At 62.4% G+C, this 57,671-nt stretch carries 45 protein-coding genes and 1 tRNA gene (2 of these 46 cut by a window edge); 5 read left to right on the forward strand and 41 right to left on the reverse strand.

All coding sequences use genetic code 11. From position 1 onward, the window contains the following. The 3 genes from CSQ92_RS19625 to CSQ92_RS19635 form a co-directional block, all read left to right on the forward strand. A protein-coding gene (locus tag CSQ92_RS19625) for an NF038120 family PEP-CTERM protein (protein ID WP_092611243.1) crosses the window boundary here: on the forward strand, positions 1–543 show its 3' portion. 216 nt of this gene lie to the left of the window's left edge; 543 of the gene's 759 nt are visible here — the last part of the coding sequence; its start codon lies off the left edge, out of view; it ends in the stop codon at positions 541–543. 43 nt (positions 544–586) lie between these two features. Further along, positions 587–3,739 carry a S8 family peptidase gene (locus CSQ92_RS19630; protein ID WP_099395143.1) on the forward strand — a complete coding sequence of 1,051 codons (3,153 nt, stop codon included), beginning with the start codon at positions 587–589 and terminating at the stop codon, positions 3,737–3,739. 112 nt (positions 3,740–3,851) lie between these two features. Beyond that, entirely contained in the window at positions 3,852–4,271 is a 420-nt protein-coding gene (locus CSQ92_RS19635; RefSeq protein ID WP_180277066.1) for a protease inhibitor I9 family protein, read from the forward strand. Here CSQ92_RS19635 and CSQ92_RS19640 read toward each other — a convergent pair. The 4 genes from CSQ92_RS19640 to CSQ92_RS19655 form a co-directional block, all read right to left on the reverse strand. Beyond that, a complete protein-coding gene (locus CSQ92_RS19640) occupies positions 4,268–4,939 on the reverse strand; it encodes a LuxR C-terminal-related transcriptional regulator (protein ID WP_099389354.1) in 672 nt (223 codons plus the stop codon). The two genes, CSQ92_RS19635 and CSQ92_RS19640, sit on opposite strands and share 4 nt — an antisense overlap. Further along, positions 4,936–5,634 carry a winged helix-turn-helix domain-containing protein gene (locus CSQ92_RS19645; protein ID WP_099389355.1) on the reverse strand — a complete coding sequence of 233 codons (699 nt, stop codon included), beginning with the start codon at positions 5,632–5,634 and terminating at the stop codon, positions 4,936–4,938. Before CSQ92_RS19645 ends, CSQ92_RS19640 begins: the two co-directional genes overlap by 4 nt. Positions 5,635–5,821: 187 nt before the next feature. Further along, a complete protein-coding gene (locus tag CSQ92_RS19650; RefSeq protein WP_099395144.1) occupies positions 5,822–6,460 on the reverse strand; it encodes an NF038129 family PEP-CTERM protein in 639 nt (212 codons plus the stop codon). Positions 6,461–6,470: 10 nt separating this feature from the next. Next, positions 6,471–9,464: an ExeM/NucH family extracellular endonuclease gene (locus tag CSQ92_RS19655; RefSeq protein WP_099395145.1), complete on the reverse strand. Its 2,994-nt coding sequence runs from the start codon at positions 9,462–9,464 to the stop codon at positions 6,471–6,473. A gap of 456 nt (positions 9,465–9,920) precedes the next feature. Between CSQ92_RS19655 and CSQ92_RS29230 the strand changes: the two genes are divergently transcribed. Then, positions 9,921–10,670 carry a PEP-CTERM sorting domain-containing protein gene (locus CSQ92_RS29230; protein ID WP_218964085.1) on the forward strand — a complete coding sequence of 250 codons (750 nt, stop codon included), beginning with the start codon at positions 9,921–9,923 and terminating at the stop codon, positions 10,668–10,670. A gap of 40 nt (positions 10,671–10,710) precedes the next feature. Here the strand turns inward: CSQ92_RS29230 and CSQ92_RS19665 are convergent, their stop codons facing one another. From CSQ92_RS19665 to CSQ92_RS19675, 3 genes are all read right to left on the reverse strand, one after another. Then, positions 10,711–11,922 carry a TIGR03790 family protein gene (locus CSQ92_RS19665; protein ID WP_306532432.1) on the reverse strand — a complete coding sequence of 404 codons (1,212 nt, stop codon included), beginning with the start codon at positions 11,920–11,922 and terminating at the stop codon, positions 10,711–10,713. Further along, a complete protein-coding gene (locus CSQ92_RS19670) occupies positions 11,891–12,469 on the reverse strand; it encodes an FxDxF family PEP-CTERM protein (RefSeq protein WP_081345400.1) in 579 nt (192 codons plus the stop codon). The genes CSQ92_RS19665 and CSQ92_RS19670 overlap by 32 nt, the downstream gene beginning before the upstream one ends. Before the next feature lie 78 nt (positions 12,470–12,547). After that, positions 12,548–13,102, reverse strand: coding sequence for an FxDxF family PEP-CTERM protein (locus CSQ92_RS19675; RefSeq protein WP_099395146.1), 555 nt, complete (start codon positions 13,100–13,102; stop codon positions 12,548–12,550). A 243-nt stretch (positions 13,103–13,345) separates the two neighbouring features. On the opposite strand from CSQ92_RS19675, the gene CSQ92_RS19680 reads away from it, so the two are divergent. Continuing rightward, complete coding sequence (locus CSQ92_RS19680; protein ID WP_099395147.1) at positions 13,346–13,951, forward strand: serine O-acetyltransferase; 606 nt, start codon at positions 13,346–13,348, stop codon at positions 13,949–13,951. Here the strand turns inward: CSQ92_RS19680 and CSQ92_RS19685 are convergent. From CSQ92_RS19685 to CSQ92_RS19850, 34 genes are all read right to left on the reverse strand, one after another. Continuing rightward, the gene (locus CSQ92_RS19685; RefSeq protein WP_099395148.1) at positions 13,939–15,369 is read right to left on the reverse strand and encodes a mannose-1-phosphate guanylyltransferase/mannose-6-phosphate isomerase; all 1,431 of its coding nucleotides are present in this window, start codon (positions 15,367–15,369) and stop codon (positions 13,939–13,941) included. The two genes, CSQ92_RS19680 and CSQ92_RS19685, sit on opposite strands and share 13 nt — an antisense overlap. Positions 15,370–15,601: 232 nt before the next feature. Then, entirely contained in the window at positions 15,602–16,882 is a 1,281-nt protein-coding gene (locus CSQ92_RS19690) for a nucleotide sugar dehydrogenase (protein WP_070253547.1), read from the reverse strand. Positions 16,883–16,931: 49 nt separating this feature from the next. Continuing rightward, complete coding sequence (locus CSQ92_RS19695; protein ID WP_046682608.1) at positions 16,932–17,669, reverse strand: WecB/TagA/CpsF family glycosyltransferase; 738 nt, start codon at positions 17,667–17,669, stop codon at positions 16,932–16,934. Then, positions 17,666–18,775 carry a non-hydrolyzing UDP-N-acetylglucosamine 2-epimerase gene (gene wecB, locus CSQ92_RS19700; RefSeq protein WP_070253595.1) on the reverse strand — a complete coding sequence of 370 codons (1,110 nt, stop codon included), beginning with the start codon at positions 18,773–18,775 and terminating at the stop codon, positions 17,666–17,668. Before wecB ends, CSQ92_RS19695 begins: the two co-directional genes overlap by 4 nt. A 27-nt stretch (positions 18,776–18,802) precedes the next feature. Further along, positions 18,803–20,785, reverse strand: coding sequence for a heparinase II/III family protein (locus tag CSQ92_RS19705; RefSeq protein WP_257219292.1), 1,983 nt, complete (start codon positions 20,783–20,785; stop codon positions 18,803–18,805). Further along, positions 20,782–21,861 carry a glycosyltransferase family 4 protein gene (locus CSQ92_RS19710; RefSeq protein ID WP_257219293.1) on the reverse strand — a complete coding sequence of 360 codons (1,080 nt, stop codon included), beginning with the start codon at positions 21,859–21,861 and terminating at the stop codon, positions 20,782–20,784. The genes CSQ92_RS19705 and CSQ92_RS19710 overlap by 4 nt, the downstream gene beginning before the upstream one ends. A 469-nt stretch (positions 21,862–22,330) precedes the next feature. Then, positions 22,331–24,577, reverse strand: coding sequence for a heparinase II/III domain-containing protein (locus CSQ92_RS19715; protein WP_081345399.1), 2,247 nt, complete (start codon positions 24,575–24,577; stop codon positions 22,331–22,333). Between the two features lie 177 nt (positions 24,578–24,754). After that, entirely contained in the window at positions 24,755–26,095 is a 1,341-nt protein-coding gene (locus tag CSQ92_RS19720) for a phenylacetate--CoA ligase family protein (RefSeq protein ID WP_099395149.1), read from the reverse strand. Between the two features lie 53 nt (positions 26,096–26,148). Next, on the reverse strand, positions 26,149–27,150 hold the full coding sequence (locus CSQ92_RS19725; RefSeq protein ID WP_180277067.1) for a glycosyltransferase: 1,002 nt from the start codon (positions 27,148–27,150) through the stop codon (positions 26,149–26,151). Further along, positions 27,128–27,613, reverse strand: coding sequence for a serine O-acetyltransferase (locus tag CSQ92_RS29580; protein ID WP_099395151.1), 486 nt, complete (start codon positions 27,611–27,613; stop codon positions 27,128–27,130). The genes CSQ92_RS19725 and CSQ92_RS29580 overlap by 23 nt, the downstream gene beginning before the upstream one ends. A gap of 58 nt (positions 27,614–27,671) precedes the next feature. Continuing rightward, positions 27,672–29,171 carry an O-antigen ligase family protein gene (locus CSQ92_RS19735; RefSeq protein WP_070253541.1) on the reverse strand — a complete coding sequence of 500 codons (1,500 nt, stop codon included), beginning with the start codon at positions 29,169–29,171 and terminating at the stop codon, positions 27,672–27,674. 46 nt (positions 29,172–29,217) lie between these two features. After that, complete coding sequence (locus CSQ92_RS19740; RefSeq protein WP_099395152.1) at positions 29,218–30,678, reverse strand: oligosaccharide flippase family protein; 1,461 nt, start codon at positions 30,676–30,678, stop codon at positions 29,218–29,220. Between the two features lie 49 nt (positions 30,679–30,727). Then, entirely contained in the window at positions 30,728–31,414 is a 687-nt protein-coding gene (gene epsI / locus CSQ92_RS19745) for an exosortase-associated protein EpsI, B-type (RefSeq protein WP_070253539.1), read from the reverse strand. After that, positions 31,411–32,310: an exosortase B gene (gene xrtB / locus CSQ92_RS19750; protein ID WP_070253538.1), complete on the reverse strand. Its 900-nt coding sequence runs from the start codon at positions 32,308–32,310 to the stop codon at positions 31,411–31,413. The genes epsI and xrtB overlap by 4 nt, the downstream gene beginning before the upstream one ends. A gap of 1 nt (position 32,311) precedes the next feature. Next, entirely contained in the window at positions 32,312–33,187 is an 876-nt protein-coding gene (gene epsG / locus CSQ92_RS19755; protein WP_099395383.1) for a chain length determinant protein tyrosine kinase EpsG, read from the reverse strand. Between the two features lie 15 nt (positions 33,188–33,202). Next, complete coding sequence (epsF, locus tag CSQ92_RS19760; protein WP_070253536.1) at positions 33,203–34,612, reverse strand: chain length determinant protein EpsF; 1,410 nt, start codon at positions 34,610–34,612, stop codon at positions 33,203–33,205. A gap of 53 nt (positions 34,613–34,665) precedes the next feature. Further along, a complete protein-coding gene (epsE, locus tag CSQ92_RS19765) occupies positions 34,666–35,454 on the reverse strand; it encodes a polysaccharide export protein EpsE (protein WP_070253535.1) in 789 nt (262 codons plus the stop codon). 46 nt (positions 35,455–35,500) lie between these two features. Further along, positions 35,501–36,511 (reverse strand): EpsD family peptidyl-prolyl cis-trans isomerase, encoded by a 1,011-nt coding sequence (locus CSQ92_RS19770; protein ID WP_070253534.1) that lies wholly within the window; start codon positions 36,509–36,511, stop codon positions 35,501–35,503. 662 nt (positions 36,512–37,173) lie between these two features. Further along, positions 37,174–38,556 (reverse strand): undecaprenyl-phosphate glucose phosphotransferase, encoded by a 1,383-nt coding sequence (locus CSQ92_RS19775; RefSeq protein WP_070253533.1) that lies wholly within the window; start codon positions 38,554–38,556, stop codon positions 37,174–37,176. A gap of 7 nt (positions 38,557–38,563) precedes the next feature. Continuing rightward, a complete protein-coding gene (gene epsL, locus CSQ92_RS19780) occupies positions 38,564–39,838 on the reverse strand; it encodes an XrtB/PEP-CTERM-associated polysaccharide biosynthesis outer membrane protein EpsL (protein WP_180277068.1) in 1,275 nt (424 codons plus the stop codon). A gap of 40 nt (positions 39,839–39,878) precedes the next feature. Beyond that, on the reverse strand, positions 39,879–40,541 hold the full coding sequence (locus CSQ92_RS19785) for a CAAX prenyl protease-related protein (RefSeq protein WP_180277069.1): 663 nt from the start codon (positions 40,539–40,541) through the stop codon (positions 39,879–39,881). A 176-nt stretch (positions 40,542–40,717) separates the two neighbouring features. After that, positions 40,718–42,610 (reverse strand): ATP-binding cassette domain-containing protein, encoded by a 1,893-nt coding sequence (locus tag CSQ92_RS19790; RefSeq protein ID WP_034782110.1) that lies wholly within the window; start codon positions 42,608–42,610, stop codon positions 40,718–40,720. A 160-nt stretch (positions 42,611–42,770) separates the two neighbouring features. Then, positions 42,771–42,845 (reverse strand) — tRNA-Arg (locus tag CSQ92_RS19795). 65 nt (positions 42,846–42,910) lie between these two features. Next, on the reverse strand, positions 42,911–43,645 hold the full coding sequence (locus tag CSQ92_RS19800; RefSeq protein WP_180277070.1) for a PEP_CTERM-anchored TLD domain-containing protein: 735 nt from the start codon (positions 43,643–43,645) through the stop codon (positions 42,911–42,913). Positions 43,646–43,767: 122 nt separating this feature from the next. Continuing rightward, positions 43,768–44,160, reverse strand: a complete 393-nt coding sequence (locus CSQ92_RS19805; protein WP_070253587.1) for a RidA family protein — start codon at positions 44,158–44,160, stop codon at positions 43,768–43,770. Positions 44,161–44,186: 26 nt separating this feature from the next. Further along, positions 44,187–45,347 (reverse strand): acyl-CoA dehydrogenase family protein, encoded by a 1,161-nt coding sequence (locus CSQ92_RS19810; protein WP_099395154.1) that lies wholly within the window; start codon positions 45,345–45,347, stop codon positions 44,187–44,189. A 1-nt stretch (position 45,348) separates the two neighbouring features. Beyond that, positions 45,349–46,203, reverse strand: coding sequence for an enoyl-CoA hydratase family protein (locus CSQ92_RS19815; protein ID WP_099395155.1), 855 nt, complete (start codon positions 46,201–46,203; stop codon positions 45,349–45,351). Positions 46,204–46,213: 10 nt separating this feature from the next. Further along, positions 46,214–46,717: a MarR family winged helix-turn-helix transcriptional regulator gene (locus tag CSQ92_RS19820; RefSeq protein WP_099395156.1), complete on the reverse strand. Its 504-nt coding sequence runs from the start codon at positions 46,715–46,717 to the stop codon at positions 46,214–46,216. Between the two features lie 13 nt (positions 46,718–46,730). After that, on the reverse strand, positions 46,731–47,519 hold the full coding sequence (locus CSQ92_RS19825) for an SDR family NAD(P)-dependent oxidoreductase (RefSeq protein WP_099395157.1): 789 nt from the start codon (positions 47,517–47,519) through the stop codon (positions 46,731–46,733). 1 nt (position 47,520) lies between these two features. Next, entirely contained in the window at positions 47,521–49,902 is a 2,382-nt protein-coding gene (locus tag CSQ92_RS19830; protein WP_099395158.1) for a bifunctional salicylyl-CoA 5-hydroxylase/oxidoreductase, read from the reverse strand. Next, positions 49,899–51,518, reverse strand: coding sequence for an AMP-binding protein (locus CSQ92_RS19835; RefSeq protein WP_099395159.1), 1,620 nt, complete (start codon positions 51,516–51,518; stop codon positions 49,899–49,901). Before CSQ92_RS19835 ends, CSQ92_RS19830 begins: the two co-directional genes overlap by 4 nt. A 93-nt stretch (positions 51,519–51,611) precedes the next feature. Then, entirely contained in the window at positions 51,612–52,322 is a 711-nt protein-coding gene (locus CSQ92_RS19840) for a response regulator (RefSeq protein ID WP_034782102.1), read from the reverse strand. Between the two features lie 86 nt (positions 52,323–52,408). After that, entirely contained in the window at positions 52,409–56,638 is a 4,230-nt protein-coding gene (locus CSQ92_RS19845) for a hybrid sensor histidine kinase/response regulator (RefSeq protein ID WP_225317213.1), read from the reverse strand. A 54-nt stretch (positions 56,639–56,692) separates the two neighbouring features. Then, a protein-coding gene (locus CSQ92_RS19850; RefSeq protein WP_034751717.1) for a patatin-like phospholipase family protein crosses the window boundary here: on the reverse strand, positions 56,693–57,671 show its 3' portion. Its footprint extends 191 nt past the window's final position; only the last 979 of its 1,170 coding nucleotides appear in the window; its start codon lies off the right edge, out of view — the gene reads right to left on this strand; its stop codon occupies positions 56,693–56,695.

Consider the following 57,671-nt stretch of genomic DNA (forward strand, 5'->3'; position numbering starts at 1 on the left):
GGCGCCAGTTATGGCGACCTGGTCGGCGCCGTGTTCGACGGCACGGATCCGGCCGCCTGCGGCATGGCGTGCCCGACCAACAATACGAGCAATTACTATGCCTCGCTCAACGACGGCATCATCTACCTGGACCCACTAAACCCGGGCGGCAGCGTCAGCCTGCAGGGTTTCGACGCCAGCTTCATCGGCTACGCGCAGGGCGTCACCTATCCGGCGGTAGCCGGCCTGCTGCGCGTGCAAGGTTTCTACGCGGACGGCTCTTCCATGTATGAAACATACCAGCTGGGCGGCCCCATCGGCGGCAACTTCCAGTTCCAACGCTACAACACCAGCGCCAGCTTCGGCAGCCAGCAATTCGCCTCGCTGGCCTTCTTCGGCTTCACTTGCAACACGGCCGGCAATTGCAACGCCTTCAGCACCAACAAGGGCCAGTTTGCGCTCGACAATATCGTCGCCTCGGTACCGGAGCCATCGACCTACGCGATGATGCTGCTGGGCCTGGCAGGCATCGGTTTCGCGGCGCGCCGCCGCCAGCAAGCCTGATTTATCCCTTTCGATTCCCGCTACCGTCACCAGGAAACCCTACATGACATTCCGTCCCGCCTTGCGTCCCATTTCGCTCGCCGTGCTGAGCCTGTTTGCCAGCCTCAGCTTCCAGGCCCACGCCGACGACCTGCGCCGCCCCTACATCGTGCAACTGAACGACAAACCGATCGCTTCCTACACCGGCTCGGTGGAAGGCCTGGGCGCCACCCAGCCTGCCGCCGGCGGCCGCCTCGACCTGGCCAGCACACAAGTGCAGCTGTACGGCGACTACCTTGAACAGAAACAGGCTCGGGTACAGGCCCTCGTCGCCGCCGCGCCCGTGCAATACCAGTACAAGATCGTCCTCAACGGCTTCTCCGCCCTGCTGACCGACGCCGAAGTGCGCCAGCTGCAGGCGAGCGGCGAAGTGGCCAGCATCGCCCCCGACGAACCGCGCGCCCTGCAGACGAACTACACGCCCACCTTCCTGGGCCTGGACCAGCCGGGCGGCCTGTGGAGCCAGCTGGGCGGCAAGCAGCATGCGGGCGAAGACATCATCATCGGCATCGTCGATGGCGGCGTGTGGCCGGAAAACCTGTCGTATGCGGACAAGGTCGACGCCAACGGCGCCCCGACCTTCGACCCGAACGCCACCCTGGCCTACGGCGCCGCGCCGGCCGCCTGGAAAGGCAGCTGCCAGACGGGCGAAGGCTTTACGCAAGACCACTGCAACAACAAGCTGCTCGGTGCGCAATACTTCAATGCCGTGCGCCTGACCGAGACGGACAAGATCCAGCACTGGAGCGAATTCACCTCGCCGCGCGATTCCATCGGCGACCCGAATGGCGAAGGCGGCCACGGCACGCACACCTCGTCCACCGCGGGCGGCAATGCGGGCGTGCCCGTCACGGCCAACGGCTCGCCGCTGGGCGCCATTTCCGGCGTGGCGCCGCGCGCCCGCCTGTCCGTCTACAAGGTGTGCTGGTCGTACAACCTGGCTACCCAGCCGACCGGCGCGAAGAACGGCTGCTACGGCGGCGACAGCGTGGCGGCGATTGAAAAAGCCGTGCAGGATGGCGTACACGTCATCAATTACTCGATCAGCGGCGGCGGCACCGTCAACGATCCCGTCGAGCAAGCCTTTTTGCACGCTTCGAATGCGGGCGTCTTCGTTGCCGCTTCGGCCGGCAATGCGGGACCGGCCAATACCGTGGCCCACGTCAGCCCATGGATCACCACGGTGGCCGCCTCGACGCACAACCGCGCCAACCAGGCCAAGGTGACCTTGAGCAACGGCGCCAGCTACACGGGCGCCTCGCTCAACTACAATCCGCTGCCGGCCACCACCCTGATCCGCGCGCAAGACGCGGGCCTGGCCGGCGCCGATGCGCAAAAACTGGCCCTGTGCTACCGCGCCGGCGACAACGGCGGCGTGGCCCTGCTGGATCCGGCCAAGGTCGCCGGCAAAGTCGTCAGCTGCCTGCGCGGCACCACGGCGCGCACCGACAAGGGCGTCGCCGTGCTCGAAGCGGGCGGCGCCGGCATGGTGCTGGTCGACACGGGCGTGGGCTTGGTGTCCGACCCGCACGTGCTGCCGGCCGTGCACGTGAGCGCCGCCGATGGCGCGCTGATCAATGCACAGGCGCAAACGGGCACGGCCACGGCCGCCATCTCGCGCTTCGTCACCAACGGCAACGGCCCTGCCGCGCCCGTGGTGGCCGACTTCTCGTCGCGCGGCCCGAACCTGTACGACGCCAACCTGCTCAAGCCGGACGTCACCGCGCCTGGCGTGGACATCCTGGCCGGCGGCACGCCTGCCCTGTCGCGCGCCCAGCGCGACGCCGTGCAGGATGGCAGCCTGGTTCCTGCGCAAGCCTACATCTTCCTGCAAGGCACCTCGATGGCCAGCCCGCACGTGGCAGGCCTGGCCGCCCTGCTGCGCCAGCAGCATCCGGACTGGAGCCCGGCCGCCATCAAGTCGGCCCTGATGACGACCGGCAGCACCACCTTGCCCGACATCCAGGCAGGCGACGCGCGCGGCATCCTGCCATGGGGCCAGGGCGCCGGCCACGTGACGCCGAACAAGGCGACCGATCCCGGCCTCGTGTATGACGCCAACCTGGCCGACTACAAGAAATACATGTGCGGCGTCGGCATGACGGCCGAGTGCGCGGGCGGCACCCTGGCCGGCTACAACCTGAACATGCCGTCCATCACCATCGGCAACGTGCTGGGCACGCAAACGGTAACGCGCCGCGTCACCAACGTGGGCAGCAGCAGCGCCACCTACACGGCCAGCGCCTCGCTCAGCGGCTACAGCGTTGCGGTGGCGCCTGCCACCCTGGCGCTGGCGCCCGGCGAAACCAAGTCCTTCACCGTCACCCTGACGCGCACCACGGCGCCGGACAACGTCTGGCAGTATGGCGCCCTCGTGTGGAGCGACGGCGTGCACACGGTACGCAGCCCCGTCACGGCCCGCTCGGGCCGCGCGGTGCAGTCGCCGGCATTGCTGCAGGCCGACAAGGTCAGCGGCCTGCGTTCGCTGACCCTGTCCACCGGCTTTGCCGGCAAGGTCGGCGCGGCGACGGGCGGCCTGAAGGAAGTGGCGCGCAGCGCGCAAACCATCAGCCAGGCCGCGCCGGGCAGCGTGGAAACGCTGGTGCAGATGGCCGACGCGTGCAAGGCGGGCGGCAGCGGCGTGCGGGTCGTCAATGTCAGCATTCCCGCCAGCACCGTCGTGGCGCGCTTCGAAATCTTCGACCGCGACACCAGCGAAGGCGCGGGCAATGACCTCGACCTGCTGCTGCTCAACAGCGCTGGCGCGACCGTTGCCACCTCGGCCACGGCCGGCTCGAACGAGGCGATCACCGTGACCACCCCGGCGGCAGGCAACTACAAGGTGTGCGTGGTCGGCTATGAACTGGCGAATGGCGCGTCGACCGGCTTCGGCCTGTCGTCGGCCGTCGTCACGACAGCCGACAAGGGCGGCAACCTGAAAGCCACCCTGCCTACCAAGGTGTATGTGGGCGGCAGCGCCACGGCTGGCGTCAGCTGGTCGGGGCTGGAAACGGGCAAGCGCTACCTGGGCGGCGTAGTCTTCCTTGATGGCAACAACGCGGCAGCGTCCACCACCGTGCTGTCGGTGGAGACCAACAGCCCGTTGCCTCTGGCCGTCCCCAGCCAGCGCAACGTGAAGGCGGACGCCAAGCTGTAACGGTATCGCTCCAGGCGGTAACACGACGCGCCCTGCGGGGCGCGTTTTTTATGCGTAACACGCGTACAATCGGCGCACGGGCAACTCGTCCGCCATGCGCAAAGGAGTTTGCATGTCCGCATTTCGCCTCAGCATTGCCATCCTGGCCGGCATGGCCAGCCTCCATGCACTGCCTGTCGCGGCGCAGGCCGCTGCGGCGCGACTGTCCTATCTGGTGCAATTACGCGCCCCGCCGCTGGCCTCGCAAGCGGACGGCGTGCATAGGCTCGATACGGACAGCGACACGGCGCGGCGCTACACGGCCCAGTTGGAAGCGCAGCAGCGCGCCGTGCTGGCGCTGGTGCCCGATGCCCCAGTGCAATACCGCTACACGGTGGCCTTCAATGGCTTTGCCGCCATGCTGACACGCGCCGAAGTGGCGCGCCTGCAAGCGAGCCCGGACGTGGCACGGGTCTCGCCCGGCAGCATCGAACACACGCAAGATGGCGGCGGCAGCGGCAAGCCGCAGGCCAGGCCGCAGGACCAGCGCTAATGGCTGAGCAAGCGCAGCGCGATGCCGCGCGACACGGCTTGCATGCGATTGCTCACGCCCAATAATTTGTAGATACGCTGCAAATGGCTTTTCACGGTAGTGCCGCTGATACCGAGAATTTCCCCCACCTCCTCATTGCTTTTCCCTTCGCGCACCCAATGCAGCACTTCCAGTTCGCGCGCACTGGCCGCGCGCGTGGCAGCCGGGCCCGTCATGCGCGCGCGCTGGCCGCCTGGCAGCGCCAGCCAGTGGACGTGCAGGTAGGGCAACAGAAGTTCCAGCACATACGCCTGGCGCGAAGCGTCCGCCGGCATCACGGCGAACAGGGCAAAAAAGCTGCCGCCGGCGTCGCCCACGCTGCCGTGCACCAGCACGCCGTCGATGACGGCAGCCCCCTGGCCGCCCGCGCGCCAGGCCAGCGCAAGGTGCGCCAGTTGGCCCTGGCGCTCGCGCAGCAGCGCGTGATCGGGCGCGGCGCTGTGCCAGGCTTCGCTGCGCAGCACGGCACCATCGGCATCCAGTTGCGCGCACATTAATATGTCGTGCGGTAACAGCGTTTGCAGCGGCCCCTGGCTCCACAGAAAGAAATCGCCGGGCGCGGCGATGCCATGCGCGCCGAGGATGGCGTGCAGCAGGTATTCCTGCTCCCGCCCCGTCAGCAGCATCATGCGCACACGGCGGCGTCAAACGCCAGATAGCGGTAGCCGCTGCCGCGCACGGTTTCGATGCGGTGGCCGCAGCCGCCCGGCTGCAGCGCCTGCCGCAAACGCCCCACGTGGGCGTCGACCGTGCGCTCATCGAGATACGCTGCATGGCCCCACACCTGGTCCAGCAACTGCGCGCGGCTATGCACCCTGCCCGGATGGTTCATCAGGAAATGCAGCAGCTTGAATTCCACACGGCCCAGGTTGACGGGCACGTTACCGGCCGTCACGCGCAGGGTGTGCGGGTCGAGCCGCAGCGCTGCCGTGCCTGCGCGCAAGGCCGATGGCGCGCGCCGGCGCAGCAGCGCGTGCACGCGGGCCAGCATTTCACGGGGACCGAAAGGCTTGCACAGATAGTCGTCGGCGCCGCTTTCCAGCGCCAGTACCTTGTCCTGTTCGCTGTTGCGCGCGCTGACCATGATGATGGGCAAGTCGCACAGCACGCCATCCTGGCGCACCTGGCGCAGCAGCGCGATGCCGGACGCATCCGGCAGCTCCCATTCCAGCAGCAGTACATCGGGCGGGCCGGCCGCCAGCAGCGCCAGCGCGCCGCGCGCATCCAGGGCGCAGCTGACCCGGTAGCCGGCGCCTGAGAAGTTATGCGCCAGCAGCGCTTGCATGGCAGGCGCAGGGTCCAGCACCAGGATATGGCCAGGCATCGATGCATCCTTCCAAAAAAGTGGCGGCCGCCCATGAAAATACTAGACTGCCCGACAAGTTTTTTACTATGCATCAAGCGTAAAACGGTGACCAATACAATTTAGTTTCCTGATTTATAGCTATTTCAAATAAATAAACAAAAAAAACACAGCGGCCCGCAGGCGCGCTGTGTCCAGGCTGGAAAGACTACGCCCGTGTGCCAGGCTGGCGGCGGCGCAGGGCAAAACCGATCAGCGCCAGGCCGCCCGTCAGCATCATCCATTCCGACGCCTCCGGCACGGCCGAGATCGTCGCGATGCTGGCGTAGCTACTGCCCGCAATGCTTGCGGGCAAGCCGCCGTTGAGCGGGGTCAGTTCGAATTGCACGAGGTTGCCGTTCGCATTGCCCAGATAAGCCATGCCGGTGTAGTCGAGCAAGCCCACGCCAAACGTCGTGCCCGCGTTGCCGGCCGTGTTCAGGAAGTCGCCGCCGAAGACGATATTGAAACCGAACTTGCCGCCCAGGGTCACGTTGTGAAACCAGTCGTTGTAGGCGCCGCTATTGCCGAAGGTCAAGGTGCCGGGCAAGCTGCCGCTGACATTGCCTTCCTGCGATGCCAGCCCGCCGAACGCTCCCGAAAAATTGCTGAGCACGGCGCTGGCGCCCGGCGCGGGGCTGTTGCCGGCGATAAAGGCGAAGTCGAGGAAACCGGCGCCCGAGAACTGGCTCGTGTCGATTTCCACGCGGTAGCCGAGCGGATCCGCCAGCGCCAGGCTGGAGCTGGCGGCCAGCACGGCGGCCAGGACGGCGCGGCGCAGGGCCGGATGAAGTGTCGTTGTCAACATGATGGTGTCCTTAGAAGTTGCCGGCGAAAATGCTGGCGGAATAATTGATCGTCACTTTCGACGGATTGGTGAAACTGACGGCAAACGAGGCTGTCGCGCCCGGCGCCAGGCTGGCCGCGTTGACCGTGACATACGCGGCGCCCGCATGGCTGCCCGTGGCATTGGCCAGGGCCACGCCGGCAGGCAAGCCGCCGAACACCACCTGGAACGGGCCGTTCAAGGCGCTCGTGCCCGTGTTGGTGAACGAGAAGGTGCCCGTGTATTTTTGCGTCACGCGGTTGTACGCGAGCCCCGAACTGGCTTGCGCCACGCCGGCCGTGATGTCGCGGTAAGCGGGCTGCAAGTCCAGGCTGATGACGACGGGATCGTGGTCCGAGGCGCGGTAAGGCAAGCCGTTGTACAAGTCTTGCGGCTTGGCCGAGTCGATGTTGTAGTCGATCACTTCCGGCTCGTCCGCATTCACATGCCATTCGGCCACGCCCGCCACTTGCGGGCTCAGCGACGCACTGGCCAGCGCATGGTCGAGGTAGCCGCTCTGGCCGCCGAATACATACGAGTACGGCATGCCGGACGGCCGCACGAAACGCTCGAGTTCATTGACGAAGCCAGCGCCCGTGATGACCTGGATCGGGTCTTCCGCGCCATACGAATTCAGGTCGCCGATGACCAGCACGTCCGCGTCGCCGGCAGCGGCCGCCACTTGCGGCACGAAACTGCCCACCAGACGCTGGGCTTGCTGCACGCGGGTGGCATTCCAGCAGCTCTGGCTATCGTTCTGGTCCGCGTCCAGCCCGCTCGATGGGCAGCTGCCCTTCGACTTCAGGTGGTTGACGACCAGCGAGAATTTCTCGCCATTGCCGGCGCGGAAGGTCTGTGCCATGGGTGGACGGTTGTTGATGGCGTTGGCATCCGACAAGGCGCCGCCTACCAGGCCCAGCTTGGCCGGCTTGTAGATCATGGCCACGCGGATGGCGTCCGTACCCGTGGCGGCCGGCTTCGGCACCACGGCATACGTGACGCCGCCGATGGCAGCGTTGAGCTGCTCGACCAGGTAACTGACGGCCGTTTCGCCATTGTTCTGGATTTCCATCAAGCCCACCACGTCCGCATCGATGGCTTTCAGTTCGGCGACGATCTTGTCGCGCTGGCGCACGAATTCGGCCAGGTTGTCGGCGCCGCGGCAATTGCTCTTGGTGGTAGACGAGCCCACGGTGCAGCCCTGCCCCGTCTGGCCAAACACGTTATTGCCATTGGTAAAGGTCGTAAAGAAGTTCAGCACGTTCGCGCTGGCCACCTTGACGTTGCCTGATGGCAGTTCCGGGCTGCCCGTGCGCGGGTTGTCGCGCGAAAATTGCGGCGCCTGCGTCGGCTGCAGTTTGTAGGCGGCACCGCCACCGCCGATGGCGCCAAAGTCCACCACGCCCGTCAGGTCGGCTACCGTGTCGCCGCTGCGCACGGTGCCATCCTGGCCGATGTACGGTATCGTCGGCGGTGCGACAAAGATGCCATCATCGAGCACGATCAGATTGTTCGCATTGGCGGCGATCAAGGCTTGCGCCTCGGCGGAACCGGCCGGATAACGGTTGGTCGGCACTTCGCGCCGTCCCGCCGACAGGGTCAGCTCGCCGCGCGCGCCCAGGTAGGCGTTTTGCGACACGGTCAAGGGCTGCGTGAAGCGCACCAGCATGCCTTCCACGGCGGCCAGGTTCTCGTTCGGCAAGGTCACATTCGTCGGCACGATGGCGTGGCCCGCGCTTTGCGTGAGGATGGCCGTCACGTCCTTGAATTCCGTATAGGAATTCTTCGCGCCCGACGGCGTGTATTCGACCACCGTGCCCGTCACGCGCACCAGCTCGCCCGGCTGCACGGTGGTGGCCGTCGCGCCCGTGTACACGAAGATGCCGTCCGAGGTCGACGGGTCGCCATCGCCGGCCGCGTCCTGGATGAAGAAGCCGGTGCCTACTTTCAGGGTGACCACGCCCTGCGTCGTCTGCACGGAATTGGCGTAGGGGCTGGCAGCGCCCGATCCCTGGATCTGTGGAATCGTGTGGCTGACGGCAGCCAGGCCTTGCACGGCGACATCGATCTTGCAACTGGCGCTTTGCTGCTGGTCGTTGCTGAAATTCACGATGACAGGGTAATTTCCCACCGGCACGCCGGCGGCTACCAGCAGGCTGACCACGGCGCTCTCGCCTGCCACGCCGGCCGCGCTGAAATTGGCCAGGCTGATGCCGGCCACGGCCGGCGAGCTCAAGGTGGCGGCATTCACGACGCCATCGACGTCGGATGCGCGCAGCACGGCGCTGCCGCCATTGCCCACGGCCAGGGCCAGGCTGGCTGGGCAGCTGGTGACGATCTGGTGCACGACAGGGCCGCCGCAGGCATTCAATGGCGAAGCCGTATTGCGCGGCGTCACGCTGCCGGTGGCGAAGTCGGCGCTGTTATCGTCCGTGTCGGCGCAGCCGCCATTCGCGCGCGCAATCGACAGCGTATTCGATGGCGCGGGCGCGACGGCGCCTTCGAAGCCGTTGGCCGTGCCGAAACCGACCAGGTCGATGATGGCGGCGCCCGTGGGGCTGGTGCCCGTTTGCGCCGTCTTGCTATTGCTCAGCAACACCTTGCCCGCCGTACCGGACATGGCCAGGCTGCCCGTGGCATCCGGCGCAGGCAAGTCCTGCGTACCGCCCGCGCCCTTGGCTTGCTGGACCAGCAAATACTGGCCAGGTTGCAATTCGATAGCCGGCAAGGCCGTCACCGACCAGCTGGAACCGGCGGCGGACGCGTATTGCACGCTCCAGTTGCTCACATTCACGGGGCTGGCACCGCGGTTGAACAGTTCGATGAAATCGTTGCGGTACAGCGCGCCCGTATTGCCGCCCCCGCCATACACCTGGCTGATGACGATATCGGAAGCAGCCAGGGCCGGCACGGACAGGCTGGCCAGCAGGGAGGCCATGACGGTCAGGCGCAACGGCGTGCGCAAGGGGGAAAACGAGGTGTGCATGAGGATCCCGGTCGGTAAATAAATGACGCCGGTCCCGCATGATCGGCCGGCGCGCCACAATTAACAAAAGTATTTCAGACTTGTTATTTGCATATTAAAGGCCCGGGATGACGACTTGATGACATTTAATTAAGCCGAATGGAGTAATTTTCTTTCCAGACGCATCAAAATAAGTATCTTTCAAACAACAAACAATGCTTTCCATTTACGCAAAGAAAGCGCCAATGTGAAAAATATGATATATTTCAGGCAAATAAGTTTTGTTCTTGATAAGCCATTGGCAACTTTAAGAACCTTGCAATACAAATGGATTGAGCGGGCCCCATACATGCCCGGCTCTTCATCTGCCATCCTGCCGTGCACAAACAATGTTGCACAGCTAGCGTAGGCACCAATTACATCCTCAGCGCCTGGCGATATGCGCCGCGCTCAGAATGCATTTCCAAGAGGTAAGTAATGTTAAAACCAGCCCCCCCATCCAAGTTCGCATCCTTGTTCGCCTGCAGCGTGTTATTGCTGGCGGCTAGCACGGCACAAGCGCAAAATGATGCGCAGCGTGCCAGCGGCGACGATAAACGCTGCCAGGCCACGGGAGCCGCCAGCAACGCAGGCGGCAAGGCGAAGGACGCCGACCTCGATAGCACGTACAGCGCTTGCAGCCTCGTCGATGGTTTCATCGGCTTCGGCGCACGCATCAACGACGGCACCAGCACGCCGCCGGAATTCGGCAGCGGCGCTTCGGATCAGGAATTGCGCAACCCGCAATTTGGCGGCGGCGGCCACCGTCTGGGCAATCAGTTTGCCGATGCGGGCGATACGGCGGGCGGCACGCGTGCGCGTCCGGCGCGCGACACGGGAAGCTATCAGTTTGGCACCCGCGATTTCGTTACCAGCCAGGAGTTCCCGCCGATCGATGGCGGCGCCGGCTACCGTGGACCGGGGCGCGCCTACCATGGCGCCACCGGCACCGATACCTATGCACCGCTGATCACGTCCGCCTCGCGCGGCACCGGCTCGCCGGCTGGCGGCTCCAGCGTGGGTGGCGGCGGGGCGACAGGCGGGATCGACAGCGGCAATAGCGGCATCGGCGTTCCCAGGCCGCCTATCGCCGTCGTGCCTGAGCCGGAAACCTACGCCATGCTAATCGCCGGCCTCGGCCTGGTGGCATTCGCGGCGCGCAGAAAGCGGAGCGCCAAAGCCGCTTAAGCTATCCTCCCCGGCGTCTGGCGCACCGCCAGGTCAGCGCTCAGCGCCGGTAAGCCATGTACGGCGCGGCCAGCGGGTCGCCGATAAACAGCCCCTGCGCCGGCCACAGCACACTCCCCCAGTACGCTTCCAGCGCCGTCATGCCGTTCAGGTAGCGGCGCAGGAGCACGGTAGGATTGGGGAATTTCTGCCAATAATTGCACGGCTCACTCACAGTACCGTAACTGGCCGTCGCGCCAGCTTCCAGCCAGCGCTGGCTGCTCATCTGCCCTGTGCCCTGCAAATCGCCACCGAATGACGTCAGGTGATCGGCCAGCGCCCCCGGCAAAAATCGCAGCGTGTCCAGCTTGGCCACATTGGCCACGCCGGTCTGGTACACCATGATGTTCTGGACACTTTCAATGCTGTTGGCATGCACATTCGTAATGGTCAGCTTGCGCTGACGCACCATGCCGGTCGGCGGAAAGAATGCCGCGCGGCTATTGCGCGCGGCGTCGCTGGTAGTCAAATAATAGGCGCCGGCGGCCGGCACGGCAAACCCGCTGGCCGTGCCGCGCTTGATGACGGCCTTGGCATCATCCACGGAATCGACAGGCAACAGCATGGACAGGCGCATGCCCATCTGGGTCATGGGCCGGTCCACGTTGCTGTTGAAATAGATGCTGGGCTTGCCCGGGTCGCACGTCTTGACGCACTGCGCCATGTCATATCCCAGGGTAAATGCGGAGGTGATCGAATTGCACTCGACCGCATAGGGGGCGCTCCAGACCATCAGCACGGCCTGGATCTCGGGCTTGAGCTGCGCCTCGATGCGCTCCTTAAGCTGGGAAAATTGTTCGGCGCTAAGCTTTCGTGGCCGGTTTGGAATATTCACATGCACGACGTTGGCAAGCGGAATGTCGTGCGACTGGCGGTAGTACTCGCCGACCTCCACGCTATTCGGTTCCGCATCATTGATGATGACCGCCAGGTGCGCGGGCTGCAATCCTGGCGCCGCGCCAGCTTGTGGCACTAAGGAGAAAGCCGCCAGCAACACGGGCAAAAAACGTAGTGGAGTATGCAATGGATGGCTGCCAGAAAGATGAATCGAAACGACCGCAGCATGGCAGTCGGAGCTTGACGGCCAATTATAGCGCTGGAAATAGTGCCGCAACGCGGCAAACAAAAAACGGAAGCCAAGGCTTCCGTTTCTTATTGCTGCTGATAATGCCAGCGCGCGCTCAGGCTTGCAGCTTGCGCCGGCGCGCCACAAAGCCCATCAATCCCAGGCCGGCAAGCAGCATGGCGTAGGTTTCAGCTTCCGGCACGGCACTGGCCGAGATATTGCCGCTGTAGCTACCACCCGTTGCGGAAGCGACATAGCCGTCAACTTGCAGGAAATAGGTTCCCTCAAGCAAAGGCGTCTTGCCGCTGTTCAGCACCCAGGCTTGGTCCTGCGCCGTGAAATTCAGCAGATCGAGCGCGCCCTGCAGCACTACGCCACTGGTATTGCTCAGGCTAAATCCCGTCAGGGTCAGGCCGGAATTGGCGCTTGGCTTGAGCGAAGTTGCCAGCCCGCTGAAATCATGGATGCCCGTCAGCGTGAAGAGGAATTTGTCGCTGAAAAAATTATTCCCGGCGCCAGCAAGCTGGCCGGCGCCCAGGCGGAAGGAACCAAACAGTTCACCGCTGGAATAGTCGATCAAGTCCTGCGTCAGGTCGACCGGCGCATGGCTCAGGTCGACGGGAGCGGCGTGGGCGCCCACGCTGGCAGCGGAGAGCACGAACGTCATGAACAGGGATTTCAATATTTTATGCATACTTTTCACCAAGATAACGGCGGTCAACGCAAGCGCGCCGCGGGAAAGGGACTATAGCGTCACGACAGCGAGTCGTGTTCAGGCGGATTTCTGACGGCGGCGGACGACAAACCCCAGCAAGCCCAGGCCGGCAAGCAGCATCGCATAGGTTCCAGGCTCGGGCACGGCCGATACCAGGTTGCCATTGCCGCTGAACGTGGCGCCGGTGCTGAAGACGATATCGCCGCTGACCTTCATATAGTACGCACCGGCGGCCAGGTTCGCGAACGACAGGCTCCATTTGTCGGTCGCGCCGCTCAGCTCCTGGGTACCGCCCTGCAGCAAGGTGTTGCCGACGCTGCTGTACAAGCCAAAGCCCGTCAAATTCAAGCCGGTCAGGGCGCTGGTGCTTTGCGAAGTCAGGACCACGTTGAGCGCGCTGGGCTGCGTCACGTTAAACGTAAACACATCATTGAAAAAGCTGCCCTGTTGATTGTTCTTGAACTTGTCGCCAAATGTCAGCGAACCGCCGCTCTCCAGCTTGACGGCTTTCGGCAGGGAACTGATGTCGACAGCCGCAGTGGCCGCCTGGGACAGCAGGGCCGAACCGGCAAAAGCCAGGACAGCCAGAATAGAGCGGGTATTGTTCTTCATGCGACTCCACCAAGCAAAATTGTGGCCGCAACGCGGCCACATGAATTTATATAATCAAACCAGCAAGGATAATAGCATAAAGTAACTTTTTAAGTTATTTATTTTTTAATGAAAAGTTTCTTTATAGCATCAAAATAAGAGATAGAAACTATCGCCCGTCAGCCACCAGGGCAGGCACATGCAGCAGTTATAATTAGCAAAGTTTTATCATATTGACGGATCATCTCAAGAAAAGGAAGTCATATGTCCACCTGGACGGCATTGCATGCGGACACATTCCGGTTATACGGGCGCAGTGGTTGGCGCCTGACGCTGAAAGGGGCTGTCGGCAGCCGTCCCTTCCGCGCGATCGTCACCATGCGCCTGTGCCAGGCCGCGCGCGACGCCTCCGCTCCCTGGAAATATCTGCTACCGTTTTGCAAGCTGCTGCATCGCAGCGCCACCCGCCGCGCGGGTATCGACTTTTCCTGGCAAACCCGGGTCGGTCCCGGTTTCGCCCTGACGCATGGCTGGGGCACCGTCATTTCGCCTGGCGCCGTCATCGGCAGCAATGTCACCCTGCTGCACGGCGCGACCCTGGGCCGGCGCGATAGCATCACCGCCCCGGACCAGCGCAGCAGCGCCTATCCGACATTGGAGGACGGCGTCTGGGTCGGCCCCCATGCCATCATTACCGGCGCGATCACCATCGGACAGGGCAGCCGCGTCGCAGGCGGCACCGTGGTCGTGGCCGACGTGCCGCCCGCCTCCATCGTCGCGGGCAATCCCGGCAAGATCATCGCCAGCGACTGCGTTCCCGACGTCATGAATGCGGCGCCGCTCGGTACGCCCGCATCTCAGGCGCGCTGATACGCATCCGCATGGCGCACGATATCGTCCTCTCCCAGGTAAGCGCCCGTCTGCACCTCGATCAGGTGCAGCGGCAGCTTGCCAGGATTTTCCAGCCGGTGGATCATGCCGAGCGGAATATATGTCGATTCATTCTCTGTCAGCAGGCGCACCGTCTCGCCGCATGTGACGCGCGCCGTGCCGCGCACGACCACCCAGTGTTCAGAACGGTGATGGTGCATCTGCAGCGATAGTTTCCCACCTGGATTGACGACGATGCGCTTGACCTGGAAACGCTCGCCCACGTCGATGCCTTCATAGCTGCCCCAGGGACGGTACACGAGCCGATGCTGCACGTGCTCGGTGCGCCCATGGCGCTCCAGGTGTTCAACCACTTGCCGCACGCGCTGCACCTGATCGCGCCGCGCCACCAGGACGGCATCGTCCGTCTCCACGATCACCAGGTCCTGTGCGCCCAACACGGCCACGATGCGGCTTTCCGCCCGTATCATGCAGTTGCGGGCGCCGTCCAGATAGACATCGCCACGCACGACATTGCCCTGCTCATCGCCTGGCAACACGTCCCACAAGCCGGACCAGGAACCGATATCGCTCCAGCCCATGGCGGCGGGAAGCACCACGGCGCGGCGCGTGTGCTCCATCACAGCATGGTCGATCGAGACGCTGCGGCAGGACGAAAAAACATCCGCTGCCAGGCGAAAAAAATCGAGGTCGCGGCAACCGTCGGCCACCGCAGCGGCGCATGCCACGTGCATGGCCGGTTCGAATTGCTGCAACTCGCGCAGGTAACTTGCGGCGCGGAACATGAACATGCCGCTATTCCACAGATAACGGCCGTCGGCGAGGAAGCCACGCGCCGTCGCCAAGTCCGGTTTTTCCACGAAACGCTCAACTTCGCGGCCCTGCGGCGAACCGGCCAGCAGTGCGCCGGAAAGGATATAGCCGTAAGCCGTTTCCGCAGTGGTAGGAACGATGCCAAAGGTGGCAAGCTCGCCGGCCCCGGCCAGCGCAGCCGCTTGCCCGACCACCCGGTGAAACGCCGGTACGTCGGCGATGCAGTGGTCGGCAGGCAGGACGAGCATGACCGCCTCGGCATCGAGCGTCAGCAGATATTGCGCGGCCACCGCCACTGCCGGCGCCGTATTGCGTCCCAGCGGCTCCAGGACGATGGCCAGCGGCGCCACGCCGATCTGGCGCAACTGCTCCGCCACCATGAAGCGGTGCTCATTGCCGCACACCAGCAGCGGCGGCATGGCCTCGAGCGCGGCATGACCCAGCCCGCGCACGCGCAGCACGGCTTCCTGCAGCAGGGTCTGCTGCGAAAGCAGCGGCAACAATTGCTTGGGCAACGCCTGGCGCGACAAGGGCCACAGGCGGCTGCCGGCACCTCCCGACAGGATCACTGGGTAGATTTTCATGTCGGGCTCCTGTCGACTCAATGGCGCACGCTTCCATCGGCGGTCCGGCACTCCGGTCGCGGCGCCGCTGCCTGTCTGAAGGATAGTTCGATAAGGCGCCGTCGGCGCCCCAGGAAGATGGCCAGGCCCAGTGTAGGGGACTATGCCAGAGAGGAAATTGATACAGTGCAAAAGAGGAGCACATTAACGGGACAAGCGTGGCCGCCTGTCCCGCCGTGCCGCCCAGCGGCTGTTACAAGCGCCAGACCTTGATCCCCACGGCGCGCAATGCCGCCTCGTCAAAACACGCCTTCACATCGATGAAACAGCCGCCCTTGATCAGTTTTTGCTGGAAGTCTTCCACGGGCAGCGACGTCAGCGCGCGGTGCGACACGGCAGCGACGATGGCATCGGCGCGCGGCAACTCATCCCACGCAAACAGGCGCACGCCATACTCGTGCATGGCCTCCTCCGCATCGGCATACGGATCGTGCACGAACACTTCCACGCCATAGGTCTTGAGTTCGTTAATGACGTCGCCCACCTTGGAATTGCGCAGGTCGGCGCAATCTTCCTTGAACGTCAAGCCCAGCACATTCACGCGCGCGCCCTTGATATAGCTGCCGGCGGCAATCATGTTCTTGATGGTCTGCTCGGCGATGTACTTGCCCATGCCGTCATTGATGCGACGGCCGGCCAGGATGACCTGAGGATGGTAGCCCAGCGTCTCGGCCTTGTGCGTGAGGTAATACGGATCGACGCCGATGCAATGCCCGCCCACCAGACCTGGGCTGAACTTCAGGAAGTTCCACTTCGTGCCGGCCGCCGTCAAGACTTCGGAAGTATCGATGCCGATCTTGTCGAAGATGATCGCCAGTTCGTTCATCAGCGCAATGTTCAGGTCGCGCTGGGTATTTTCAATCACCTTGCACGCTTCCGCCGCCTTGATGCTGGAGCAACGGTGCACGCCCGGCTCGACGATGGATTCGTACATGGCGGCCACCGTTTCCAGCGTTTGCGGCGTGTCGCCCGAGACCACTTTCACCACGTTCGTCAGCATATGTTTGCGGTCGCCCGGGTTGATGCGCTCCGGAGAATAGCCGACGAAGAAATCGCGCTTCCACTGCTTGCCCGACGCCTGTTCCAGCACGGGAATACAGATTTCCTCCGTCGCGCCCGGGTATACGGTCGACTCGTAGACGACGATGGCGCCCTTCTTCATGTGCTGGCCGACGCTCTTGCTGGCGCCGATCAGGGGGCCGAAGTCGGGGCTGTGGGCCACGTCGACCGGCGTCGGCACGGCGACGATGATGATGTCGGCCTGCGCCAGAATGGCGGGGTCGGACGAGTATTCGGCATGCACGGCGGCGGCCATCTGCTCGTCGCTCAGCTCGCGCGATGGATCGACGCCCCGCAGGCAGCTGTCAACCTTGCTTTGCACAATATCAAAGCCGATGGTGCGCGCCTGCTTGCCGAATTCGGCAACGAGGGGCAAACCGACATAACCGAGGCCAATCACGGCAATAGTAGTCATAACAATACTTTCAATCTAAAAGGTGGAAACCGTAATTCGGCGATGGCGCCTAGCGGCGCAGCGCTTCCTTGAAGAACAGGCGGATAAAGCCCATGTCCTCGATAAAGTAGCGCCGGAACATGCGGCGCGGTTCCTGTAAAAAACGATAAAACCATTCCAGACCCGATTTCTGCATCCACACGGGCGCACGCTTGACGCGGCCGACGGCAACGTCGAAGGTGCCGCCCACGCCCATGGCGAACGGGATTTTCATCTGCCCCTGGTACTGTCCCAGGAAGTGTTCCTTCTTGGGTGAACTGATGGCGACAAACAGCAGGTCGGCGCGCGCCTCCGTGATCTGCGCGACGACGCCAGGCTCCTCCTCCGCACTCCAGTAGCCATTACGGTAGCCGGCCACGGTCAATCCCGGATACTTCAGCTCGTACAGACGCTTGACCTCGCTGACGACCTCCTCGCGCGCGCCCAGCAGATACACGCGCCACTGCTTGTCGGCGCTGCGGCGCATCAGCGCCTCGAACAAATCGACGCCCGCGACGCGCTCCTTGAGCGGCTTGCCCAGCAGGCGCGACGCCCACACGACCGGCATGCCATCGGCATTGATCAGCGCGCAGTCATTGATGATGCGCCGCAATTCGGCATCGCGTTCCGCCTTGACCAGCTTGTCCACATTGACCACCACATGCTGATGGGGATGGCCGGACTGGATGAATCCCTCGACTTTTTGCAGGGTTTCTTCCATCGTCAGATTATCAATCTGACAGCCCATCATCGTGATACGGGCGCTCATGACAGCTGCGCGGCCAGCACGGCCACGATACGTTCGGCAGCCTTGCCGTCCCACAGGTGCGGACGCTGCCCGCGCTTGCCTTCGCCGCGCAGTATTTTGCCGGCCTCGGCCACGATGCGCTGCGGATCCGTTCCTACCAGTACATTGCTACCTTCATCGACAGTGACGGGACGCTCCGTGTTTTCGCGGATCGTCAGGCACGGCACGCCCAGCGCCGTGGTTTCCTCCTGCAAGCCGCCGCTGTCGGTCAGCACTACGCAAGCATCCTTCCACAGATTCAGGAAGGCCATGTATCCCTGCGGTCCCACCAGGGTCACGTTCGGCCCGAGGTCGATGCCGAACTTGTCCAGGTTGGCGCGCGTGCGCGGATGCACAGGGAAAATCAGCGGCAAGTCCTGCGCGATCGTGCGCAGCGCGCCGCCGATCGATTGCATCATGTCCGCGTTGTCCACGTTACTGGGCCGGTGCAGGGTGACCACGCCGTAGCGCTGTCCCGCGCCCGTATGGGCCGCCTTGAAAAGCGCCCCCTCGCCTTCGGTGACGACGCCGGCACCGAGCTTGTCGGCCTGATACAGCACGTTGTCCACCATCACGTGGCCCACGTAGTGCACGGCCGCTTCCGGCTTGCCTTCGCGCCGCAGGTGTTCCAGCGCGCTGGGTTCCGTGACGAAAAACCAGTCGCTGATACTGTCGGTGACAAGGCGGTTGATCTCCTCCGGCATGGTCATGTCGCCGCTGCGCAAACCGGCTTCGACATGGGCAACGGGAATATTGAGTTTCTTGGCAACGATGGAACAGGCCAGCGTGGAATTCACATCGCCCACCACCAGCACGGCGTCGGGACGCTCGGCCAGGCACAGCTCTTCGAAGGCCAGCATGATCTTGGCAGTCTGCTGCGCATGGCTGCCGCCGCCGGCGCCCATGAAGACGTCGGGCTGGGGGATACCCAGCTCTTCGAAGAAGACGTCGTTCATTTCGCGATCATAGTGCTGGCCGGTATGAATGATCTTGAATCCAAGCCCGCCGTGGGCTTGCAAGGCGCGCACGATCGGTGCGATTTTCATGAAGTTGGGACGCGCTCCGGCAACCAGATAGAGGGTAGGCATCGAATGTTCTTTCAACGTTAATAAGGTCTAAAATAATGCCATCGTAAATTCTGCCGCGATATCGCTGCCCTCGGCAGTGACGCACAAGGTCGTACAGGCAACTTTGACTTCGTAGTGGAGCGAATACCAGCCCAGCGGCGGCTGCTCTCTGGCGCTGGACAACTGCAAACGCAGCTGGCTGCCGGTAAAACGGCCTTCCAGGCGGAAACGCGCGCCGCTCACCACCAGCACCTCGCCGTCCAGCGCCACCGACAGGTCGGGCGCAAAATGCCAGAACTGTTCCAGGCGGTGCGCCTGGCGTGCCTCGGCGCAATCCTGCACGCTCAAGCGCCGTGTTGCCGCATCGAATTGCACGCTGCGCACATGGCGCACGGGGTCGGTCAGGCGCAAATAGCCATCATGCGCACCGCGAAAGACAAACTGCGCGGGATCCTGCGGCATCTGCAGCACGCTGCTCGCCGCCTTGCGCAACCACATGAAGCGGCCGCCGCTGACGGACTGGTCCAGACCATCGACCCGCAAGGTGTTGTGCGCGGAAGTGCCGCGGAAATAATCGCGCCACTTCATATCCTGCCAATACGAGTAGGTACCGGGATCGACCAGGCACTCTTCGCCGCCAATCGACAGGGTCAGCGCCAGCGCGTCGGCATGCCCATGCGCCGCGATGCCCAGGTAGCCGAGCGGACCGCAATCGAGCATGCCCTTGATTTCTGTGGGTAGACCGAAATCGTTACCGAACAGCAGGTAACCGCCATCGGCAAAATTCCAGTCGCTGGCCCGTCCATCCACGGCAGGCACGGCTGGCAACTCCGTGCCGCCAAGCAACCATTGCGCCGTCGCGCCACACTGCGATGGCGCCTGCCCTCCCCACAGTACATCGGCCAGCGCCAGCAGCATTGCCGGCCGGTCGCCCATCGTACCGGGCTCCAGGCGAAAGACGATGCCGTCATCGGCGTCGCCCACCATTGGCACATGGCCGCCGACATCACGCACGGCACGCAGGAAATGTGTGGCCCGCTGCAGTACCTGCCAGTAAGCGTCGCTGAACGGCGTTTTGGCGCGCGCACCGCTCAAGCCCGCCAGCAGCAGGAATTCGGCGGCGAATACCTGATAGGCAAATGCCTGCTCGCGGTTGACGCCATCGGCTGAATGCTGCAACTGCGCTTGCTGCTCCAATTCGCGCGCCGCCTGATCGCGCCAGGCCACACTGTGCTGCCAGCACGGCCAGGTCTGCGCCGCAACATACAGGCCGGCCAATTCACCGATCAGATGATTGTTTGCCGACGAGTGGCGCGACAGATGACGCTGGATAAACTGGCAGTGGGAAAAAATGCTGTCCAGCCAGCGCGATCGCCGCCGCGCCCCGGCTTCTCCCGTGAACAGGGCACCGTTGCCGCCCCCCATGATGTGCCAGATCAGGCTCCAGTTAATCAGGCGGATGCCCAGTTCCAGTGAGCTGGTCCAGTTCGGCCCTGTCAACGGCGGGCATTGCTCCAGCCAGGAGTCCAGCTGCCCCGCCAGCGCATCGCGGTAGCGCGCGTCGCCGCTCAGCGCCCAGGCCTGTGCCAGCCGCACCAGATGCAGATGACGGTTCAGCTCCCACACGTGCTTGATATCGCCCACGCTGCTACGGTCGGTAATGTCGAGCGCAAGGCTGAAACTGGCAGGTCCGGCCACCCCCGTCAGGGGATCGGTATTCCAGCGCGGCGATGCGCCCACCTGGAAATGCGCCGTGGCAAAGAGTACCACGTCACCCGCCATGATCGCGTCGGCTTCGCGCAGATACAGTGCCGCGTCCGCCAGCCGTGGTGCAGCATACGGCGAGGCGGTGCCGGTTTGCACCAGCGGCGCCGGGACGGCCGTGCTCAGCAAGCCATGGCGCAACAGCCGCGACTGCCACACCTGGCGCAGGCGATACAAAGGCTCGCCTGGCGGCATGCAGCGCAGCCGGTTCCATAGCCAGCCCAGGCGACTGGTCCGCGCGCGCACCACGCTCGTCGCCACACTCATCGTCCCGCTCCCTCGAGGCGCGCGTAAAGCGTCGCCAGCTTGTCGAGCATCAGTTCAGTATCGAAACGCTGCTCGATCGTGGCCCGCCCCGCCGCCGCCAGGCGCTCGCGCAATGGCTTGTCGGCAAGCAAACGCTGCAATGCACCAGCCAGGCTCGCGACACTCTCCGGCTCGATCAGCAAGCCATTGATGCCGTCCTGCACCGCTTCGGGGATGCCGCCGACGGTCGTCACCACCACCGCCTTTTGGGCCGCCATGGCCTCGAGCATGGCCATGGGCAAACCTTCATGATAAGAAGGCAGCACGAAGATGCTCGCACGTTCCATTTCCGCGGCTTTCTGATCTGGATCTATCCATCCGAGCAATTCAAGCCGGTCGGCAATACCCAGTTCAGCAGCACGCGCACGGACCTCGGCCAGTGCGCCCTCGCCGCCCATGACCAGGCGCAGGTGGGGAAATTGTGCGCTCAGGCTGGCCACGGCTTCGATCAGTTCAAACACCCCTTTTTTCTTTTCGACGCGGCCGAGGAACAACAGGCGCCCCTCCTCTTCCGGCAGCACGGGGGGCAAGGTGGCCAACTTGACCGAATTGGCCACGACCAGCACGGCCGCGCGCGGCGCGAAAGTCTGCAGAAACTCGGCCCAGGATGGCGACAGGCCGATCACGGCCGAACTTTTTTCCAGGGTGTGGCGGATCCACCAACGGCCCACGGGACCCACCTCATCCATGGTGAACTGGCGGAACTCGCCACCGTGCAAGTGAAAGATGGTTTTGCATCCCATGCCGCGGGCCAGCGCCAGCAGGACGGATTTGCGGTAGAAACTGGCGCGCGACGAACAATGCGCATGCACGAGCGGCTTCACCCCGGTCAGGCGCACCGCGAGCAACTGGCGCAATGCGTTGAAGGCAAGGGCAAGCTTGTCCATCGCCGGCACTTCGGCATGCGTCACGACATAGCGTACCGCATGCTCATCCAGGAAACCCTCCCGCAGCAGGACGCAAACGACGGCCGCCACGCCACCCTTGCCTTCCGGCGCGGTGCCCAGCATCAATGCCTGCGGCCTTTCGTCACTCACGCCGCCATCCCATGCCAGCCCACCGTGACCAGTAACTCACCCATCGATCATCTCCCAGATCAGATTCATTGAAGACATTGCAGAAAACACTTTGTGCACGTGCAATACGACTAACAAAAAAATAATGTTAAAACAACACAATCATTGCATTCATTACCACAATTGTCAACCGCAGCACGGCACTTTTCTTGTCTGTGCGCATCTGGAAAACCATGCACCAAGCATAAATCATGACGCATGGAAATTTGTCTCTTTCTCTCAACATCGGTTTGCCAACAGGTATCGACCGCCTCCGGCAAAAAAAAACCTCTCCGCCAGCGCTGCGCGGAGAGGTCATTTCATATCAGGAGAGCGTCAGGGGGTCGGCAAAAAAACGCGTCCACAACTTGCTCAACCATTGCCTGCAGCGTCTAAACCAATCCCACATCGAGCTTTCCGATGCGAACTGATCCGGCTGCCGGGCAGGCAGTCATTTCGGTATCGTGACCGTCTGTGCCCCAACCTTCAGGGTGCGCGCGACAGGATCGAACACGGGTGCCGGATTGCTGCAGCCGACATCGAGCACGACCACAAACTCGGCCTTGGGTTGCAGCACGGTATTCACAAACGCGCCGTGGTCTTCCACCGTGCCTACTTTTGGCGGAGGGCCGGTGCGCTTCTCGAAAGCAATCGGCATACCCGTCGACACGGGAATCAGGCACACCATTTGTCCATCTTTGGCGACAACCACCTTGCCATTCTCGCCCGTCTGCATCGGTGCATAGGAATGGAAATTCCATTCAAACTTGCGCGGCGTGGCCGACGCCAGGACGTCGACGACCACCGCCGCATTGGCACCGCGCAAATACCAGACCTTGCGCACGGCCTGCGTCAGGGCGCCGCTGTACGCCGGCGTAGCATCGCCTTCCACATAATCGAGCTGAGGTGTGGTCGAGAAGGCCGTGATCTTGCCGCCATAGGCTTTGGTCCTCGTGTAGCCCTGCGGTGTATAGCCATCGATGGCTTGACCCAGGCCGCCATCGAAGGTGACGGCATTGTGCGCCCGCGTCTGGCGATACCATGTGCTGGCCAGCGGTGAACCATAATAGTCGGAGTAACCAGACTGCCCCAGCAGCGCGACGCCGTTGCGTACCAGGACAATGCTGTTCTGCTCGCCATGGCTGTGGTTATACGAGCCGTACGGACTCGATTTGAAATACAGCGAGGTCCGTCCGTTGTCGGCCATGCTGCTGTGCATGGCAGCCCAGCCTATGCTGGGGTACAAACGGGCATTCTCCGGAGGCAGCGGCGTGCTGACCGACGAGACGGGCAGCGGATACGGCGCCTGCAGCAGGGTCAGCGCGTCCATCTCCACAGGCAGCGCGCGGAAATACCACGCCGCCTCGGGACTCGCATAATGCGACACGAAGGCCTTCAGTACCGCGAAGGTGGGTACGACTTCCGCCTCATCGCCAAACAAGTGGCGCGGCGTACCAGGCGGCACGAAGTGCATGAAGTAGCGCACGAAACCCTTCGACCATGGCTTGCCGAACATATCGATGCCGGAAGCGCTGGCCAGCGGCTGCCATACCTGCAAGGCGAGGTCCGCCGTGTACTGCGCATACGCCGTGCCATTCGCAAAGCCGCCTTCCGGACCGCTCCAGGCGCTGAATGCCGCCGCGTAGGCGCGGAAGGAAAAGTCAAACCAGGTATCGGCTTCCTTGATTTCACCGAGCGACAAGGTGGCGATGAGGGCAAGGAAACCCAGGTTCGTGCCACCATGGGAGTCGAACGGATATTGATCCATGCGGCCATTGCTACCGGCCAGATCGGCGTAGATATCGTTGGTGCGCAAACGCACGACATTGAGCCACGCAGCGCGGCGGGTACCGTCGATGGCACTGCCCAGCGTATCGATGGCCTTGATCAGCGTCAGCGCGATGACGCGCGTGCCCTGGTCCTGGTTGACATAGCTGGTCGGACCATATGGATTGAGCGCGGCCAGCATATCGCCGCGGTAGATCGCCTCGGTCAGGTACTTCTGCTCGCCGGTCAGGCGGTACAGCAGCGAAGCGCCCTCCAGTTGGCGTCCATTCGCCGATACCAGAGCACGGATATTAGCCGTCTGCGCAACGTTGGCAGCCGTCAACACGGAACCCGTCTGCAGTGTCCAGTTCGAATCCAGAACTCCAGCGCCAGGCTTGACTGTCACCCAGTCGACCTCGGAACGCATCTTGAGCATGGCGGCATTGCGCTCGGCCTTCAGCGGCGCGCTCCAGGCACTATATAAAGGCAGGCCCTGCAAACTGCGCGGCCTCGGCATTTTAGCGATGCGCGCGCGCAAGTCCGCATTCTCCGGCACAACGAACGGCGCCGAAGCCGTCGTGATCGTGAAGTTGCGGTAATCGGACCATTCCACGGTCGGCGTGGGGCGCACGCGCCAGGAATAACTACCGACTGGCAATAGCTGGCTGGGCAACAACCAGTTACGGGTCGTCGTATAGGTACTCACCGCGCCGGTGGCCGATTTGACTTCCACCGTATAAGATGCCGGCGCCGACACATGGCGCGACCAGGTAAAGGTGGGGGGATTTTGCGCTTGAATCTGCAGGTTTGTTGGTGCTGGCGCCACCACGACTGGGTCGACGGACTGCACCCAGTCGGCATGCGCCGGCCCTGCGACCGACAACACACCAGCTGCCAGCAATATTGGCAGCTTCACGGGAAAGAATTTCATAATTTAGCCTCCGAGGCAACGGCAATAAGATCGGAACCGATCTTGAAAAATAGGTGTGACAAGGCTGGCAAGATAAACCATTTTGCAGCGCAAAAATATTTGTGATTCAACGCGAGATTTAGAGACCTGGACAGGCCTCAATTGGAGTTGACGCCTAGCATTTTATTATACGCATTTTCATTTATTTTTTTTATGCTCATTCACGACCCAGCGGAACTTAACAGAAGATGTGTTGGGGATATCCGACGTTAATACAATTTCGACCATGATATCCTTATCTACCAATTGTCGAATATTCTCGATGAGCGCAAGTTCCTGCACTTTGGAGAACGCGGGGGCGGGTACGATGCGGATTTGCCAGCGGTCCTGCGCCACCTGCGCCACCTGCGACTTGAGGATATGTTCGACGCCCTTGAAGGCGAAGGTCAGCACGGATGGGCTGACGGGTTGACCATCGCCGCCAAAAATCGCATCCTCGTACTTGCCGCTGATTTCTTCCAGCACTGGGAATGGCCGGCCGCAGGCGCAAGCACCCGTCTTCCAGCGCGCACGGTCCGACAAACGGTAGCGCACCAATGGCATGACGTGGTTATGCAGCGTCGTACCGACGACAAAACCGAAATCCGTCGTCGACTGGCCATCGTCATCAACAATTTCCACATATGCATAATCGGCATTTACATGCATGGCGCCAAATTCACAGGCGCTGGCAAACGCCACTCGTTCGGCCATGCCATACATATCGCTGACCCGCGCACGGAAACGCTCCTCGATCAGCGCGCGCTGATGCGGATATAAAGGCTCGGAACTGGTAAAGACCAGCGGAATGGACAGGAAGCGCTGCTGGCGCTGCAGGTAGCTGGCCAGGGTGAAGGCCGTGGATGGATAGGCTTGCAGCATGGCCGGCGCGTAAGCGTCGAGCTGATCGCAAATCGCTGCCATATAGCCTTCCTTCAGGTGACGCGAGGAGATCATCAACTGTTTGTCATGGCGGTTATAAAACCAGAATGGCGGCGCCTCGCGCGACTGCGGCACGACAACGTCGCCGCGCAGCACGGCGCTGCGCGCACCGCGGCGAAAACCGCTACATTCCCAGTGCCTCCACACAAAAGCCATTTCGTACAGCACGGAAAGCGGGCTGCGGAAGATCGTCAGTGGCGTGCCCGTGGTGCCGCTGGTTTTGCCGACACTGTACCAGGGCTTGGTCTTGCCACCGTTCGGATACAAACGCTGGCGGTTGGCGAGCAAGGTACTCTTGTCGATGATGGGAAAGTCCCGGCGCAACACTTGCAGCGTGTCGCCTACGGGAAAATGCTTGTCAATGTGCGCGTAATACGGCAGCTTGTCGATCGCGCATTGCAAGGTTGCGTGCAGCAAGTTCAACTGCAAACGGTCCATGCCCGCCTGGTCGAGCTGCGCATTGCGGCGCAGGCGTGCCAGCAGATGCCGGCTCAGAAAATTATCGCGCAGCAGCGAACGAAGGCCATAAAACAGCTCTTTTTTTACATTTTTCTTCATTCGGTGTCTTTAATACGTGTACCACATTTACCATGGTGCCAAACTGCACCGGCCTATACCGCCGTATTCTCGGACAGGATCTGACTGGGAATCGCCTCGCACGGCGAGCGCAACCTGGCCGTAACGAAACCCCTTACCAGGCCTGCGGCAGAAAGATGCCACAGCAAAATAGAAAAACCGGCATCATTGACACTGCGCTTCTTGACGCACAGGGCCAATGCCGCCAGCCCCCCCAGCCCCAGGCATGCCGCAGGCAGACGCCAGTCGGGGGCCAGCAGCGCGGCACCGAGCACCAGCGTCCAGAAACACAGCACCGCCAGCGGATGCAAGCACATGCGCATCACACGCCAGCACCAAGGCCGTCCCAAGGCTGACTTGAGCAGCACGCCGCCAGCATCCATGCGTCTGCTACGCCATTGGCGCCAGATCAGCGCGCCAGTCGATTCGGCATGTCCCGTATGATACACCGCCACCGTGTCGAGCCGCAGCATGCGCCAGCCGTGACTGCCCAGGCGCAAGCCTAGTTCCGCCTCCTCATATGCCTTCAGGTTGCGGTTTCCCGCATATCCTCCGGCCTCGTCCAGCGCCGCACGGCGATACAGTCCGCCACCCGCCAGCCACTCGACGTCGCCGGCGCGCGCGGCGGGCTTGTTTTTCAGCCGGTGCCGGTCAAACCGATTATTGATGTGCCGGTCGCGTAATACGCCGGAAATGCCACCCAGCGTCGCGTCGTTTTCGATGAGCGCCAGCGCCTGCTTCAAAAAGTCGCCCTGCAGTTCCATGTCGCCGTCAAGCAGATACACGAACTGGGCGCGCGTATGCTGATAACCAAGCTGCACCCCGGCGCCGCAGCCGCGATCGGCGGGCAGCGTCAACTGGACGATCTTCACAGGATAAGCCCGTGCAAGGGCGACGGTGGCATCGGTCGACAACGAATCGGCGACCAGCACCTCCACGCCCCCGGCAATCCCGGCAATGGCATCAAACACGGCGTTGAGGCAGCGTTCGATATTATGCGCTTCGTTGTATGTCTTAATTAAGATCGCTAACTTCATTATCCACCTGTGTAGAGCTGTCCAGTCCATCTGTCGATAGCGGCCCGCCGGCCTGGCCACCGCGTATACGTGCAGGAATGCCAACGGCCGTGGCGCCTGCAGGCACGTCGTGCAGCACGACGGCGTTGGCGCCTATGCGCGCGCCATTGCCGATATGCACGGGGCCAAGAATCTTGGCACCGCTACCGATGAGCACATCGTCGCCGATTTCCGGCACCCCGTTCAATCCGGCCCGTCCACCGAGCGTCACATGCGGGCCGATATTGACGCGGTCGCCAATCTTGCAGCGGGCATGCACCACGATGCCCAGTCCGCTATAACCGAACAGCACATCGCGGCCGACGATACTGGTCGGCGGCAGCACGATCGAAAACACGATACGGTTGAACATATAGAGAAGGCGCGGCAACAGGGGAATGCGGGCCCACGCGAGCAAGTGCGCAATCCGGTAAATGGTCAGCATGGCGCCTCCCCGGTCCGTTCACGCGCCGTCCGTTGGCAAGAAGAAACAACAAGGCAACTCATGCCGGCCCCCTGAAACGCCCGTTGGCAAAGTATGCCGGCTGTTTTTTCTCAATGACATTACGCTTGCTCAGCGGCCGCGCCCCGCGGTCAATGATGTAAAAAATATACGCCATGGTGCCGAAAAACTCGGCGCCCAGTATCCCGTTCGGCGCGATCGGCACTTCCGTCATCGAACGCACCAGCAGCACGGCAAGCATCACCAGGCTGGCGCCATTGGTGGCCTTCGAGGCGCGCATCGCATAGCGGACCAGGAAAAACAGAAAGGCCAGCAGGGATGCCAGTCCGATCAGCCCCGAACGGCTGAACACCTGCAAGTACAAGTTATGCGCGGAAACCGCGCCGCTCAGCCCCAGGCGCAGGCGGTTTTCCAGGTTCCAGAACGATGCTCCCTGGCCAAACAAGGGATTTTCCATCCCGCCCTTGATGGCTGCGGACCAGATCCACAGCCGGCCCGTGCCCGTACTGAGATCACCCACCGCGCGCGAGTCGAGCTTGCTCTCGATCATCGTTAATAAATTCACGTCAGAAAACATGATCCAGATACCCACCATGACGATCACGAAGCAAAAGCCCATCAGCAGCACGGCCAGAAAGGCCGAACTGTTGCGGTTGTAGCCGCGGGTTTGCGTCCTCAGGTAGTTCCATATCTGCATGCAGGTGATCATCATGCCACCCATGAAAGCCGTCAGGATCGACGTCTTGGACTGCGACATGATCATCGTCAGCCCTGCCGCAAAAAGAATACCGAAATGTAGCCAGCGTTTCTTTTCTGGCTCGGCCATCTCCATCAGGAAAAACGCGCAGGCGACCGCGCCCAGCGCATTGGCGTGCGCCGTCACGCCCCATAAACGCAGGTTGAAGCCTGGAATCAAGCCATTGTAGCCAGGCTGGAAAGCGGCGCTGGGCGTGACGATGGCCGCGACCAGGCTACCGAACACCAGGGCTCCCAGGCAATACTTTGAAACCCGCACAGGATCGATGTCCGATACCTGCAGATACAGGAACATGGCAAGGTAGACAAAAAAGGGATAGATCAGCGACACGTGGAAGTAATAACGCTGGCCCATAAAGATGGGCACGATGCTGAACGCCACATAAAACACCATGAAGGCGATCACGATATCGTTGGGCGCGCACATGTCACGGCGCGTAAAGCGCGAGTGCTGGCGCAGCTTCTTGTTGAAATCGAACAACCATGCCAGGCACAGGGCGAAGGAGCTGCCGATCACGGCCATCAGGATCAGCTTGGACAACAGGCCCGAGGCGCCATCGCCGTCGCTCATGTTCATCAGTCCCTGCTCGCTCAGGGTCAGCTTGCGGAACGACAGGACGATGCTGCTGATGCTGGCGGCCACCGTCAGCAACAAGACCGTCGCAAATGCCCAACCGCGCCAGCGTGCGGCAATGCCGGCCACGAAAACGGCGCCGCCAATCGCCAGCAAAGCAAAGAGCAAGGCGCCCAGAGGCAACAGAAAATAGATGATTAACTCTTCCATGGATAGCCCTTAGCTCGCTTTCATACTATTTTTTTTCATCAATTTCTCACAGGCCCAAGGCACTCGCCAGACGGCGTCCGGGGCCAAAACGTTGCAAAACATACATCAGCGCAGGGCAGAAGAAGAAGCTCGGGAACAGCTTGCACACGCACAGGCTCAAGATCAGCTTGCCCCCCAGTTCCAGCAGCTCGGCAAGCAGGCCCGGATGCCCCGGCGCCAGCCATGACACCAGGGGCAAGGACCAGAGCATGCCCAGCACGAGCGGGCCGCGCAGCACATTGCCGAAGTCGGCCCCGGCAAGCCGGGCACTGACGGCGATGGTTCGCATCTGCAGCAGCAGGCGCACCGTATAAGCGATGCTGATCACGATGCCCACATAAACCAGCTCCACATGCACGGCGAAGTACAGTCCGGCCAACATCAAGGCCAGGCAATAAGCCTGCGAGCGCAGCACCGTGCCTTGCCCGCCCGTCGCCGTCAATACCGCGCCAGACAGGGTGCTCATGGCCAGCGCCACCATGCCGACCGTCATGGCGGCAAACAAGGACGCGGCCTGCAGCCATTTCTCGCCAAACACCAGATGCACGAGGAAATCGGCATGCGTCAGCGCATACGCATACGATGGCACTACCAGGATGGCAATCGATGCCAGCGCGCTCAGGTAAAGCTGGCGTATGCGTGCCAGGTCTCCCGCCAGCGCGGACGCAGTGGAAAACAACACGGTTTGCATGGTCTGCGCCAACTGCATGGCCGGCGTACGCGAGAGCATCGACGCGGCATTGAAATTACCCAGTGCCTGCGGTCCCAGCGCACCGGTGAAGACGCCGCTGGCATTGTCCACGGCCCAATTCAACACATTGATGCCAGCCACCTGGCGGCCCAGTGCTGCGGCCTTGCAGGAGTGAAACGGATTGCCGAATACCAAAGGATGCGGACTAAAGTAATAGCTGAGGGCAAACTGCAATATCGCCTGCGCATACCAGGCCGCCAGCAGCGCCCATACACCGGCTCCGGCCATGGCCATGCCGACGCCAACGACGGGATAGGCGATCAGGTAAGCGCCGGTGGTGGCATACTGGATTTCACGAAAACGCAACTCGGCGCGTAGCCGGGCCTGAGAAATGCCATACACGGCAATAACCAGATACGAGGGCGCCGAATAGCGGAACAAGGTGCCAGCCAGCGGATTGTCCAGCCAGATGGCAAGCGGATAGGACATGCCGAAAACGAACAGCATGCCGAATACCGAACCCAGCATTAACCGGGACAATACCACGCGCAGTTCCTCTTCCGAAAAATCACCCTGCATCAATGCCCAGCCAAAACCCTGGTCGATCACCAGCGCCAGCACGCCGAACACCAGCAGTGCATAGCCGAACGTTCCCACCAGTTCCGGTCCCAGTTCGCGCATGATGACGACTTGTGCACCGAATTGCGCCAGCACGCGGATCAGAGTGCCTGCGTAGTTACTTTTCACCGCGCCGAGTGTCTTTGCTGCAAGAGTCATGTTTTTCTAGGTAAGTGAAACAGCACATGGTGCGGCGCGCACCGTGTGTCTAGCCGTGTATGCCCATCAGGCGAAGCTTGCTGGCGGGGTCGAGCGCCACCTGCATAGCTTTGACGAAGTCGTCCTGCAGGCGGAAAGCGGCAGCCGTGTCGCGGTCGATCGACGACACGCGGAACAGCAGGCCATCGGGAATCTGTCCCTTGAAACCGTAGCGCATTTCCACCAGTTTCTTGTCCGTGCGGTTCGTCACCACCACATCGCCCACCGTCGTCCAGTACGTCACAGGCTCGTAGCGCTGGTTTTCCATGCTCGTCTCCAGTCGCTTCAAGGGGATATCGCCCTGGCGCGTCGACAGAATCTCCTCCCGCGTGGCACCGATCTGGAAGCCCTGTGCCGGATAGCAGATTTCCGGATAGTGCACTTGCGTGGTGTCGCTCTGGTCCTTGCCGTAGGCAATCGACAGCATGATGCGTTCGCCCCGGTCATTGACATAGGTGCGCGACAGGATCTGCGTGTAGATGCGCTTGAGTTCTGCCTGAATTTGCGGGTCGATCACGGCGCCGATAGACGTCTTTTCCTCATGCCATACGCCAAACTGGCTGGGGACGATTTTCTCGAGCGCCGGCATCGGCATGGTTTCGGCCAGGCGGATGGTCGGCTTGGCATACGCCGCAGCCAGGGAGGCGAGCACCATCATGCAGCTCAGCACAAACATGGAAAGTCGCGATGGTTTCATACTGCCCCCTTGTGACGGCGCTGGCGCATATTCACGAACCATTGCAACAGCGAATCAATGGAAATGATCAGGATCAGGGCGCTGATGAACAACACCATGCCGGCAAAACCGTGCAGGAAGCCCTGGCCGGCGGCATCGCCAAAGTAATAGGTAATCAATGTCAGCACGATGACGCGCACCACGTTGGCGGTAAACGAAATCGGCACGATCAGGATGGCCAGCATGACATTGCGAAATGCCGACGTATGGCGCACCACATTCATGTAGAACAGGCCCAGCGATTCCAGGGTCAGCAGCGTCTGCAAGCCAGCGCAGGCATCGGCCACGAGCAGCTGGTACTGGCCGATCTGCAAGATGACGCCGCTGCGCGCGATCGGATAGCCAGCCCAGAAAAGCAGGTGCTCGGTGACATACGATACGGCCATTTTCATCGGCATCGTCAGCGCGCTGACAATAGCGCCTGGCAAGGGAATCATGAACAGCATGAAAAAGAAGGGGAACCACTGCGTTTTCAAGGCGCGCGCGCCAAAGAACAGCAGCAGCAGGGCCGCCAGCATCATGATGAAGGAAGCCAGTTCCATGCTCTGGATACTCTGCGAACGCCCCATTACATAGAACAGCAATGCCAGTATGGCCAGCGGCCAACCGGCAGCCGAGCCGCCCGTGCCACCCGCAGCGGCAAGCATGGCCGGCCATTGCCGCCCTAGCAGCCACAAGGCGAGCAGCAGAATGATCGGACCGTGCGCGTAACTCTCCGTGGACCACAGGCCAAAGGCCAGGTCGTGGAAGGTGGGCACGTACATGGCCAGCAAGCCCAGCAGCATAGGCCACCAGTGCAGCAGCAACTGTTTCCAGTCCAGCGAGGCGGCTGGTCGCGACTGTGCGAGCGTGGCCATGTCAGTAATCGACCAGTACGGAACCAACCACTTCCGAACCGCTGCGCTGCAGCTGCTCGCGCATGGCGTCGATATCGGCCAGGCGCGTCTTGTTCTTGCGCACGACCAGCAACACGCCACCGACGCGGGCACCCATCACGAACGCATCGGATCCCGACGACACGGACGCCACGTCATACAGCACGACATCGTAGCGCTCTTCCAGCTGCGTATTGAGCACGCCAAAGGCAGGACGACTCAGCAGCTCCTGTGGATTCGGCGGCAAGGTACCCGCACCCAGCACGGACAGATCGACGAAGGAATCGATGACGGAAATGGCGTCCTGCTGGGCGCGCCCGGCCAGGACATCGGAGAGACCCTGGCGCTCTTCCAGCGCGAAAATCTCATGCTGGCGCGGCTTGCGCAGATTGGCATCGACCAGCAAGGTGCTTTCACCGAGCTGCGAAAACACCACGGCCAGGTTGGCGGCGAACAGGCTGGCGCCATCGCCGCTATCGACGCTGGCCACGACGAGCGCCTTGCGCCCCAGCGAAAACCAGCGCAGCATCAACTGGCTGCGCACGGCGCGCAAGGTTTCCATTTGCGGGCTGAAAGGCTGATACGCCGCCACCAGCTCGCTGGCAAACTTGCCCTCGCCTTCCTGCAGATACGGATAGTCGAATTGTCGCGCCAGCACGTGCTGGATGTCAGCTTCGCTGATCAAGCCGAGACGCAAGGCCGCTTCGCCAAAACGGATGCCGAGCTCCTTCTGCATGCGCAGCACGCGTTCGGCATTTTCCGGGGTGATTTTGCCCGAGGCCAGCAACAGGGCGCCGATGCTGGAGTCGCCGCCCCGCAGGGGTGACGGTTTCGAAACAGGATGCGCGGGAAAGTTCATATTCAATTCCATCAATTAATTGGCACTCAGGCGGCGGGCCGGCAGAAGACGATGCAAGCCCTTGCGACGGCGCGGTGCGGCTTTCCAGTCGACCATGCCCAGTACTGGCACTTGCAGCAAGTCAGCCAGATCATGGTCGGAACGCACGCGGCGGTCCAGCATTTCAATCAACAGGCCCAGGCCGATACCCAGGAACGTTCCCAGGACGATGGACAACAAGGTATTCATCAGCACGCGCGGGCTGGACGGTTCGATCGGTGGCACCGCAGGGTTCAGCACGGCAATGTCGGACTGGTCGGACTGGCCTTCGATCTTGGTTTGCGAGAAGCGTTGCGATGTCACGTCGAAGGCGCGCTGGGCGCTTTCCACATCCTTTTGCAGCACGCCCATCTCATCGCGGGTACGGTTCAGTTCCAGCACCTTCGACTTTTGCGCCGCCAGCGCCGCGCGTACCGAAGCTTCGCGCTGCTGCTGGATCTGCGCCGCATTGCCTACGCTATTCGAGGCGACGCGCAGCTGTTCGCGCAGATCGGCACGCAGCTTGTCCGCTTCGGCCTTCGCGCTCTGGTACTGTGGATGATTCTTGTCAAGACGCTGTCCCAGTTCGGCCAGCTTGGCTTCGGCATTGCCAAGCCCCATTTTCAAGCTTTGAATCAGGGGATTCGACGCCACGTCCGGCGATTCGCCGCCATTGCCGCCAGTAGCCATGCGCTGGCGCGAATTTGCCTCCATCAACTGGCCCTGTGCCATCACCAGCTGTGCGGACAGATCATTCAAGCGATTCGATTCCACGTCGAGACGGTTGTCGACGCTGACGATACCGTTTTCCTGCTGATACTTGGAGAGGCGGTTTTGCGCCTTTTCCACGTTATCGCGCAGCATCTTGGTTTGCTCATCGAAATAACTGGCCGCCTTTTTCATCGGCTCCACTTTCAGCTGGATGCTGACTTTCTGATATTCGTCGGAAAAGGCATTGGCCACGGCTGCCACGAATTGCGGATCGGACCCCTTGAAGCTGATGTCGACCACGCTGCTTTCGCGCGATGGCACGATTTCCAGTTTTTTCAGCAAGAGATTGGCCAGCCAGTCACGGACCGTTCCCTTGCCTTCTGTCGCCGCATTGAATTGCTCGATGACGGCCGGACTATTGGCCAGGCCCAGGTGATCGACCACGCGCAAAGCCACATTCTTGCTGCTGATGATATCGATCTGCGTGGCCATGTATCCAGGCAACAATTGTCCAGGCATGGCCAGGCCCGTGACAGGATCGACTCCCTTGTAGTTCATGACCAGGGAACTGGTGGCTTTATAGCTCTTCGGCAATAACAGGCTGACAGACAGCGTGGCGAGCACGGTGATGATCAAGGTCAAGAAAATAATCTTCTTGCGCGCTTGCAAAATCAGCAAAAATTGAGAGAAATTCATGTTGGAACCTTCAATACTGAATGATAAGAACGAGGCGCCGGCCCCGTTCAAGACTAGAACAAGCTCTCTTTGACATACACGACATCATCGACCTGCAGCATATCGTCATGCTTGGCTTCAAGAATCTGCAGTTTGCCTTCCGCATCGCGGCGCTTGATGCGGATGCCGCGTTCCGTGCCCCGCTGCGTCAAGCCACCCCCTGCGGACAAACCCTGCAACACGGTCATCGAACGCTCCAGGCGGAATGGGCCAGGACGCTGGACTTCGCCATAAATATAAAAGCGTGGCGCACGCTCGACAAAAATCACGTCGTTGCCAGCCACATCAAGGTCTCGGTTCAAATCGGCGCTGCGCACCATTTCCACGATATCGATCACTTCCCGGCTGGTCTTGCCATCGCGTTTGCGGATCAGGTTGATCGAATCACCGCCATCGGCGCTGACGCCGCCAGCCATGGCCAGCATATCCATCACGCTGCGGCGCCCTTCGATCGGATAGCGTCCCGGACGGTTCACCTGGCCCAGCACCGACACCTGCTGGCTTTGCAGCGAAGTCACGATAATGTTGACCTGTGCCTTGCGCAGGAAACCGCCGCTTTCAAGCAAGCCGCCCAGTTTCTTTTCTGCCGCGGAAACCGACAAGCCGCCGAGCGCCACGTTGCCAACCAACGGGAAGGTGATCTGACCAGCTTCGCTGATGCGCGTCTCCAGCGCCAGGTCAGGACTGCCATACACGGAAATTTTCAATACATCGCCCGCACCCAGCTGTACATCGGCGGCACTGGCAACCCCCGTACCAATGGCCAGCAACAGGGTCAGGCACCACATGACAAGTCGTTTCATGATTCGTTCAATCCATAATGAGTTGCTTAACTTAAAATGCTGCGGCTTATTTCAAGCCAGCAACGCCACGATCATTCGATTCCGAAGAACTCGGTGCCGGTGCCGCCGGCGCCACCGGTACGCTTGGTGCTGGCGCGACAGGCGTCGCAACGGCCGGTGCCGCAGCCGGCGCACTGGCCACTGCCGATGCCGAGGCGCCATTCTTGTTCAGGTACTCGATCTTGGCGGCGGCACGCAAACGTTTCAGTTCAGCATCGGCTGCATCCTTGTTTTTCTTGTTGAACAAAAATTGTTCAATTTGCGGTGCGGCTTGTGCCAGGGTCACAGGATTGTCGCGGATATCGGCCAGGGAAATGAGCAAGGTACGGTCGCCCTCGCGGATGATGAACAACTGGCCCTTCGGCATCGACAGCAATTTCGCGCTCAGCTCCGGCGCCAGGTCGGCGCTGGTGCGCGAGAGCTGGGTACGGGCAAACTTGACCTTGTTTGTCTCAAGCCAGGCCGCTACGTCGTCGAGTGTCTTGGCGCTGTCCATGGCCGCCTTCAACTGGTCGTTCATGTCGGCACTGGCAATGATCAGTTCGCGCATGTCGAACTGCTTGCGTTCGGTGAAAAATTGCGGGTTCTTCTGGAAATACTCTTCCACTTCCTGCTTGGTGGGGCGGGCGATCGTACCGATGCGTTTTTGCATGTAGGCTTGCGCGACGATCAGTGCCTTGGCGCGTTCGATCGCCTGCACCACCTTGGGATCGCGGTCCGTCTTGTCCTTGGCCGCCTCATTCTGCAGCAGTTGGCGGTCGATCAGCGATTCCAGCAACTGCTTGCTGGCCGCTTCCTGTTGCGCAGCCTGCACATTGGCGCGCTGCATTTCTTCATTGAGCTGAAGGACGGTGATTTCTTCCCCATTCACACTCGCCAGCGCCTGGCCGGCCTTTTTTTCTTTATCGCCACAAGCAGACAATCCTGCGACGGCCAGTACTACCAGGCCTGCGCACAGCAGGCGGGAATGCGTGGCGGATTTGCTCGAGGGCACACGGGCGATTTGCGCTTGGTTCAAAATGACTCCTTCAGTTCAGGTAAGGAAATCCGCTGACAGCTTTGTGAGCGTGATGATAACTCACTTAACAACAAAACATTGTCAAAAAAACAGATTTCGATTGAAATTATGGGCTTGCGACCACATGATTGTCAATATTATAAATATGATACACAGTGTACTAGCTTGCTAGGAAACTATTTGCTTAAAAAACTATTAAAAGGTCTTAAAAACAACTGTTTCATCAGAAACACAATCCTTGCAATCGCCAAGCCTCAATAAATAGTTTTCACAAGGCAATATTTCTCGCACAGCGACGGGCACTTGCATGACGCCGCACAATAATGGAAGGCTGGCCAGCATGGGAAAGCGGCAGGGATGGGGCCGGTGCTTTGGGAACAGTATCAATTGAACAGCCGCCGTGCGCCATGCGGGCCGGGCGAGGCGACAGCGGGCATGCCACGGGGCACAAGCTGGCCCGCCGCCAGGCAGGCGGAGCATGTCACCGTGCACATCATGTCGCCGTGCTTGCCTCATAGGATCGTCTGGCTCGTCGAATCACTGTTCGGCCGGCTCCAGGAACCGGCTATTGGACATCTTGCATGATTGCGCCATTTTAACGCGTATTAATTCTCCGCAAAAAATATTCAAGCCTGGTGTGGCGGCCCGCCATCGGTCCACGTTCAATGCGCGTTGTCGCGCTTCAGCACCACCTTGACGGTACGCAAAATGATCCACAAGTCCAGCCACAGCGACCAGTTGCGCAGATAGTCGAGGTCGAAATGAATGCGCGCCTCCATCTTGTCGAGCGTCTCCGTCTCGCCGCGCAAGCCATTCACCTGCGCCCAGCCGGTAATGCCCGGCTTGACCTTGTGGCGCAGCATGTAGCCCTTGATCAGCTTGCGGTACTGCTCGTTGTGCGCCACCGCGTGCGGACGGGGCCCGACAATGCTCATCCGTCCCTGCAGCACGTTAATGAACTGCGGCAGCTCATCGAGCGAACTGCGGCGCAGGAAGCCGCCCACGCGCGTCACGCGCTGGTCGTTCTTGGTTGCCTGCACCACCTTGTCGCCATCCTCGCTCACCGTCATCGAGCGGAATTTATACACAATAATTTCCTCCCCATACAGGCCGTAGCGGCGCTGGCGGAAGATCACCGGCCCCTTCGACGTCGACTTGACGGCGATGGCGATGACCAGCATAACGGGCAGCAGCATGATCTGGATCAGCAGGCCCAGCACGATGTCGCTGCCGCGCTTGACCATGCTGTTAAAGCCCGTGAACGGCGATTCGCGGATGGCGATCACCGGCATGCCGCCCACATTATCGAAGCGCGCCTGCATCAGGTCGAAGATATAGATATCGGGCAAGAAGTACACGGAAGCCGTCGTATCCTGCAACTCATCGAGCATCTTGCGGATGCGCGGCTGGGCCGAAATGGGCTGGCTGATGAATATCATCTTGATATTGTGTTCGCGCACATAGGCGGCAATATCGGCCATCTTGCCCAGCATCGGTTCGCGCATCGTCTCCGGCCAGCGGTCATCCGTACGGTCGTCAAAAAAGCCCCGCACGCTCATGAACAGATTCGGGTTGCGCTCCACGGTCGCGGCAAACTTCAGGCTGGCGTCATTGGCGCCGATGATGACGACCGAACGCACTTCGCTGTCGCGCCCGGGGTCGGCCACCATGCGCCGTGCGGCAAGATGACTGAGCAGCAATATGAATGGCGTCAGCATGAACCAGGCCAACACCAGCTCGCGGTCATAGTGAAACGCCAGTCCCGTCGCCGAACCCAGGAATACCAGGATCAGGGCCGTGATGCCCCAGCTGACGAAGATATCACGGGCATAGGCCAGCATGCGACCGCTGCGCCAGGTACGATAGGGATCGACATACTGGAATACTGATGATGAAATAAAGAACGCCAGGATCATCAGTACCAGCGAGTAACCGGTAAATGGCGAACCTGACAAGGCGGACAGCAGATACAGCGTGCCCATGATGATCAATGGGTCGAGTATGCGCTGGAAAAACGAGATCAGGGGTATATCATTAACCGTCATATTACACTCAGAACTGAACACTGGCGCTGAAGGAAACGCCTTTGGCGCGGTAGCTGCCTGTATTAATAATAGGGGCGCCCTTGCGGGTATCGCGGAAGGCATTCAAGCCCAGCTGGATATTCGGCCGCGGCGCATAGGTCAGCCCCAGCGACTCCGTATGTGTGGAGTCCGTGACATCGGCAGGAAAGACCAGCCCGCTGGCAGCGGAAAAATCGCGTTTCTGGCGCCGCACTTCGGCATCCATGCGCACCTTCGACGAAATATCCCATGCAGCGGCCACGCTGGCGCCGTTATTCAGGCTGCTCGATACCAGCGCGCTTTCCACCGCGCCAAATTCGTGCCATAAGTTGCCCGTAAAGCGCACTTTCCCCAGCGGTGCCCAATTGACGATCAGGCGTCCGTTCGCGCCTTTCGAATCACGTCCCGAAAAGGAGGCATAGCCGCGCCGGACCCAGCCGGCGAGCAACTGCACCTGCGTCACCTGGCTGTAGCGCCAGTAGATATTCGCCTTCACCTCGTCCTGGGTATAACCATCCACCAGGCTAAATTGCGAACCGGCCAGACGATTCGGATAATTGCCCTTCAAGTGCCGCAGCTGCACCCCGATCTTGCTGCCGCTCGAAGCCAGGTAATCGAGCCCCAGTTCGCTCGCATCCTCGACGCGATTCGCATAACTGAGGCGTGAAAGGTCATAGTAATAGCGCTCGCGGCTGACGCCACCGCGCAGGCGCCAGCTCGGATGAAACAGCCAGCCGCCGTCGAGGTAGGTCCTGTGCCGCGTACGCATATTGCGATCCGTACCTGTGGTTTGAAAGTCGCTGAATGGCGTCAGGGTCTCCGAATAGGTCGCTCCCGCATGGCCATCCAGGTGATTGCCAATATGCCACTCCAGGTCGGCCTGCAAATCCTTGCCGTTATAGTTCAAATCATCGAAATGCTGGAACGATACCCGCGACCACTTGGCTTGTCCGCTCAGCACCTGGCGTCCGATCGGCCGGTTGAACAGAAAGCCGGCCTGGATCTGGCGCGAAGTATCGGAACGGGGCCCAGTGTAGCCAGGCGTGTTGTCGTCAAGACGCAAAAGGTTGTCATCATACGAATATGACGTGGCCAGGAATGGGAAAATCGTGTCGCTCCATGAGGCAAGAGCAGCCGGGCTGGCCATGCTTCCCAGCAACAATAAACAACCGGCACGCAATGCTGATGCAGCCGGAAAACGGCGTGATGCAGCAGCAAGACGGTAACTGTCATCGACATCTTTTTTTTGCGGGGAATTCAACATAGGTATTCTCTTTGATAGAGCAAACAGTTGATTGGCAATATTACCAGTAAGTCCAGTATCCACCGGAAACAATCCAGAGACCCAGTACGCCATTCGTGACGCCGTGCGCCAGGATGGGCGACCACAATGACTGACTGCGCATATAAAGCAGTGTATAGGCGGCACCGGCAACAATGCCCGCCAGCCACAAATTATGTTCAAAGCCAAACAACACGACGCTGATGACAAACGCCTTGGCACTGGCCAGGCGTGGCTGGAATTTCAGGAAATCAGGGGCATCGATCCAGCGCAGCAGGAAGGAACGCCAGAACAGCTCCTCCATCACGGGCACCACCAGGGCGGCGCCGGCGATGCGCACGGCCACCAGGCTCCACTCGATCCGGCCGTCATTGCGCGGATCGAAGCCGTCGGCACTGCCGATCGTCATCCAGCCCGCATCGAGGTTGATCCACAGCAGGAAAACAACAATGCCGGTCACCAGCGCCACGGCCAGCGCGCGCGCGCCCAATGGCACCCTGGCCAATTCCGTATAGCTGCGGCGCCAGTACAGCAGCATGCCCAGTACGACGCCGATCTTGACGGCATACAGCCAGCGCAGGTCCTGCGCGGCAAAGCCGAGCCGGCCCAGCATGTCGGCGATGAAGATGAAGGAAAGGTAGGCGAGGAATGGCGCTACCCGGGGCAAGGCGGCGCGGTCAAACATACTGATGCGCACCGGAGGCGGAACCACGCGCCGGACGCCGTGGTCCGGAGCGCGTGCTTTTAATAACAAACATGCATCCCCCGATGTAAAAAATATAATTATATAATTATATCAAGCTGAACCGTTGCCGTGGCAAATAATCCTAACTTAATTACAACAGGAGAGGTGGAAAACAATCAACCGTTGGCGCGCGCCTCGATCTGCTCCCACTTTTCCAGCGCTTCCAGCAGTTCGCCTTCGATCTCGGCCACGCGCGCATTCAGGCGCTTGCCTTCGGCCGGCGTCTTCTTGTAGAAGTCCGGGTGCGACAGCTCGGCGGCCAGCACCGATTGCTCGTCTTCCAGCTTGGCAATCAGTTTCGGCAACTCTTCCAGCTCGCGCTGTTCCTTGTAGCTGAGCTTTTTCTGCTTGGCGGCCGGCGCGGCAGCCTCGACCTTCACGGCCGGCTTGCTGGCGGGCGCCGTGGCGATCGGCAAGGTGCGCACGCGCTCCCAGTCCGTGTAGCCGCCGACGAATTCGCGCCACTTGCCCTCGCCTTCGGCAACGATCACTTGCGTGACCACGTTGTCGAGGAAGGTGCGGTCATGGCTGACAAGGAAAACAGTGCCCGTGTATTCTTCCAGCAACTCTTCCAGCAACTCCAGGGTATCGATATCCAAGTCATTGGTCGGCTCATCGAGCACCAGCACGTTGGCCGGCTTGGCGAACAGGCGCGCCAGCAGCAAACGGTTGCGCTCGCCACCGGACAGCGACTTGACGGGCGAACGGGCACGCTCCGGCGCGAACAGGAAATCGTTCAGGTAGGTCATCACGTGACGGCGCTGGCCATTGATCTCGACCCAGTCGCTGCCTGGCGCGATGGTTTCCATCAGGTTTGCCTCTTCGTTCAGCTGCGTGCGCATCTGGTCGAAGTACGCCACTTGCAGCTTGGTGCCCAGGCGGATGGTGCCCGTGTCCGACTCTTCCTGGCCCAGGATCATCTTCAGCAAGGTGGTCTTGCCGGCGCCGTTGGCACCGATCAGGCCGACCTTGTCGCCGCGCAGGATGGTGGCGCTGAAATCCTTGACGATGACCTTGTCGCCATAGATCTTCGAGACGTTTTCCAGGTCCGCCACGATCTTGCCCGAGCGTTCGCCGGCAGATACGTCCAGCTTGACCTGTCCCTGCTGTTCGCGGCGCGCATTGCGCGTCAGACGCAGTGCTTCCAGGCGGCGCACGCGGCCTTCGTCGCGCACGCGGCGGGCCTTGACGCCCTTGCGTATCCACACTTCTTCCTGCGCCAGGAACTTGTCGAACTTGGCATTTTCCACTTCCTCGATTTCCAGCTGCTCCGCCTTGCGGGTCTGGTAAGCCGTGAAGTTGCCCGGGTACGACAGCAAACGGCCGCGGTCGAGCTCGATGATGCGCGTGGCAACATTGTCGAGGAAGGAGCGGTCATGGGTAATGAACAGCACGCTACCCTTGAAGTCGCGCAACAAGCCTTCCAGCCACAGGATGGAGCTGAAGTCCAGATGGTTGGTCGGCTCATCGAGCAGCAGCACGTCGGGCGCCGAGACCAGCGCGCGCGCCAGCGCCACGCGCTTTTGCATCCCGCCGGACAGGGTTTTCATCAGCATGTCGCCCGTCAGGTTCAAACGGTCGAGCACGGTTTCCACCTTGTTCGGCAAGCTCCACGCATCGGCCGCATCGAGCTTGACCTGGATGTCGTGCATGCGTTCCATCAGTTCGTCGTCATTGCCCTGGCCAAACTGGCCCGTCAGCGCATCGTATTCCTTCAGCCACGCCTGCGACTCGCCCATGCCGGAAGCGACGGCGTCGAACACGGACATGTCCGGGTCGAATTGCGGTTCCTGCTCCACATAGGCGATCTTGATGCCTTGCTGCATCACCAACAAGCCGTCATCGAGCTTGAACTTGCCCGAAATAACCTTCAACAGCGACGATTTACCCGTGCCGTTGCGGCCGATCAAGCCGACCCGCTCCGAGGTTTCCAGTGAAAATTCCGCGTGATCGAGCAGCGCGACGTGACCGAACGCAAGTTGCGCCGATGAAAGAGAAATGACAGCCATAATGAGTAAGAGTGCTCGGGCGCCGCCTCGCGCGCACCGCGTGGTGCGCCAAACAGCCGCCGATTAGATGAATGAAGCACGCATTGTACCGACAACTCGGCACCACCAGTGCATTGCGGCCAGCATAAACTCAGGCCACCGGCGCGCGTTGCGTGGAATGTGGTGTCGCCAGCAGGAATCGAACCTGCATTTAAGTCTTAGGAGGACCTTGTACTATCCATTGTACGATGGCGACACGCGCAGCGGCATTATACAGGCAAGCGCCTGCCATTAACAGCCTGGCAAGCGGGCGGTGCCACTTCAGGCAACGCGTGCCGTAGCCCTGCCGCGCTGGCGCACCAGCAACACAAGCAATCCGGCCAGAAGCAGTCCATAGGTGGCCGGCTCCGGTACGGCGCTGATGGCAAATACCTGGATGGCGCCGAAGGTCACATCGTTGCCATGCCACGTGGAGCCATCGAGCAAACTGAGGCCTGTCAATGACTGCCCAGGGTAGTTATAGGTATACAAGAAAGAACTGCCGCCATGCGTGAGGTCTTGCGGCACATACAAATCATGCCCGTAGCCAAATGTCGGGCCATAATTGGACTGATTGTAGGTCTGGTCCTTGCCGATACCGTCACCGTTGAAATACTGCGGCAGTTGCTGCAGCCTGAAGCCGGCCGTCAGATTGAACAGGAAGGCCGTGCGTTGGCTGTCTTCCATGGTGACATGCATGCCATCGGTGGAGCTCCAGCTCTGTGGATTGTAGCCGCCCACCAGCCACGTCTTGCCCGATGAATTCGTGGCCTCCATGATGGAAAAGGTGCGTCCCTTGCCATCGGATGCCTTGTGAAAGTCCAGCGAAGTGTCGCCCGCTGCCTTGCTGTAAATGTTCGTCAGCGCCAGATTGCCTTCACCGAGCCAGGTTTCCAGTTGCGCCTGATAGCCGGGGGACAGTAGCGATGTACCGGGCCCCGCCTGCGCGCCCAGGCAAAAACCCATACTGGCCACGGCCAGCACCACACTTCTTGCCGTTCTAAAATTATTGCGCATCCTCTACCTCGACTGTCAGTATTTAAAACCGGTCTATGTTCCGGTTGCCAAATATAACACGATAGATAATGTTTTTATATTTATTATTTAGATGCCGATACGCAATATTTCATAGCAGAAATTCAGTCAGGCAACACCGCCGTCACTTCGATCTCGACCTTCGCCCTGTCTTCGATCAGTCCCGCCACCTGCACCGCCGTCATGGCCGGAAAATGCTTGCCGATCAGCTCGCGGTAGGCAAGGCCGATTTGTGGATATGCCGCCACATATTCCTTCTTGTCCAGTACATACCAGTTCATGCGCACGATGTGCTCGGGCAAGGCGCCCGCCTCGGCCAGCACGGCGACGATATTCTGCAAGGCCTGGCGCACCTGTGCCGCAAAATCGTCCGTGTGGAACTGGCCCTGCGCATCCCAGCCTATCATGCCGCTGACGTACACCGTGCGCCCGCTGGCGGCAATGCCATTCGCATAGCCGCGCGGCCTGGCCCATCCCGGCGGTTGTAACACTTGCATATTGTTTTCCTCGTTGTTCATGCGCTTCATGCGTCCGCTGCCTCGCGCAGCAGTTCGCGCGCGATGATCAATTGCTGTACTTCGCTGGCGCCCTCGTAGATGCGCAAGGCGCGGATTTCGCGGTACAGGCGCTCGACCGGATGCCCGCTGACCACGCCCATGCCGCCAAACAGTTGCACGGCCGCGTCGATCACCTGCTGCGCCGTTTCCGTGGCCGTCAGCTTGGCCATGGCCGCCTCCTTCGTCACCTTGCGGCCCTGGTCGCGCTGCCAGGCGGCGCGGTAGGTGAGCAGCGCGGCCGCGTCGATGCCGGTGGCCATCTGCGCCAATTTTGCCTGCGTCAGCTGAAAGTCCGCCAGGGTCTGGCCAAACATCTGGCGCTTTGTCGCGTGGCGCAGCGCTTCATCGAAGGCGCGCCGCGCAAAGCCCAGCGCCGCGGCGGCGACCGAGGTGCGGAACACGTCGAGTGTCGCCATCGCCACCTTGAAGCCCTGCCCCGCCTCTCCCAGGCGCTGCGACACGGGCACGCGGCAATTGGCAAAGCGCAGGCGCGCCAGCGGATGCGGCGCAATGACGGCGATGCGCTCGGCGATTTCCAGCCCGGGATTGTCGGCATCGACGATGAAGGCGCTGATGCCGCGCGCGCCCGGCGCCTCCCCCGTGCGAGCGAACACCACGTAAAAGTCGGCGATGCCGCCGTTCGATATCCACGTCTTTTCGCCATCGAGCACATACTCGTCGCCATCGCGGCGCGCCGCGCACGCCATGGCCGCCACGTCGGAGCCGGCCTGCGGCTCGGACAGGGCAAAGGCGGCGATGCGCTTGCCGCTGGCCACGTCCGGCAAATAGCGCGCCTTGTTCTCGGCGCTGCCGAACAGGCCGATGGCGCCCGAACCGAGTCCCTGCATGGCAAAGGCGAAATCGGCCAGGCCGTTATGGCGCGCCAGGGTTTCGCGCATCAGGCAAATGGCGCGCGTATCGATCTTGCCGTCGATACCCGTGGCATGGGCCAGCCAGCCGCCCTGCCCCAATTGCGCCACCAGCGCGCGACAAGCCGCATCGACGTCGGCGCCGTGCGCGTCGTCCAGGTGCTGCGTCGCCCAGGCATCGAGTTCACGTTCCAGTTCTGCATGGCGCGCTTCGAAAAACGGCCAGTCCAGGTAAGTCGTATCGCGTGTATGTTGCATCTTAATCGCCCTCGAATTGCGGTGTTTCTTTCGCCACGAAGGCGTGATAGGCGCGGTGGAAATCGTTGGTGGCCATGCAAATGGCTTGCGCCTGCGCTTCCGCTTCGATGGCTTCATCGACACCCATGTTCCATTCCTGCTGCAGCATTTTTTTCGTCATGCCGTGCGCGAACGTGGGACCGCTGGCCAGGCCGGCGGCGAACAGCTGCGCCGCCTGCGCCAGTTCTTCCGGCTCGACCAGGCGGTTGAGCCAGCCCCAGCGTTCGGCCTCCGCCCCTGGCAAGGAGCGCCCCGTATACAGCAGCTCGGCGGCGCGGCCCTGGCCGATCACGCGCGGCAGCAAGGCGCAGGCGCCCATGTCGCAGCCGGCCAGACCCACGCGGGTGAACAAGAAGGCCGTCTTGCTGCGCGCCGTGCCGATGCGGATATCGGAAGCCAGCGCCAGCATGGCGCCGGCGCCCGCGCAAATGCCGTCGATGGCGGCGACGATGGGTTGCGGGCAGGCGCGCATGGCTTTCACCACGTCGCCCGTCATGCGGGTAAACGCCAGCAGGCCGGGCATGTCGAGTTGCGTCAGGGGGCCGATGATGTCGTGCACGTCGCCGCCGGAGCAGAAATTGTCGCCGCTGCCCGTAATCACCACGGCCTTGACGTCGTCCGCATGCGCCAGCGCGCGAAACAGCTCGCGCAGTTCCGCATATGAGTCAAAAGTGAGCGGATTCTTGCGCTCGGGCCGGTGCAGGGTCAAAGTGGCGACGCCTGCGTCGACGGAAAACAGGAAATGCCGCGCGGCGTAGCTGGCCAGGCTGGCGCGGTTGCCTGGCAGGTCTTGCGGCTGGCCGGGTAGATGGCGCATGTTCAGTCCTTTAGGGGGTGTTATTCAACTGCTGCTTCATGTGCGACAGCAGGTCGATCAATTGGTTTTTGTCGTCCGGCGTCACGCCGTGCAGCAGTTCCGCGATCCAGCCTTCGTGCACGCGCGCCATCTCATCGAAAGCGCGCCGGCCGGCCGGCGTCAGCTTGACGCTGTACGAGCGGCGATCCTTCGGATCGACCACGCGCGCCACCAGTTTTTCCTGCTCCAGCTGGTCGGTGATGCCCGTGACATTGCCGCCCGTGACCATCATGCGCTTGGACAGTTCGCCCATGCGCAAGCCATCGGGAAAGCGTTCGAGCTGCGCCATCAAGTCGAAACGGGGCAAGGTGATGCCAAAAGTGGCGCGCAAGCGCGTGCGCACCTCGTTTTCAATCTTGACCGTGCACGAGAGCATGCGCAGCCAAAGCTTGAGCGACTGGTGGTGGTCCTGCGTCAGCCGGCTCGCCAGGTCCAGCACGGGTTCTTCCGGTACGTTCTCGGTTTCTTTATCCATGGTCTTCATTCAGTTACATGACTTCGCCGCCGGCGACGGCGATCGATTGTCCATTCATGGCGGCCGACGCGGGCAGGCAGAGCCACGCTACCGCATCAGCCACTTCCCGTGGCTGCACCAGCCGCTGCTGCGGATTGCCGGCCGCCAGTTCCGCGCGCGCCGCGTCTTCGCCGCGCCCCGTCTTGCGCACGATGTTTTGCACGGCCTGCGCCACCATGTCCGTTTCCGTGTAGCCGGGGCAGACGGCATTGACGGTGACGCCGCGCGGCGCCACTTCCAGCGCCAGGGCGCGCGTCAGGCCGATCACGCCATGCTTGGCGGCGACATAGGCGCTGACATAGCGATAGCCTTTCAAGCCCGCCGTCGACGCCACGTTGACGATGCGCCCCCAGCCCGCTTCCAGCATGGCCGGCATGGCCGCCTGGCAGCAGTGGAACACGCCCGTCAGATTCACGGCCAGCATCTGCTGCCAGATGGCCGCGTCCGTCTTGCCGAAGGGCGCCGCATGCGCCTGGCCCGCGTTATTGATCAAGATATCGATGCGGCCGAAATGCGCGGCAGCCTGCGCGAAGCCCGCCTGCACGGACGCTTCCACGGCCACGTCAAGCACGCAGATGGCGACCCTGCCCGCATGGCCCGCCTCTTCCAGCTGCATGCGCGCGCGCGCCAGCCGCGCGCCATCGCGCCCGGCCAGGGTCACCCTGGCGCCCGCGTCCAGCAAGGCGGCCGCGCAAGCCAGGCCGATGCCGCTGCCAGCGCCCGTCACCAGCGCATGCTTGTCGATTATCGCTTGCGTCTTCATGTCATCCTTCCAGCAGCCGCGCGGCCACCTGTTGCGGGGTAAGGCCCGTGCTGGCGGCGGCCAGCTGGCGCTCGCGCTGCAGATTGCGTTCCAGCTGCTGCTGGCCTGGCCGGTACTGTTTCGGCCAAGCCGCTCCGGCGCCAGCGCCGCCGTAGCCGATGCGCGCCATTTCCGTCAAGGTCCAGGCGGGGTTGGCCAGGTGCGGCCGGCCCACGGCGCACAGGTCGGCGCGCCCTGCGGCGATGATGCTGTTGGCGTGGTCCGCTTCGAAGATCGAGCCGACGGCCATGCTGGCGATGCCCGCCTCGTTGCGCACGCGGTCGGCAAACGGCGCCTGGAACATGCGCCCGTACACGGGCTGTTCGAGCTTGCTGACCTGGCCCGAGGAACAGTCGATCAGGTCGGCGCCTGCCTGCTTGAACAGGCGGGCGATCAGTACCGCATCGTCGGGCGTGATGCCGCCTTCGACCCAGTCGTGGGCCGAGATGCGCACGCTCATGGGTTTATCCTGCGGCCAGGCGGCGCGCATGGCGCGGAACACGCGCAGCGGATAGCGGCAGCGGTTTTCCAGGCTGCCGCCATATTCGTCCGCGCGGCGGTTGGTCAGCGGCGAGATAAAACTCGACAGCAAATAGCCATGCGCGCAATGCAGTTCCAGCCAGTCGAAACCGGCGACGGCCGCAGCCAGGGTGGCGCGCACGAAATCCTGCTCGATGCGCGCCAGGTCGCTTTCCGTGGCCGCCCGAGCCACCTGCGACACGCCCGCCAGATACTGCTGTTCCGATGCCGCCAGCAGCGTCCAGTTATCCTCTTTCAAGGGCAGATCGATGCCATCCCACATGGGCCGCGTCGAGCCTTTCGGCCCCGCGTGGCCCAGCTGCAGGGCGATCTTCGCATCGCTGTTCGCATGCACGAAATCGACGATGCGGCGCCAGGCTTGCGTATGCGCTTCGCTGTACATGCCGGGACAAGCGGGCGTGATGCGCGCATCGGCCGACACGCACGTCATCTCGGCAAACACGAGCCCCGCGCCGCCCATGGCGCGCGCGCCCAGGTGCATCAGATGGTAGTCGCCCGCCACGCCATCGACGGCGCTGTACTGCGCCATCGGCGAGACAGCGATGCGGTTTTTCAGCAGCACGCCGCGCAGGCGGAAGGGCGTGAGCATGGGCGGCAAAGCCTCGTCCCGCATCTCCACGCCAGCCTGCTCGCCCGCGCGCCGCGCCAGCCATTGTTCATAGCCGGCCACGTAGGCAGGGTCGCGCAGGCGCAGGTTTTCATGCGAAATGCGCTGGCTGCGCGTGAGCATGGAATAGGCGAACTGCGGCGCTTCCATGGCGCTGTAGCGCTCGACGTTTTCAAACCACTCCATGGAATTGCGCGCCGCACTCTGGATTTTCAGCACCTCGATGGCGCGCAACTGCTGGTAGGCGGCCAGCGCCGCAGCCGTCTCGGCATGCTGATCGAAGCAGCGCGCCAGCTCGATGGCGTCTTCCAGCGCCAGCTTGGTGCCCGAGCCGATGGAATAATGGGCCGTGTGGGCCGCATCGCCCATCAGCACGACGGGCACGCCGTCCTGTACATGCACCCATTGCCGGCAGACGATGCGCGGGAAAGTGATCCACTGGGCCGAACCGCGCAAGTGCGGCGAATTGCTCAGCAGGCCATGGCCGTCGAGTTCCTCGGCGAACAGGGCTTCGCAAAAGGCGATGCCTTCTTCCTGGCTCATGGCATTCAGGCCGGCCGCCCGCCACACGTGCTCCGGCGTTTCGACGATGAAGGTCGAGGTCTCGCCGTCATACTGGTAGATATGCGCCTGAAACCAGCCGTGTGGCGTCTGGCGGAAGGCAAACGTGAACGCTTCGAATTTCTTGCGCGTGCCCAGCCAGACGAAGCGGCAATGGCGCTGCTCGATTTCCGGCTGGTAGCTGGCCGCATAGCGCGTGCGGATGCGGCTGTTCAAGCCGTCGCTGGCGATCACCAGGTCGGCGCCGTACTGGCGCGCGATGGCCTGGTCGTCCTGCACCTCCGTCTCGAATACCAGCTGCACGCCGAGTTCCTCGCAGCGCGCCTGCAGAATATTGAGCAGGCGCTTGCGGCCGATGCCGCAAAAGCCATGGCCGCCGGAACGCACGGTCTCGCCCTTGAAGTGGATCTCGATATCGTCCCAGTGGTTGAACGCCTGCAGGATGGCGCGCGCAGTCGGCTCGTCCGCATTGGCCAGGTTGCCCAGCGTCTGGTCGGAAAACACCACGCCCCAGCCAAACGTGTCGTACGGGCGGTTGCGCTCGATGACGGTGATGCGGTGATCCGGATTCTGCTTTTTCATGAGCAGGCTGAAATACAGGCCGGCGGGACCGCCGCCGATGCAGACAATATTCATGGAGTGTCCGTGCGAAGTTTGAAGCGCTGCAGCTTGCCCGTTTCCGTGCGCGGCAGGGAAGGCAGGAAACGGATGGCGCGCGGATATTTATACGGGGCGATCTGCTGGCGCACGAAGTCCTGCAGTTCGGCTGCCAGCAGGTCGCTGGCCTGGCAGCCATCCTTCAGCACGATGTGCGCCTCGACGATCTGGCCACGCTCGGCATCGGCGCGCCCGACCACGCCGCATTCGGCCACGGCCGGATGGCGCAGCAGCGCCTCTTCCACTTCCGGACCGGCGATGTTGTAGCCGGCCGAGACGATCATGTCGTCGCTGCGCGAGCGGTAATAGAAATAGCCGTCGGCATCCATCTCGAAGGTGTCGCCCGTCAGGTTCCAGCCATTCTGCACATACTCGCGCTGGCGCGGGTCGGACAGGTAGCGGCAACCGGTGGGGCCTTTCACGGCCAGGCGGCCCGTCACGCCGGGCGGCTGCGGCACGCCGGCGTCATCGACGATGCACGCCTGGTAGCCGGGAATCGCCTTGCCGATGGCGCCGCGGCGGATGCCCTCGCCCGTGGCGGAAATGAAGATATGCAGCATCTCGGTGGCGCCGATGCCGTCCGTCATGGCCAGGCCCGTCGCCGCCTGCCAGGCGTCGCGCGTGGCCAGCGGCAGCGCCTCGCCGGCCGACACGGACAGGCGCAGGCTGCGCACGTCGTGGCTGGCCGCCAGGGGCGCCATCTGGCGGTAAAAGGTAGGCGCCGTGAAGCAGATCGTGGCTTGATAGGCGCCGATGGCGCGCAGCAGGCCGTCGGGCGTGAGTTTTTCCAGCAGCACGGTGGCCGCGCCAAAGCGCAGGGGGAACAGCAGCAAGCCGCCGAGGCCAAAGGTGAACGCCAGCGGCGGCGTGCCGATGAAGATATCGTCGGCGCGCACCTGCAGCATGGAGCGGGGAAAGCAGTCGCAGATGGCCAGCAGGTCGCGGTGCATGTGCATGGTGCCTTTGGGGACGCCCGTCGTGCCCGAGGTAAAGCTGATCAGGCAGACGTCGTCGGCCGCCGTGTCGCATGCGGCAAATGGCGCATCGTGGGCCGCCATGCGCTGCTCCAGTTCCGTGTCGTCGGCGCCAAAGCACAGCATGGGCGGCAGGGACGCCAGTGCGTCAAGTTCCGCGCGCAAGCCCTGCGCGCACAGCACGGCGTTTACTTCCGCCTTGGCCAGGATGGCGGACAGTTCGCGCGCGCGCAGCAGCGGCATGGTGGGCACGGCGATGCAGCCGGCTTTCAGCACGGCCAGCAGGCAGGCGGCCATCATGGGCGTATTCGCGCCGCGCAGCAGCACGCGGTTGCCGGGGATCAGATGCAGGTCGCTGCGCAGCACGTGGGCGATGCGGTCGACCTGCCGCGCCAGCTGCGCATAGGTCCAGCGCTGGCCGTCGGCAAGGATGGCGGTGCGCTCGCCACCGCCGCTGGCCACGGCCACATCGAGCAGCGCGGCGACGCAATTGAGACGCGGCGGATACTGCAGCTCGGACAAGTCCAGGCACAGCTGCGGCCAGAGTTCGCGCGGCGGCAAGTGCGTGTGGGCAAAGTCGTCCTGGGGAGATGCGGTGGTAGGCGAAGGGTCGCTGCTCATGCTCATCCTGGCTGATAGCGGGCGCGTGCACAAGGCCCGGAAGCAGATACTTTAAACCTAAAGTATTTTTCCAGCAAGCGGAAAACAGCAATTTCAGTCGACGCCGTCCTGCTGCCGCAGCAAACGCGCCTGCTGCGCCACGCTGCGGGCCAGCGCGGCCAGGGCCGCTTGTATCTGGTCGCCATCGAGCACCGAGGCCTGCAGCAGGGCCATCATGCCCGCTTCCGCGCCATGCAAGCCGAGGGTACGGCAACCGAGGTGCAGCCGTTCGAGCTGCTGGCGCGCCTGGGCCGGTTCGCCGCGTGCCAGCAAGGCGTCGACCTGTTCGCCGGCGGCGACTATCTGCCCCTGGAAGCCCGTCAGATACGCCAGCAGGCGTTCGCTGTCGATGCCCAGCCGCTGCAGCGTGTCGCGCGGCGCCTCGGCCGGCAAGGCCGAGACGTCGAAGCAGGCGTCGATATGCTGGCGCACCTGCTCCGGCTGGAAAGGCTTGACGATATAGCCGGCAGCACCTGCCTGCACGGCGTCACGCACCGTGTCATGGTCATTGGCCGACGATACCAGCACCAGCGGCATGGCATCGAGCGCGCTGTCGGAGCGGATTTTCTGCAGCAGCTCCATGCCGGACAGGCGCGGCATGCGCAAATCGCAGAAGCACAGCGACGGACGCAAGCCGCCTTCGAGCTGCTCCCACGCGGCCGCGCCATCTTCGGCTTCCACGATATCGTGCACGCCGCAACTGTCGATCAAATGCATCAATACCATGCGCGACACGACATCATCGTCAACCACCAGTACTTTCATTGCTTTCTCCATTGGCGGCAGCGTCAAGGTGCCTGGCCGTATTCTACCCAGTTTCGCCGCGCGCTCGATGGCCGACATTGCCTATTTTACATTTCCTTGCCCGAAACGGCTATTTGCGCCAACAGTGCGCGCAATTGCGGCAAATGCACGGCCACTTGCGTCCAGCGCCCGCCGTCCGCCGCTTCCTCCATTTCCGTGCACAGCATGTGCAGCTGCGTTTCATCGAGATAGGCGGCGCTGCCCTTCAAGCCGTGCAGCAGGCGCCCGGCGTTTTCCTTGTCCTGCGCCGCCAGCGCGGCATCGAGTTCACGCAGGCGTCCCTCCAGGTCGGCGACGAAGGCGACGCGGATGCGCCGTTGCAGTTCGCCGCTGCGGATGGACTGGGACGGCGCCGGAACGGGAATCGCCGGCGCGATGCCGAACAGGGCATCGAGTTCGGCCTGCCCCCGCGCCGCGCCGCGCGGCACGTTCGATGGCATGCGCGGCAACATGAAACCGCGCTGCAGCTGGCGCTCGATGGCGCGCGCCAGCAAGCCATGCAGCGCCGCCTCGTCCACGGGCTTGCTGAGGAAATCATCCATGCCGACGCCGAGATAGCGGCTGCGGTCTTCTTCGCTGGCATTCGCCGTCAGGGCCACGATCATCAGTTCCTGGTCGCGCACGGGCTGGTCCGGCCAGCCGCCCACGCGGATCAGGCGCGTCGCCGTCGCCCCATCCATCTCCGGCATGCGCCCGTCCATCAGGATCAGGTCATAGCGCGTATGCACGCAGGCCGCCACCGCCAGCACGCCGTTGGCGACCACGTCGACCCGGTGCCCCAGCTCTTCGAGCATGACGCGGATGATGATCTGGTTGGTGGGGAAGTCTTCCGCGCACAGCACGCGCAGCTGGTGGCTGTGCGGCGCCAGTGCCACCTGCGGCACCAGCGGCGGTGCCACGCCATCGGCCAGCGGCAAGGTGAAGGCAAACGTGCTGCCCTGCCCCGGCGTGCTGGCCACCTCGATCTCGCCATCCATCAGTTCGACCAGCTGGCGGCAGATCGCCAGGCCCAGTCCCGTGCCGCCGTAGCGCCGCGTGGTGCTGGCGTCGGCCTGCTCGAACTTCTGGAACAGCCGCGCCATGGCTTCCGCATCGATGCCGATGCCGCTGTCGCTGACGGTGAAGCGGATCAGGTTGACCTTGCGTCCGCCGCTGCCGCTGGCCACGCCGGCGCGCTCGACGCACACGCTGACGCCGCCGCGCTGGGTGAACTTGAAGGCATTGCCGACCAGGTTGACCAGCACCTGGCGCAAGCGGGTCGGGTCGCCCACCACGAAGGGCGGCAGGTCGGGCGCGAAGTCGATGGAGAAACCGATGCTGCGCGCGGCCGCCTGCTCCTCGAACAGGCTGACGACCGTCTCGATCGCCGCGCCGAGCGCGAAGTCGATGTTTTCGATGCTCAGCTTGCCCGCCTCGATCTTGGAAAAATCGAGCAAGTCATTGATGATCACCAGCAGCGACTGGGCGTTGGCCTGGCCGCGCAGGATCTGCTCGCGCGTGGCGTCGTGCAGCTGCTCGTCGCGCAGGGCAAAGCCCAGCATGCCGATCACGCCGGCCAGCGGCGTGCGCATCTCGTGGCTCATGTTGGCCAAAAATTCCGACTTCTGGCGCGTCGCATCCTCGGCCTTGCGCTTGGCCTGGCGCAGGCTTTCCTCGTTTTTCGTCAGGCTGCTGTTCACTTGCGCCAGCTTTTCCGACTGGGCCAGCACTTCGATTTCCTTGCTCTGCAACTCGGCCGTGCGTTCGCTGACCTGCTTTTCCAGTTCATTCTGTTGATGCCGCAGCGCGCGCACGCGCTGGCGGTAAGCGCCATAGATGGCGCCCAGCAGCAGCACCGCCATCAGGGTGCGGAACCACCAGGTTTTCCAGAACGGCGGCAGGATCGTGATGGCCAGGGTGGCGCCGCTCTCGTTCCAGACGCCGTCCTTGTTGGCCGCCTTGACGCGAAACACGTAGTTGCCGGCATCGAGGTTGGTATAGGTGGCAAAGCGCCGCCCCGCATCCGTCATGACCCAGTCCTGGTCGAAGCCTTCGAGCCGGTAGGCGAACATGTTGCGCTGGGGCGCGGCGAAATGCAGGGCCGCAAATTCCAGCGAAAAGACGCTTTCGCGGCTGGTCAGCACGAGGTTGCGCGTGTGGTCGATGGCCGCCTTGAGCACGTGCGCGAACTCGCCGCGACCGATAGCCACCGGCTTGTTGAAGATCTGCAGTTCCGTGATGGCCACCAGCGGCGGCACGCGGTTGTCGTGGATATCCTGCGGCACGAACGCCGTCATGCCGTTGAAGCCGCCGAAATACATGGTCCCGTCCGACGCGCGCAAGGCCGCGCCATCGAAGTACGAGCCTTCCACCGTGCCATCGGCGCTGTCGTAGTTGCGAAACAGGCCGCTGCGCATGTCGAGCCGCGTGATGCCGCTATTCGTGCTCAGCCACAGCTGCTCGTTGTCGTCGCCGAGGATGCTGGCGACGGCGTCGTCGGCCATGCCATCCTTGCGCAGGAAGCGCCGGAAACGGATCTCGCCCTTGGCATCGACGTCCATGCGGTTCAAGCCATTGGCCGTGCCCACCCACAACACGCCGCGCTTGTCTTCGTGCAGGAAATGCACTTCATCGTGGCTCAGGCTATGCGGGTTTTGCGGATCGTGGCGGAAATGGCGGAAGTGGCCGCTGGCGCGGTCCAGCAAGTCCAGACCGTGGAAGGAACCGATCCACAGGCGCCCCTTGCCATCTTCCAGCACGGGCCGCACCATGTTGTCGGACAGGCTGTTCGGGTTGGCCGGGTCGTGGCGGTAGGTGGTGAAGCGCTTGGTGACGGGGTCGAAGCGGTGCACGCCGCCCCGCGTCGAGACCCACAGCATGCCGCTGCGGTCGCTCACGATATTGCGGATGGTGTCGCTGTTCGGGTCGCCGGCGGCAAAGCGCATGGTGAAGAAGCGCCCCAGTGCCGGATCGAAGCGGTGCAAGCCCGTCGAGCCGCCCACCCACAGGGTGCCGTCCGGCGCCTTGTACAGGGTGGTGACCTGTTCGTCGCGCGACATGCCGGGAGAACTGCGCAGGTCGAACAGGCGCGAGCTGCCGTCGCGCGTGTCATACAGTTTCAGGCCGCCCTTGGTGGCCAGCCACAGCTTGCCATTGCCCGCGTCGGCCACGGCGCGCACTTTCTTGTCCGCCAGCGCGCCCACATCGCCGGGCGCGCGCGCCATGCGCGAAAAGCCGCCGCTGCCCAGGTCGACCCGGCTCACGCCGTTGTACCAGGAGCCGACCCAGAAGGTGCCGGCGCGGTCGCGGTACAGCGACGACAGCTGGTTGTCGGCGACGCTGAATTTGTCGCCCGTCTGATGCCGGTACTGCAGGAAGGTGTCGCTCTCGGGCAGCCAGCGGAACAGGCCATCGGCATTGCTGCCCAGCCAGACAGTGGCGTCGACATCCTGGTACAGGCTGGCGACGCGGATGGCGGAAAAGCCATTTTTCTCACCGAAGCGCACTCTTGCCTGCGGCGGCTGGCCGGCGGCGCCCAGGCGCCAGCGCTCGGCGCCGGCCATGGTGCCGATCCACAGGTTCTGCTGGCGGTCGATCAGCAGCGACTGGATCACGTTGTACTTCGAGCCGGGCTCCGTGTCGACGGCAAAATGCTCGAAGCGCTCGCTGCCCGGTGCCAGCATGTCCAGGCCCGTTACCGTGCCGATCCACAGGCGCTGCTGCGCGTCCAGCGCCAGCGCCTTGATTTCATTGTCGCCCAGGCTGTGCGGGTTTCCCTCTTCATGGTGCCAGGTACGGAAGACGCCCGTGGCGGGATCGAAATGCTGCAAGCCGTCCGAGGTGGCGATCCAGAAGCCGCGCGCGCCATCTTCGAGAATGGCGTGGATATGCCGGTTGCCGTTGCCGCGCTTGCTCTTTTCCGCCGGGACGTAATGGATGAAGGTCTGGCTGGCGGCATCGAAGCGGTCCAGGCCATTGTCGGTACCCACCCACAGCTGGCCCTGGCTGTCGACATGCAGTTCGCCCACCCAGTTGTCGGCCAGGCTGGTCTTGTCGCCTTCGATATTCTTGTAGACGACCATGCGGTAGCCATCGTAGCGGCTCAAGCCAGACTGGCTGCCGAACCACATATAGCCCTGCCGGTCCTGGGCGATGGCCAGCACCGATTCCTGCGCCAGGCCCTGGTCGACGCTGAGCTGGTCGAAACGCAGGGTGGGCGCAGGCGCCGCCGCGGCCGGGCCGCCCAGCAGCAGAATTAATAGTAAGGCAACATCGTAAACACGTCGAAATACCAGCACAATCGTCCTGTCAAAAAAAACGCGAAAAACCCGCACGCCGCTCCAAGGGCCGTCTCAGGAACCAAAGAACGCCAGGACATCATCCTTGCGGGCTTGCGTATCGCGCTGTCCAAGACGGATCAGCTCGTTAGTATACGTCGATTCGAACAATAAATACGATGCCAGCGCCGCGCCGCGCGCTTCCGCCGCGCCGATGCCCGACAACATGGTGCGGATGGGACGCGGCAGACTGCCGATATGCCGGCTGGCGATGGCGTCGAGCCGTTCGGACGGCGCGATGACCAGCAATTCCACGGGCCGCAAGGCCGTCTTGCCCAGCAATTCGGGCGGCAGCATCGACAGGGTCAGGTTGATGCGGTTCAGGCGCTCGATGTCGACGGCCAGGCCATCGAGGAAGATCGACGACAGCGCATGGCCGGCGATCTGCGCCAGGCTCGGGTAGCGCGCCGCCTCGGACGCGGCGGGCGCCGGTTCCGTCATGCGCCCCGCGCCCACCACCAGCACCTTGTTCGCGCCCAGGTGGATCGCCGGCGAGATCGGCGCCAGCTGGCGCATGGAGCCATCGCCGCAGTACTCGCGCTGGCCGCCCACATACAGGGGCACGGCAGGAAAGATGAAGGGGATCGCGGCCGAGGCAAGCAAGTGCTCCACGCCGATCTGGTCCGGCAGGGCCAGGCGCTGCGTGCGCACCCACGGCGCGATATCCTCGGCCGTCTGGTAAAACGTCATGTGGCGGCTGCCCGAATACGACGATGCCGTCACGGCCAGCGCATGCAGCAAGCCGTCAGCCAGGGCCGCGTCCAGGCGCGGCAAGTCGAGCATGCGGTGCAGCAGGCTGACCAGCGGGGTATTGTCGAGCAGGGAACTGGGCGGCGACGCATGCCACTGGCGCAGCAGCCAGCCGAACGACAGCAGCGACAGCCAGCGCGCGCCCGAGCGGATCACGCCCAGTGAATCGGCCCGATACACTTGCTCGACTTCGATATGCTGCCACACGTCGAGCAGCTTTTGCACGCCTTCGCCGAAGTTATCC

It is taken from the genome of Janthinobacterium sp. BJB446 (genome assembly GCF_002735655.1).
GTDB classification, from domain to species: Bacteria; Pseudomonadota; Gammaproteobacteria; order Burkholderiales; family Burkholderiaceae_D; genus Janthinobacterium; species Janthinobacterium lividum.

Excerpts from the sequence above, each read along its gene's own strand:
- CSQ92_RS19630 (WP_099395143.1), top strand. The coding sequence starts at position 587 with ATGACATTCCGTCCCGCCTTGCGTCCCATTTCGCTCGCCGTGCTGAGC.
- CSQ92_RS19635 (WP_180277066.1), top strand. The coding sequence starts at position 3,852 with ATGTCCGCATTTCGCCTCAGCATTGCCATCCTGGCCGGCATGGCCAGC.
- CSQ92_RS19640 (WP_099389354.1), bottom strand. The coding sequence starts at position 4,939 with ATGATGCTGCTGACGGGGCGGGAGCAGGAATACCTGCTGCACGCCATC.
- CSQ92_RS19645 (WP_099389355.1), bottom strand. The coding sequence starts at position 5,634 with ATGCCTGGCCATATCCTGGTGCTGGACCCTGCGCCTGCCATGCAAGCG.
- CSQ92_RS19650 (WP_099395144.1), bottom strand. The coding sequence starts at position 6,460 with ATGTTGACAACGACACTTCATCCGGCCCTGCGCCGCGCCGTCCTGGCC.
- CSQ92_RS19655 (WP_099395145.1), bottom strand. The coding sequence starts at position 9,464 with ATGCACACCTCGTTTTCCCCCTTGCGCACGCCGTTGCGCCTGACCGTC.
- CSQ92_RS29230 (WP_218964085.1), top strand. The coding sequence starts at position 9,921 with ATGTTAAAACCAGCCCCCCCATCCAAGTTCGCATCCTTGTTCGCCTGC.
- CSQ92_RS19670 (WP_081345400.1), bottom strand. The coding sequence starts at position 12,469 with ATGCATAAAATATTGAAATCCCTGTTCATGACGTTCGTGCTCTCCGCT.
- CSQ92_RS19675 (WP_099395146.1), bottom strand. The coding sequence starts at position 13,102 with ATGAAGAACAATACCCGCTCTATTCTGGCTGTCCTGGCTTTTGCCGGT.
- CSQ92_RS19680 (WP_099395147.1), top strand. The coding sequence starts at position 13,346 with ATGTCCACCTGGACGGCATTGCATGCGGACACATTCCGGTTATACGGG.
- CSQ92_RS19685 (WP_099395148.1), bottom strand. The coding sequence starts at position 15,369 with ATGAAAATCTACCCAGTGATCCTGTCGGGAGGTGCCGGCAGCCGCCTG.
- CSQ92_RS19690 (WP_070253547.1), bottom strand. The coding sequence starts at position 16,882 with ATGACTACTATTGCCGTGATTGGCCTCGGTTATGTCGGTTTGCCCCTC.
- CSQ92_RS19695 (WP_046682608.1), bottom strand. The coding sequence starts at position 17,669 with ATGAGCGCCCGTATCACGATGATGGGCTGTCAGATTGATAATCTGACG.
- wecB (WP_070253595.1), bottom strand. The coding sequence starts at position 18,775 with ATGCCTACCCTCTATCTGGTTGCCGGAGCGCGTCCCAACTTCATGAAA.
- CSQ92_RS19705 (WP_257219292.1), bottom strand. The coding sequence starts at position 20,785 with ATGAGTGTGGCGACGAGCGTGGTGCGCGCGCGGACCAGTCGCCTGGGC.
- CSQ92_RS19715 (WP_081345399.1), bottom strand. The coding sequence starts at position 24,577 with ATGAAATTCTTTCCCGTGAAGCTGCCAATATTGCTGGCAGCTGGTGTG.
- CSQ92_RS19720 (WP_099395149.1), bottom strand. The coding sequence starts at position 26,095 with ATGAAGAAAAATGTAAAAAAAGAGCTGTTTTATGGCCTTCGTTCGCTG.
- CSQ92_RS19725 (WP_180277067.1), bottom strand. The coding sequence starts at position 27,150 with ATGAAGTTAGCGATCTTAATTAAGACATACAACGAAGCGCATAATATC.
- CSQ92_RS29580 (WP_099395151.1), bottom strand. The coding sequence starts at position 27,613 with ATGCTGACCATTTACCGGATTGCGCACTTGCTCGCGTGGGCCCGCATT.
- CSQ92_RS19735 (WP_070253541.1), bottom strand. The coding sequence starts at position 29,171 with ATGGAAGAGTTAATCATCTATTTTCTGTTGCCTCTGGGCGCCTTGCTC.
- CSQ92_RS19740 (WP_099395152.1), bottom strand. The coding sequence starts at position 30,678 with ATGACTCTTGCAGCAAAGACACTCGGCGCGGTGAAAAGTAACTACGCA.
- epsI (WP_070253539.1), bottom strand. The coding sequence starts at position 31,414 with ATGAAACCATCGCGACTTTCCATGTTTGTGCTGAGCTGCATGATGGTG.
- xrtB (WP_070253538.1), bottom strand. The coding sequence starts at position 32,310 with ATGGCCACGCTCGCACAGTCGCGACCAGCCGCCTCGCTGGACTGGAAA.
- epsG (WP_099395383.1), bottom strand. The coding sequence starts at position 33,187 with ATGAACTTTCCCGCGCATCCTGTTTCGAAACCGTCACCCCTGCGGGGC.
- epsF (WP_070253536.1), bottom strand. The coding sequence starts at position 34,612 with ATGAATTTCTCTCAATTTTTGCTGATTTTGCAAGCGCGCAAGAAGATT.
- epsE (WP_070253535.1), bottom strand. The coding sequence starts at position 35,454 with ATGAAACGACTTGTCATGTGGTGCCTGACCCTGTTGCTGGCCATTGGT.
- CSQ92_RS19775 (WP_070253533.1), bottom strand. The coding sequence starts at position 38,556 with ATGACGGTTAATGATATACCCCTGATCTCGTTTTTCCAGCGCATACTC.
- epsL (WP_180277068.1), bottom strand. The coding sequence starts at position 39,838 with ATGTTGAATTCCCCGCAAAAAAAAGATGTCGATGACAGTTACCGTCTT.
- CSQ92_RS19785 (WP_180277069.1), bottom strand. The coding sequence starts at position 40,541 with ATGTTTGACCGCGCCGCCTTGCCCCGGGTAGCGCCATTCCTCGCCTAC.
- CSQ92_RS19790 (WP_034782110.1), bottom strand. The coding sequence starts at position 42,610 with ATGGCTGTCATTTCTCTTTCATCGGCGCAACTTGCGTTCGGTCACGTC.
- CSQ92_RS19800 (WP_180277070.1), bottom strand. The coding sequence starts at position 43,645 with ATGCGCAATAATTTTAGAACGGCAAGAAGTGTGGTGCTGGCCGTGGCC.
- CSQ92_RS19805 (WP_070253587.1), bottom strand. The coding sequence starts at position 44,160 with ATGCAAGTGTTACAACCGCCGGGATGGGCCAGGCCGCGCGGCTATGCG.
- CSQ92_RS19810 (WP_099395154.1), bottom strand. The coding sequence starts at position 45,347 with ATGCAACATACACGCGATACGACTTACCTGGACTGGCCGTTTTTCGAA.
- CSQ92_RS19815 (WP_099395155.1), bottom strand. The coding sequence starts at position 46,203 with ATGCGCCATCTACCCGGCCAGCCGCAAGACCTGCCAGGCAACCGCGCC.
- CSQ92_RS19820 (WP_099395156.1), bottom strand. The coding sequence starts at position 46,717 with ATGGATAAAGAAACCGAGAACGTACCGGAAGAACCCGTGCTGGACCTG.
- CSQ92_RS19825 (WP_099395157.1), bottom strand. The coding sequence starts at position 47,519 with ATGAAGACGCAAGCGATAATCGACAAGCATGCGCTGGTGACGGGCGCT.
- CSQ92_RS19830 (WP_099395158.1), bottom strand. The coding sequence starts at position 49,902 with ATGAATATTGTCTGCATCGGCGGCGGTCCCGCCGGCCTGTATTTCAGC.
- CSQ92_RS19835 (WP_099395159.1), bottom strand. The coding sequence starts at position 51,518 with ATGAGCAGCGACCCTTCGCCTACCACCGCATCTCCCCAGGACGACTTT.
- CSQ92_RS19840 (WP_034782102.1), bottom strand. The coding sequence starts at position 52,322 with ATGAAAGTACTGGTGGTTGACGATGATGTCGTGTCGCGCATGGTATTG.